Annotated in this window: 34 protein-coding genes (2 of these 34 only partly in view); 24 read left to right on the top strand and 10 right to left on the bottom strand. The window is 43.4% G+C overall.

Features of this window, described 5'->3' with window-relative positions:
• The 11 genes from F2B13_RS00985 to rhaM all read left to right on the top strand — a co-directional run.
• On the top strand, positions 1–2,043 hold the 3' portion of the coding sequence (locus tag F2B13_RS00985) for a c-type cytochrome (RefSeq protein ID WP_149277037.1). The gene continues 648 nt to the left of window position 1, outside the view; the window shows 2,043 of its 2,691 coding nt (coding positions 649–2,691); the start codon falls outside the window, past its left edge; the stop codon is at positions 2,041–2,043.
• Positions 2,044–2,082: 39 nt separating this feature from the next.
• The gene (locus tag F2B13_RS00990; RefSeq protein ID WP_149302797.1) at positions 2,083–3,336 is read left to right on the top strand and encodes an FG-GAP repeat domain-containing protein; all 1,254 of its coding nucleotides are present in this window, start codon (positions 2,083–2,085) and stop codon (positions 3,334–3,336) included.
• 45 nt (positions 3,337–3,381) lie between these two features.
• Positions 3,382–4,185 carry a 3-keto-disaccharide hydrolase gene (locus F2B13_RS00995; RefSeq protein ID WP_149277039.1) on the top strand — a complete coding sequence of 268 codons (804 nt, stop codon included), beginning with the start codon at positions 3,382–3,384 and terminating at the stop codon, positions 4,183–4,185.
• Between the two features lie 91 nt (positions 4,186–4,276).
• Positions 4,277–5,344 carry an aldose 1-epimerase family protein gene (locus F2B13_RS01000; protein ID WP_198440062.1) on the top strand — a complete coding sequence of 356 codons (1,068 nt, stop codon included), beginning with the start codon at positions 4,277–4,279 and terminating at the stop codon, positions 5,342–5,344.
• 14 nt (positions 5,345–5,358) lie between these two features.
• The gene (locus tag F2B13_RS01005) at positions 5,359–6,567 is read left to right on the top strand and encodes a class I mannose-6-phosphate isomerase (protein ID WP_149302799.1); all 1,209 of its coding nucleotides are present in this window, start codon (positions 5,359–5,361) and stop codon (positions 6,565–6,567) included.
• A gap of 84 nt (positions 6,568–6,651) precedes the next feature.
• Entirely contained in the window at positions 6,652–7,677 is a 1,026-nt protein-coding gene (locus F2B13_RS01010) for a sugar phosphate isomerase/epimerase family protein (protein WP_149302801.1), read from the top strand.
• Positions 7,678–7,731: 54 nt separating this feature from the next.
• The gene (locus F2B13_RS01015; protein ID WP_149302803.1) at positions 7,732–8,532 is read left to right on the top strand and encodes an alpha/beta fold hydrolase; all 801 of its coding nucleotides are present in this window, start codon (positions 7,732–7,734) and stop codon (positions 8,530–8,532) included.
• A gap of 26 nt (positions 8,533–8,558) precedes the next feature.
• Positions 8,559–9,371 carry a sugar phosphate isomerase/epimerase family protein gene (locus F2B13_RS01020; RefSeq protein ID WP_149277043.1) on the top strand — a complete coding sequence of 271 codons (813 nt, stop codon included), beginning with the start codon at positions 8,559–8,561 and terminating at the stop codon, positions 9,369–9,371.
• Positions 9,372–9,395: 24 nt separating this feature from the next.
• On the top strand, positions 9,396–10,547 hold the full coding sequence (locus tag F2B13_RS01025; RefSeq protein ID WP_149277044.1) for a Gfo/Idh/MocA family protein: 1,152 nt from the start codon (positions 9,396–9,398) through the stop codon (positions 10,545–10,547).
• 446 nt (positions 10,548–10,993) lie between these two features.
• The gene (locus tag F2B13_RS01030) at positions 10,994–14,542 is read left to right on the top strand and encodes a sulfatase-like hydrolase/transferase (protein ID WP_149277045.1); all 3,549 of its coding nucleotides are present in this window, start codon (positions 10,994–10,996) and stop codon (positions 14,540–14,542) included.
• An 87-nt stretch (positions 14,543–14,629) separates the two neighbouring features.
• The gene (gene rhaM, locus F2B13_RS01035; protein WP_149277046.1) at positions 14,630–14,944 is read left to right on the top strand and encodes an L-rhamnose mutarotase; all 315 of its coding nucleotides are present in this window, start codon (positions 14,630–14,632) and stop codon (positions 14,942–14,944) included.
• Positions 14,945–15,009: 65 nt separating this feature from the next.
• Here rhaM and F2B13_RS01040 read toward each other — a convergent pair whose 3' ends face one another.
• Entirely contained in the window at positions 15,010–16,365 is a 1,356-nt protein-coding gene (locus F2B13_RS01040; RefSeq protein WP_149277047.1) for a Gfo/Idh/MocA family protein, read from the bottom strand.
• Positions 16,366–16,758: 393 nt separating this feature from the next.
• Here F2B13_RS01040 and F2B13_RS01045 point away from each other — a divergent pair, with 393 nt between their 5' ends.
• The 8 genes from F2B13_RS01045 (at position 16,759) to F2B13_RS01080 (ending at position 34,092) form a co-directional block, all read left to right on the top strand.
• Positions 16,759–21,390, top strand: a complete 4,632-nt coding sequence (locus tag F2B13_RS01045) for a PKD domain-containing protein (protein ID WP_149277048.1) — start codon at positions 16,759–16,761, stop codon at positions 21,388–21,390.
• A gap of 4 nt (positions 21,391–21,394) precedes the next feature.
• Positions 21,395–25,192 carry a PKD domain-containing protein gene (locus tag F2B13_RS01050; RefSeq protein WP_232625174.1) on the top strand — a complete coding sequence of 1,266 codons (3,798 nt, stop codon included), beginning with the start codon at positions 21,395–21,397 and terminating at the stop codon, positions 25,190–25,192.
• A 164-nt stretch (positions 25,193–25,356) separates the two neighbouring features.
• Positions 25,357–26,742: a sialate O-acetylesterase gene (locus F2B13_RS01055; RefSeq protein ID WP_149277050.1), complete on the top strand. Its 1,386-nt coding sequence runs from the start codon at positions 25,357–25,359 to the stop codon at positions 26,740–26,742.
• Between the two features lie 73 nt (positions 26,743–26,815).
• Positions 26,816–28,933: a thioredoxin domain-containing protein gene (locus tag F2B13_RS01060; RefSeq protein ID WP_149302807.1), complete on the top strand. Its 2,118-nt coding sequence runs from the start codon at positions 26,816–26,818 to the stop codon at positions 28,931–28,933.
• A gap of 96 nt (positions 28,934–29,029) precedes the next feature.
• Entirely contained in the window at positions 29,030–30,751 is a 1,722-nt protein-coding gene (locus tag F2B13_RS01065) for a GMC family oxidoreductase (RefSeq protein ID WP_149277052.1), read from the top strand.
• A gap of 5 nt (positions 30,752–30,756) precedes the next feature.
• Entirely contained in the window at positions 30,757–31,476 is a 720-nt protein-coding gene (locus F2B13_RS01070; protein ID WP_149277053.1) for a gluconate 2-dehydrogenase subunit 3 family protein, read from the top strand.
• Between the two features lie 46 nt (positions 31,477–31,522).
• Positions 31,523–32,341, top strand: coding sequence for a sugar phosphate isomerase/epimerase family protein (locus tag F2B13_RS01075; protein WP_149302809.1), 819 nt, complete (start codon positions 31,523–31,525; stop codon positions 32,339–32,341).
• A gap of 113 nt (positions 32,342–32,454) precedes the next feature.
• The gene (locus F2B13_RS01080) at positions 32,455–34,092 is read left to right on the top strand and encodes a sulfatase family protein (RefSeq protein ID WP_149302811.1); all 1,638 of its coding nucleotides are present in this window, start codon (positions 32,455–32,457) and stop codon (positions 34,090–34,092) included.
• 55 nt (positions 34,093–34,147) lie between these two features.
• Here F2B13_RS01080 and F2B13_RS01085 read toward each other — a convergent pair whose 3' ends face one another.
• The 3 genes from F2B13_RS01085 to nagB all read right to left on the bottom strand — a co-directional run bounded on the left by F2B13_RS01085 (position 34,148) and on the right by nagB (position 39,077).
• Complete coding sequence (locus F2B13_RS01085; protein WP_232623056.1) at positions 34,148–35,752, bottom strand: glycoside hydrolase family 3 protein; 1,605 nt, start codon at positions 35,750–35,752, stop codon at positions 34,148–34,150.
• Entirely contained in the window at positions 35,715–36,989 is a 1,275-nt protein-coding gene (locus F2B13_RS01090; protein WP_149277056.1) for an MFS transporter, read from the bottom strand. Before F2B13_RS01090 ends, F2B13_RS01085 begins: the two co-directional genes overlap by 38 nt.
• Positions 36,990–37,145: 156 nt before the next feature.
• Positions 37,146–39,077 (bottom strand): glucosamine-6-phosphate deaminase, encoded by a 1,932-nt coding sequence (gene nagB / locus F2B13_RS01095; RefSeq protein ID WP_149277057.1) that lies wholly within the window; start codon positions 39,075–39,077, stop codon positions 37,146–37,148.
• A gap of 201 nt (positions 39,078–39,278) precedes the next feature.
• Between nagB and F2B13_RS01100 the strand changes: the two genes are divergently transcribed.
• Together F2B13_RS01100 and murQ are read left to right on the top strand one after the other, a co-directional pair.
• Complete coding sequence (locus F2B13_RS01100; RefSeq protein WP_149302813.1) at positions 39,279–40,028, top strand: DeoR/GlpR family DNA-binding transcription regulator; 750 nt, start codon at positions 39,279–39,281, stop codon at positions 40,026–40,028.
• A 4-nt stretch (positions 40,029–40,032) separates the two neighbouring features.
• Complete coding sequence (murQ, locus tag F2B13_RS01105; RefSeq protein WP_149277059.1) at positions 40,033–40,842, top strand: N-acetylmuramic acid 6-phosphate etherase; 810 nt, start codon at positions 40,033–40,035, stop codon at positions 40,840–40,842.
• A gap of 20 nt (positions 40,843–40,862) precedes the next feature.
• Here the strand turns inward: murQ and F2B13_RS01110 are convergent, their stop codons facing one another.
• Positions 40,863–41,264, bottom strand: a complete 402-nt coding sequence (locus tag F2B13_RS01110; RefSeq protein ID WP_232623057.1) for a c-type cytochrome — start codon at positions 41,262–41,264, stop codon at positions 40,863–40,865.
• A gap of 47 nt (positions 41,265–41,311) precedes the next feature.
• Positions 41,312–42,433 carry a PQQ-dependent sugar dehydrogenase gene (locus F2B13_RS01115; RefSeq protein ID WP_149302815.1) on the bottom strand — a complete coding sequence of 374 codons (1,122 nt, stop codon included), beginning with the start codon at positions 42,431–42,433 and terminating at the stop codon, positions 41,312–41,314.
• A gap of 135 nt (positions 42,434–42,568) precedes the next feature.
• Here F2B13_RS01115 and F2B13_RS01120 point away from each other — a divergent pair, with 135 nt between their 5' ends.
• From F2B13_RS01120 to F2B13_RS01130, 3 genes are all read left to right on the top strand, one after another.
• Entirely contained in the window at positions 42,569–51,328 is an 8,760-nt protein-coding gene (locus F2B13_RS01120; RefSeq protein ID WP_149302817.1) for a T9SS type B sorting domain-containing protein, read from the top strand.
• 135 nt (positions 51,329–51,463) lie between these two features.
• A complete protein-coding gene (locus F2B13_RS01125; RefSeq protein ID WP_149277062.1) occupies positions 51,464–52,183 on the top strand; it encodes a carboxylesterase family protein in 720 nt (239 codons plus the stop codon).
• A gap of 91 nt (positions 52,184–52,274) precedes the next feature.
• Positions 52,275–53,780, top strand: a complete 1,506-nt coding sequence (locus F2B13_RS01130; RefSeq protein ID WP_232625175.1) for a sulfatase family protein — start codon at positions 52,275–52,277, stop codon at positions 53,778–53,780.
• Between the two features lie 110 nt (positions 53,781–53,890).
• On the opposite strand, the gene F2B13_RS01135 is transcribed toward F2B13_RS01130, so the two are convergent.
• From F2B13_RS01135 to F2B13_RS01150, 4 genes are all read right to left on the bottom strand, one after another.
• Positions 53,891–55,078 (bottom strand): THUMP-like domain-containing protein, encoded by a 1,188-nt coding sequence (locus F2B13_RS01135; protein WP_149302819.1) that lies wholly within the window; start codon positions 55,076–55,078, stop codon positions 53,891–53,893.
• Between the two features lie 7 nt (positions 55,079–55,085).
• Complete coding sequence (locus F2B13_RS01140; RefSeq protein ID WP_149302821.1) at positions 55,086–56,186, bottom strand: AI-2E family transporter; 1,101 nt, start codon at positions 56,184–56,186, stop codon at positions 55,086–55,088.
• A 93-nt stretch (positions 56,187–56,279) separates the two neighbouring features.
• Entirely contained in the window at positions 56,280–56,930 is a 651-nt protein-coding gene (locus tag F2B13_RS01145; RefSeq protein ID WP_149302823.1) for a DUF4159 domain-containing protein, read from the bottom strand.
• A 216-nt stretch (positions 56,931–57,146) separates the two neighbouring features.
• Positions 57,147–57,671, bottom strand: the 3' portion of a protein-coding gene (locus F2B13_RS01150; RefSeq protein ID WP_149302825.1) for a 16S rRNA (uracil(1498)-N(3))-methyltransferase. 183 nt of this gene lie beyond the right edge of the window; the window shows 525 of its 708 coding nt (coding positions 184–708); its start codon lies beyond the right edge, outside the window; it ends in the stop codon at positions 57,147–57,149.

Below are 57,671 nucleotides of genomic sequence, written 5' to 3' on the forward strand. Positions count from 1 at the left end.
CCGCAAATTAAGGATCCGCGAGGTCATGCCAATGATCGTGGAGCTCCCGGGGGATGGGTTGCCCATATAGATCCCGAGGGAAAGACTTGGGAACTAGTGGCGGCAGGTTTTCGAAATCCGTTTGATTTAGCGTTCAACGAATTGGGCGATATGTTCGTGTATGATTCCGATATGGAGTGGGATTTAGGGATGCCATGGTATCGACCTACCCGAATTTGCCATGTGACCAGCGGGGCCGAGTTCGGTTGGCGTACCGGTAACGGAAAGTGGTCTCCAGCTTATCCTGACAATTTGCCTCCCCTGATGAACATTGGTCAGGGTTCGCCTACCAATGTCATTTACGGAAGCGAGGCCAATTTCCCGGAGAAATACAAACACAGTGTTTTCGCCTTCGATTGGAGTTTTGGTATTATTTATTCGATCGAGCTTAAGACAGACGGGTCTACTTATTCCGGAACCCGCGAAGAGTTTCTATCGGGTATTCCGCTTCCCCTTACAGATGGGGTTATTGGTCCTGACGGGGCGATGTATTTCATGACGGGCGGGCGTCGTTTAGATTCGGATTTATATAGGGTCTATTACGATGGTTCGGAGGAAATTCCTGCTCAAGCTACTGCATTGCAGCAAACGGAGGGAAATAAGATTAGAAAAGAGCTGGAAACGTATCATGTCGGACCGAAAACGGGAGCCATAGAAGCCGCATGGCCTCACCTTAATAGCGAAGACCGCTTTATTAGATATGCGGCGCGTATTGCCGTCGAGCACCAGCCTATTAGTTTATGGCAAGATAAGGTGTATGAGGAAACCGATGCGATTAGGAAGATTCAGGGAGCTATCGCATTGGCAAGACAGGGAGATAGCAATCAACGCAATAGATTATTGGAAACCCTGACCGGAATAGATTATGTCAGTTTGACTACAAGTCAGCAGGTAGATTTGGTACGTGCCATAGAACTGGTGTTGTCCCGCATGGGCAAACCGGGTGCAGCTATGAACAACAAGGTCGCTACTTACCTAAGATCGCACTACCCAACGGAAACCGATGTGCTCAATCAATTATTGAGTAAAACCTTGGTCTATGTCGGTGACGATTCCGTAGTGCCGAAGACGCTTGCCATGTTGGAGAAGCCACAAGGTGAAAATGCTTCTGTAATGGCAAATACGGCTACAGATGCTGCAGATCTTATATTGAGGAACCCACAGTACGGTATGGATATTGCCGAGACCTTGAAAAACATGCCTCCCGCACAGAGTATTTATTACGGAACGGTGCTCGGTGATGCCACGAAAGGATGGACGCCCGATCTTAGGGACGAATATTTTAAATGGTACTACAAGGCCTTTTCATATAAGGCTGGAAGAAGTTATATAGGTTTCGTCGACAAAGCCCGAAAAATGGCACTTACCCATGTGCCGACCGGCAAATTCGATCTTTATAACCAAATGTCGGGTGATTCTTTGCTGACAAGTTCGGGAAATGATTTGGCGACAACGTCAGTTCAGCCAAAAGGACCTCGGAAGAATTGGAAAGAAGAGGATATTGCGCCACTTTTGGCCGATGGCCTCGAGAATAGGGATTTCGAACAAGGAAGAAATATGTTCTTGGCGACCAATTGTATTTCTTGTCACGCAATGCGCGGCGAAGGAAGTAACATTGGCCCCGATTTGACACAAGTGGGAACTCGTTTCTCTCCGGAGGATATGCTGAAGGCCATCATCGATCCGAACGATGTAATTTCCGATCAATATAATACGACCGTGTTCTCTTTGAAGGACGGAAATTCCATAGTTGGTAGATTGATCAGCGAAGAAGGGGATACGTATAAGGTAAGTCAAAACCCCTATGCTCCTGATGTAATAAGGGAAATACCCAAAGACCAGGTTACAGGAACCAAAATGTCGACTGTATCACTAATGCCACCGGGTACTATCAATCGTTTAGGTCCGGACGAGGTAAAAGATTTGCTCGCCTATTTAGTAGCTGGGGGAGACCCTGACAACCCTATATTTGGGACTGGAGATCAAGCTGAAGCAAATCAATAAACCGAATTGTAGACATTTTATAATAGCTTATTTTAAAAAATGCTCAAGGTAAGGATTCCGGCTTTTAGTAATTGTTTTGATTTTGTGTTCTCCATTGAGGCTTCAAAACGTTTCAAGGAGTTCGAAACCACGAGAGGAAACTTACTAAAAGTCGTACTCTTTTTGCTATTGGGCAGTACTTTGACCGCTCAATCCGGCCTTGGTTCTGAAGTCCCTAGCTCTATTCATTTTATAGAGCAAAAAGTGGCTTCGGAAAATTACGAATCGGTAGGAGTATTCGATGTCAACAATGATGACATTCCCGATATCGTTTCAGGTGCCTTTTGGTATGAAGGGCCTTCCCTAAAAAAGAAGCATCCGATAGGAGGTCCCAAGCGGTATGGTGAGTATTACGATCATTTTTCAACGATTCCCCTTGACGTGAATGGCGATGGTAGAATGGACTTTGTCACTGGTGGATGGTTCGGCAAGCAACTCGTATGGAAAGAAAATACCGGCAATACGAAAGAGTGGCCCGAACACCTTATCGACGAAGTAGGGAACATAGAGACCATTCGAGCTTGGGATATCGATGGTGATGGTATTATGGATATAGTACCAAATACCCCAAATGATCCCTTGGTTGTATACCGTCTGATTACCGATAATAACGGGAAGGGAACAGGAACTTTCGAGAAATTTAGAATAGTTGATCAAAAACAAGGTCACGGTCTGGGATTTGGAGACATTAACGGAGACGGACGGGCAGACCTTATCATTCCCAACGGATGGCTTGAGGCACCCGAAAACCTTTTCGAAAAAGACTGGAAACTACATCTTGAATTCGATTTTGGAACTGCTAGTGTACCTATTCTTGTGGTAGATGTGAACGCAGATGGCCTCAATGACATTATTGTAGGGCAAGGTCACGATTACGGCTTGCATTGGTACGAGCAAAAACCTGAGAGCCGAAAAAACGGCAAATGGCAAAAGCACACGATTGACCCTTTCAATTCACAGTACCATACGATGGAATGGGAAGATCTCGATGGTGATGGTCAAGAGGAACTGATTACGGGGAAACGCTTTATGGCCCATAATGGGAAAGACCCCGGGGGCTACGACCCCATTGGGCTGTATTATTTTCGTTGGAACGGAGAAAACTTTAGTAAGCAGGTCATAGATTATGGCGCTTACGGTGAGGGCAAGGGCACAGGAGTATATTTTCAGGTGAGCGATATCAATGCCGATGGACGAAAGGACATTATTGTACCGGGAAAAGATGGCCTTAGCGTTTATTACAATAACCTCTAAAAAAGAGTATTAAAATAGTATAAGGAACAACATAAATAACTGAAAATGACATTACATTTTAAAAATTTACCGGTATATCTAATACTGCTCGTTTTGCCTTTTGTGCATTCCTGTAAGGAAAAGAAGGCTGAAAAAACTCCGGACGAAGCTGAAATGAATACAAACGAAGATGATGGATTTGTTTCAATTTTCGATGGCAAAACACTTGACGGTTGGGAAGGTGATCCAGTCTATTGGAGCGTTCAGAACGGTAATTTGACCGGTGAAGTGACCCCAGAGACCTTATTGAAGAGCAATACATTTATTGTTTGGCAAGGTGGACAGCCAGATGATTTTGAACTTAAAATGCAGTTTCGGATTGCCGAAGCCGGTAATAGTGGAATTAACTACAGAAGCGAAAAAATCGATACCATTCCCCATGCGTTAAGAGGCTATCAAGCCGACATCGATGGTAAGATCAGGTATACGGGCCAGAATTACGAAGAGAAAAAAAGAACCACTTTGGCCTATCGAGGGGAGAAGGTCATTATTAATACTCAACCTAATCCTGATGAACCAGGTTCCCTTCGGGCCAATGTAGCTAAAAATTGCTGGCAGAGTAGAGAGGTCGTTGCTTCCCTTGGAGAGAGCGACTCCTTAAAAACAAAGATCAAGAGTGAAGATTGGAACGATATCCATCTAATTATAAAAGGTAATAGGTTACAGCATTATGTCAACGGAATACTTATGAGCGACGTAACCGATAACGATACAGTGAATCGAAAGATGTCTGGGTATCTTGGGGTGCAAGTACACGTAGGACCCCCTATGAAAGTCGAATATCGCGATATTAAATTGAAAAATTTGTAACCACGGTTCTATTCTCCTAAAACCGGTTGATCAATAGCCTAGACTCCATCGACTGAAAGGGAATATTTGAGTAGGACGCCGTTAAAATCGAATGCTTGGTAAGGAAATGATAGATGGATGTAAAGATAAAATTTCAAATGCCGCCCAAATAGGGGGCATAGAGACATCGACCTTAGATAATGGCTTGGGCAGGGGCGTTCGTATTGCATGGATCAATACCGGTACCGGCCTGCGCTACAAGGTGGTTATAGATAGGGGTATGGATATTTCCGATACGTTCTATAACGGCTATAGTCTGGCTTGGCTGTCCCATGCTGGAACAATTGCACCTGACCGATTTTCGGATACGGGAATGGGGTGGATTCGTAATTTTGGAGGTGGACTACTAACCACCTGCGGCCTATCCCATGTTGGTGGCCCTGAGGAAGATGAATATGGGGATCGTGGCCTACATGGTCGAATGAGTAATACTCCAGCAGAGGTGGTTTCAATACTGCAACCTGATCCATCGGCCGGTAAAATGGAAATGAGTATCACTGGGATCATACGTGAGTCCCAAGTTTTTGGTCCGGCCTTAGAATTGAAGCGAACGATTTCCGGTAGGTTGGGTCACCCTGAGATAAATGTGCGCGACGAAGTGATAAATCGAGGAAACCAAAAAGTTCCTCATATGCTTTTATACCATATTAATTTTGGTTGGCCCCTTATTGACGAAGGGTCGCTTCTACTTTGGAAAGGGAAATGGCATTCTCCGACTCCGGATTCGGATCGCAAAATTTTTAAGGAGGGTGGAGATTTTAAGACCTGTAAGGCCCCCATGGCTGCACATTCAGGAACCGGGGAAGATGTTGCATTTATAGATATTGAAGAGCATCAGGGTATAGCTACCTGCGGGGTGTATAACGAAAAGCTTGATCTGGCCCTGGCCGTTATTTTTTCCAAAAAACAGTTGCCCTGGTTGGTCAATTGGCAACATTGGGGGAAGAACGAATATGTAACGGCATTGGAGCCCGCCACCAATCCTCCTATTGGACAAAAAAAGGCCCGGGAAGAAGGAAGCCTGATTTTTTTGGAGCCTGGTGAGGTTAGAAATTACGCATTGACCATTAAAATTATGGATACGGACAAAATAGAACAATTTATAAATTCATTTAAATAAATACAGCTTATACTATGGCAACATTGGCAGAAAAGGCATTGGAACAAGGCAAAGGAATCTTGCGATTGGCCCCCACTTGGGTGCCTCGATCTTTTTGTGTACCTGGTCGCAGAATCAAATTGCATCCTGATGACTATTATGTGTTAGGAGGGGAACGTGGCGGTATTGACGAACGATGGTTCTCTTCTACGACACCGGCCGAAAACGGTCCGTTGACAGGAGAGCATGAAGGCTTGAGTCAAGTCGTTTTAGAAGATGACGGCAAAGAGGTTCAGATCTTACTAAAAGATGTTATAGACGAATTAAAAGGTAAAATAATCGGGGAAAGATTGTGGGACGAGTATAACAGTTGGCCCATGTATTCAAAGTTTTTTGACAACATGGGGCCTCTACCGCATCACATTCACCACAACGATGAGCATGCGGCTAAAATTGGACAAAAAGGCAAACCCGAGGCGTACTATTTTCCACCGCAAGTAAACAATCATGGGGGTGATTTTCCGTATACCTTTTTCGGTATTACGCCCGGCACCACCAAGGAGCAGATCAAGGAGTGCTTGATGAATTTTACGAAAGGGGATAATAAGATCACCAACTTTTCATCGGCCTTCAGGTTAGAGCCGGGTACAGGCTGGGATGTGCCACCAGGAATGTTGCACGCTCCCGGAAGTATGTGCACCTATGAGCCACAAAAGGCGTCCGATGTTTTTGCCATGTATCAGTCATTGGTAAATGAAGCGATAATTCCTGAGGAACTACTGTGGAATGGTACCCCAAAAGATCGTATGGGAGATTACGACCAGCTCATGGAGGTCATCGATTGGGAGCTCAATACGGATCCTAACATGCTGGAAACCCGTTTTATGAATCCAATTCCTGTAAAACCTATGGAAGAAATGGAAGCGGAAGGATATATCGACAAATGGATATGTTATCGTTCCGAGGCTTTTAGTGCCAAAGAATTGACCGTGTTACCCGGTCAGACCGTTACCATTAAAGATAATGCCTGTTATGGTATGATTATGATGCAAGGCCATGGCACTATGGGGGTTTGGGATATTGAGACCCCCTCCCTGATACGGTACGGACAATTGACACATGATGAATATTTCGTAACAGAAACTGCCGCTAAAGAGGGCGTGACCATAACCAATCACAGTAAGACCGACCCTATAGTAATGCTAAAACATTTCGGTCCTCAAAACCCGGACTTGAAATTGTGATAAAAAAACCTTTTTTTAAAGAGGAAACTAAAAAGTCCTTTGATAAATTAGAAGAATACAACGTTTAACTTAAATTATACGAGAATGCAAAATACATTTCCAAAATTACATAACGCCACTTGGCCTGGAATCGTTGGAAAGGGTCCCGATTCCGAACCTCCCATCCCTTTTGATAAAATGCTTGAGATGACCGCTGCGGCCGAAGTTGACGGGATAAAGTTCGACGGAGTAGATTTGGGACTTCTTGACCCCCATATCAATATTGACAGCTCGGAGGATGAAATAAAGAAGATAGCAGATAAAATTGCCGGCTATGGGTTGAACGTCGGTAGTTTGGTCGCTCCCATCTGGGGCGGACCTACCTTGGGCAGCGATGCCGACCGAAAAACCTTTGTTGAAATGGTACGCAAGGCGTGTATCTTCGGGAAAGTACTCCGTGACCATGGTGTTCGTACATACGGTGTAATCCGTATCGATTCGGCCTCTAGCCCAGAGCAATGGTCCAAAGATCCAGCAGGTAGTACCCAACTGATAGCGCATACTTTTCGCGAGGCATGCGATGTCGCAGCCGATTACGATGAGAAATTAGCGGCCGAAGGTGAGATATGTTGGGGTGGCATGCACAGTTGGAAGACCATGGTTGAGACCTTGGAAGCGGTAGATAGGCCGAATATTGGCTTTCAGGCAGATATGTCACACACGCTACTATATCTGTTGGGGTACAATGCGCCCCAGCACCGGATTCTTCCACAAGATTTTGATTGGTCCGATAGAAAGACCCTAGAAGCAGGCCTTAAAAAAGTTACCGATGCCTTACGGCCTTGGACTATCGATTTCCACGTGGCCCAAAACGATGGTACGGTGCATGGTACAGGTTCGCACGACAAAACAGGGCGACACTGTTTGGCTACCGACCCTAATGGTAAGCTCGATGTTGTTCACGACGCCGGGTATTGGCTACGTGATGGAGATGGTAATTTGACCAAAGCGTTTCAGCATATATGTTGGGATGGCTGTATGTTCGACAATGATGTTATGATGAAGCAACAGACTTGGAATGATATTTTGGCCATGTTGATTAAAGTTAGAAAAGCACACGGTTGGAGTTAATCTAAGGGTTGACAGCTAATAGTATAAGTAGTATTTTAACCAAAAGCTAAATTCATGCCTTTCATTACGGCTAATGGAATACAAATATATTATGAAGAAAGAGGTTCTGGAAAGCCTTTATTATTGATAATGGGTATAACTGCACCATGTGCTGTCTGGGAAAAACATGTGGCATATTGGGAACAAAACTATCGCTGTATTCTATTCGATAATAGGGGTGTAGGTGCTTCCGAAAAACCTGAAGGTGCATATACCACCGCTGAAATGGCTGATGACAGTGCTGATTTGTTAGAAGCCTTAAACATACCGGAAGCGGCTGTTGTAGGGGTTTCCATGGGTGGGGCAATCGCTTTACAATTGGCAATAAGGCATCCAGATAAGGTAAAGGCTATGGTTCTGATGTGCCCTTGGGCAAGTTGCGACCCTCGGGGTGAGGCGATTTTCAGACATATGATGCATGCCAAGGCTCACTTGAGACCAGAGCAGTTCGCTAATTTCATCCAGGTACTTATTTTTCATAAGTCTACATGGGACCACGGATCGGAAGAACTTTCAGAAAGCCGTAAGCAGGCGTCGGTGGATGAAAGTCCACAACCATTACATGGTCTGGAAGGTCAGGCTCATGCCTGCATTTCCCATAATGTGGTTTCACAACTAAAATCGATCAACATTCCCTCTTTGGTTATTGGGGGTAAGGAAGATATTTTTATACCCGAATGGATGGCCCGTGAGGTAGCGGAAGGAATACCTGATTGCGAATTACATCTTTATGAAAACGCCGGTCACGCTTTTCATTGGGAAGAATTGGATGATTTCAATCCCAGAGTATTAGACTGGTTGGATACTAACTATTGAAATGAATTAATTATATATTTTTCTGTATGGAAAAAATGCGAATAGGTTGCGAGACATATACTTGGGCCATGTCTGGCGATACATATAAAAATCGGCTCGAACATATCATCGAAGTCACATCTAAAGCAGGTTTTGAAAGTATAGAACCCGATACGGGCTTTATGACTAATTTTACAGACCCGGTTCTTTTTAAGGAAGTACTGGACAAACATGGTATTGAACTTTCTGTACTATGTCACGTAGAAGACTGGAGAAACCCGCAAGAGACCGTTGCTGAGAAATTGAATGCAGATCAGTGGATTGAATTCATGAAGCATTTTCCCGATGCTATTCTACTTCTTGTACAAATGCCGGGCCAAGATCGTAACGATCTGAAGGAACGTCAGCAGAATCTCCTGTCTTGTGTCAACGAAATTGCGCGTAGGGCGTCAGATGAAGGCATTGTTTGCTCATACCATCCGAACTCGCCTATGGGGTCTATATATCGAACCGAAGAAGATTATGAAATCCTACTCAATGGATTGGATAATAAGGTAATTAAGTATACACCCGATGTAGGCCATATGGCCAAAGGGGGAATGGATCCTTTGAAAGTAATTAAACAATATCGTGAATTGGTCAATTGTATTCATTATAAAGATATGTTCCAAGATGGGCGATGGGCTCGAATGGGGGAAGGCATTATCGACTTCGAGGGTATTACGAGGTATCTCAAGGAGACTGACTTTGGAGGGTGGATCATTGTTGAAGATGAATGCGAAGAGGCTATTACCGACCCGGACGGCATTACGATGAAAGATGGGGTCTATATAGATAAAGTATTAAAACCACTATTGTAAAGATTTAAATCAAATTGAATGAAAATGGCAAATAAAAAAGAATTACGTATCGGTCTTATAGGTACAGGTTTAATGGCGCGAACACATACGAATGGTTACAAGCGTATTGGCGATTTTTTCCCGGAATTGGAATATCGCCCCATTTTGAAAACGGTTTGTTCGCGTACAGAAGAAAAAGTAAAGGCCTTTGCCGAACAATGGGGCTATGAGTCTTACGAGACGGATTGGAAAAAGGTAATCGAGCGTGACGATATCGATGCCGTAGATATTTGTACGCCTAACGATATGCATGCCAATATCGCTATTGCGGCCGCAGAGGCTGGTAAAATGGTATTATGTGAGAAACCCTTGGCAAGAACAGTCGCGGAAGCACAGCCTATGGTCGATGCCGTTGAAAAGGCAGGTGTGGCCAATACGGTTTGGTATAACTATCGTAGAATTCCAGCAGTCACCCTTATAAAACAAATTGTAGACTCTGGTAAACTGGGCCAAATTTTTCACTATAGATCGAATTTTTTGCAAGATTGGACCATCAATCCCGAACTACCGCAAGGTGGAGAGGCTTTATGGCGTTTAGATGTCGATGCCGCAGGATCCGGGGTGACCGGAGATCTATTGGCCCACTGTATCGATGGCGCGATGTGGTTAAACGGACCGATTAAAGATGTCTCCGCGGTGACCGAAACCTTTATTAAGGAAAGAGTGCACCAATCTACGGGAGAGGTTCAGAAAGTAGGTATTGATGATGCCTGTATTTTTCATTGCCATTTTGAGAATGGGTCTTTAGGGCTGTTTGAAGCTACTCGATATGCAAGGGGGCACAAAGCCTTATATACACTTGAAATCAACGGAGAGCATGCAAGTCTGCGCTGGGATCTACACGAAATGAACTATGTAGAACTTTTTGACCATTCTGATGAAGGTATCGTTCGTGGATGGCGTAGGGTATTGGTAACCGATGCAGACCAGCCCTACATGGACCGTTGGTGGATACCGGGAACTTCGATAGGCTATGAACATTCTTTTGTACATCAAGTGGCCGACTTCCTGAAAAGTTTGGAAACCGGCGAACCATGTCAACCGACTTTCAGAAACGCATTGCAGACCCAAAAGGTATGCGAAGCCGTTATCGATTCGGCAAATTCGAAGAGCTGGAAAGATACCGGTGTAGAATAGGCAAGTTCGATTAAAAAGTATTTGAGCGTTGTTACTTAAACTAGCAATGAATCCCGATGGTCTGTTTTTAACAGATCTTTCGGGATTTCTCTTTGGTGTCAACTCTCCAAAATAGCCAACAAAAAAGGGCGAATGAAGAATTCGCCCTTAAAACTCAACAAAACTAACTCAAACAATATGAAGGTCTCTAATCTTCACTTTACTATATTAAAACTTATTTAATTGCTTTCTATCCTGTACTGTGCTGTTAAATATGAATGAGATAACAAAATGCAGTGTTTTTACGAGTCCTTTACTTAATGCATTGGCGATAAATAAGGGGTTGGCTAATTTTAACCCAACTTTTTCATTCGTTCAAATGGCCAAATAAGGTGCTCTCAGGATTGTACAGGATGCCCGAAGTCTACTTTGAGCGTATTTTGTATATTTCAACAAAATAGCAGGAAATGAACAACCTTCTTAAGAAACAGAACAGGATTAGAATAGCTGCAGTGATACTCATTTTTTTTCCGAGCATTGCCCTGTTGAGTCAAGAAAAATCGGCGTCTTTAAAGGGAGAGCGACCCAATATCATTTTTATATTGACCGATGACCAGCGTTATGATGCATTAGGGTATGCAGGAAACAACTTGATTTCTACTCCTGAAATGGACAAGCTCGCCGAGGAAGGGACCTATTTTAGCCATGCCATGGTGACCACACCGATATGTGCAGCTAGCAGGGCCAGTATTCTTACTGGTTTATATGAGCGTGCACATAATTACAATTTTCAAACGGGTGATATTCGAAGCGCCTATATGGATGATTCCTACCCTAAAATTCTTAAAAATAACGGGTACCGAACGGGTTTTTATGGTAAATATGGAGTGCGCTACCAAAACCTTCAGAAACAGTTTGATAGTTATGAGTCTTATGACCGAAATGGAGCTTTTAAAGACCGAAGAGGTTATTTCTACAAAACATTAGGGAAAGATACCGTGCACCTTACCCGCTATACCGGACAAAAAGCACTTGATTTTATTGAGGAGAGTACTTCATCAAGACCTTTTTGTCTCTCGTTGAGCTTTAGCGCTCCTCATGCCCATGATGCTGCGGAAGACCAATATTTCTGGCAGGAAGAGTCCGATAGGTTACTTGACAATATCTCAGTTCCAGACCCTAACTTTTCAGAGGATAAATATTTTCAGCAACTGCCTAAATTCGTTAGGGAGGGTTTCAACAGAACGCGTTGGTACTGGAGGTATGACACCCCCGAGAAATATCAACACAGTGTTAAGGGCTATTACCGTATGATTTCTGGGATAGACCGCGAAATCGAAAAAATTAGGGAACTACTAGTACGCAAAGGCCTTGAAAAAAATACGGTAATCATTCTTATGGGTGACAATGGCTATTTTTTAGGGGAACGTCAATTGGCCGGTAAATGGTTGCTCTACGATAATTCGGTAAGGGTACCTCTTATTATTTATGACCCCCGTGCCAAAAAGCAAAAGGATAGTGATCAAATGGCGTTGAATGTAGATGTACCGGCGACCATTCTCGATTATGCCGGGGTAGCACGTCCTTCAAATTGGCAAGGAAAGAGTCTTGTGCCACTGGTTTCCGGAAAATCAAAAGAATTGAGACGCGATACCGTTTTGATAGAACATCTCTGGGAATTCGAACATATACCGCCGAGTGAAGGAGTGCGAACGAAAGACTGGAAGTATTTCAGGTATGTGAACGACAAATCCGTGGAAGAACTTTATGACCTCAATAAAGACCCGAATGAAATCGAAAATTTGGCTGCTGACAAAAACTATACGTCGGTTTTAGAATCCCTTAGAAATAAAACGGAAGAACTGATCGAAAGTAAAAGGGATTCATTTTCCGATGGCCCTACCGATTTGACGGTCGAGTTCATCAGAAGACCGAGCGATACAGAAATTTTGGATACCAAGCCTGAATTTTCATGGGTAGTACCAAAGGGTGCCGTGGTACAATCGGCCTATCAAATTCTAGTGAGTTCGTCCCTAGAGAACATCAAAAATAATATCGGTGATATTTGGAATAGCGGTCAGATACGATCAAACGAATCTTTTGATGTCGAGCATGGGGGCAATGCATTGCGCCCTGGTCAAACTTATTTTTGGAAAGTACGCATTTGGGATGTGGACAATCGTCTCACCAAGTATTCAAAATATCAGAGGTTTACGATGGGTGAGTTGGATGGAAAAACTATTACCACTCCAAACAGCTTTCAAGTCGATACCATAATTCCTAAAATTTTTGAGAAAAGACAGAATGTCTATTTTATGGATTTCGGAAAAGATGCTTTTGCTACTATGGGATTTACCTATGACGCGCCTTCCGACCAAAATTTAACTGTTCGCATTGGAGAACAACTAGAGGGCGGGCAAATCAATAGGAAGCCTCCTAAAAAAAGCCATATTAGGTATCAAGAGATAACCGTACCGGTAAAAGAAGGACGCCATTATTATCAAATTTCTATTAAACCTGATCAAAGAAATACCTTGCCGGGTAAAGCACTTCCGTTACCAAAGGGTTTTCCGGTACTTATGCCTTTTCGATATGCAGAGGTGGAAGGGGCTCATAGAAATTTGGTGGCGCAAGATTTTGAACAGCTAGCTTTCCACTCCTATTGGGAAGAGGATGCAAGCTCGTTCGATAGTTCAAATCCCATTCTTGATGAGGTGTGGGATCTGTGCAAGTATTCTATCAAAGCCACCACGTTTAATGGGTTATATGTCGACGGGGACCGAGAGCGAATACCCTATGAGGCTGATGCCTACCTTAACCAGTTGAGCCATTATACTACTGATAGCGAATATGCCATGGCCCGTCAGACGATCGAGTATTTTATGGAGCATCCTACTTGGCCCACTGAATGGCAACAGCATGTAGCGCTCATGTTTTATGCGGATTATATGTATACGGGCAATACTGAACTTATCGAGAAGTATTATGATCGGCTTAAACACAAGACACTTTTTGAGCTTGCTCGTGAAGACGGCCTTATTAGCTCTTCAAAAATGACTCCTGAACTCATGGATAAACTTGGTTTTCCAAAAGATATGACCGAAACCTTTAGAGATATTGTAGATTGGCCCCCATCAGGTTGGGGGGGTGACCCCAATGTGATGGGAGAACGTGATGGGTTTGTGTTTAGGCCTTATAATACTGTAATAAACAGCTTCTATTATCGGAATATGCAGATCATGGCCGAATTTGCAAACTTGTTGGGCAAAACCGATGAAGCAATTGAATTCGAACTACGGGCAATAAAGGCGAAGAAAGCGATAAACACAAAATTGTTTGACACGAAAACCGGGGCATATGTCGATGGCGAAGGAACCGATCATTCTTCCATACATGCCAATATGCTTCCATTGGCATTTAATATTGTGCCTAAAGAACGTATTCCCCAGGTCATCGATTTTATCAAAGCGAGAGGTATGGCGTGCAGTGTATATGGCGCACAATATTTAATGGAAGGCCTTTATAATGCTGGGGCTGATGATTATGCTCTAACGTTATTGTCTTCCACATCTGATCGAAGTTGGTATAACATGATTCGTATCGGCTCGACGATAACGCTAGAGGCCTGGGATATGAAGTATAAACCCAACGCCGACTGGAACCATGCATGGGGTGCCGTGCCGGCCAATATTATTCCCCGGGGGCTATGGGGAATAACACCGAAAACACCGGGGTTCGGGGTTGCCCTGATCAGACCTCAAATGGGTACACTGAAGAAGAGTTCGGTCAAAGTTCCCACTATTAAAGGACCAATAATGGCCGAGTACACTTTTGTCAATAATAGGTTGCAGCGCTATACCATAGAAATACCAGCGAATATGGTGGCAGAATTCGAAACACGAACCTCTACGGATAAAGTCATCAAATTAGATGGTATAAAAATAAACCCCGGCTTTGAAAACATACGGCTATCCCCGGGAAAACATAATATTGAACTGATTATCAATTCTTTTTAGTAAAAAAAGGTTTGTAGTGCGGATGCTTTAAGATGAGCGATTTCGTTAAATAAATTAGTTCTACACAAAAATTTTGACTGAAAAATCATGAAACGAGTAGCATTTAAGATGAAGTTGAAAAGTGGGTATAAAGAGGAATACATGCGACGCCACAATGAGATTTGGCCAGAACTCAAAGAACTTTTGCATTCAGCGGGGGTAGGTGAGTATTCTATTTTTTTTGATACCGAAACCCATACTTTATTTGCATTTCAAAAACTTTCCGGAAAAGAAGGGTCCCAAGATTTAGCCAATCATCCGATTGTTCGAAAATGGTGGGATTATATGGCAGACATTATGGAAGTTCATGGAGACAACTCTCCCATTTCTATTCCACTAGAGGAGGTTTTCTATCTGGCCTAATCTTAATGAGTTAAATTCTAATTTATCTTGGCTTTGGCCTTACGTTATCTGTCAGAGCTACAGGGTTACACGCTTTTTGGAAGAGGATGTTCCCAACCTTCTCTGTAACCTCTTTTAAGTAAGGCAGTAGCTTCGGGGTCGTCTACGATAATCATTTCCTTCTGATCATAAACTAACGGTCTGTTGAGATTCATGGCCATATTGGCCAAGATACAACTAGCTGTAGAAATATGCCCTTCCTGTATACTGGCTACGGGTTGTGTTCCCGTGTCTATTGCGGACAGAAAATCTATCATATGGGCCCGAGTGGCCGGTGCAGCATGAAGTTCGATATCTTTTTCGGTCAGGTCTTCAGGATATTTTTCCTTTTCATAGATGACATCTTTATGTATTTTCTCACCTCCTCCCTGAGGAATAAAATCATATTGCATAACGCTTCCTAGCAATGTACCCTTGTCGCCGTAAATCTTAAAGGACCACGGGTATTCCGAATCTGCAGGGGAGCCCCATGAGCGATGGTTCCAGACACAATTGAGCTCGTCAAATTCAAAAACTGCCGTTTGCGTATCACTAATATTGGCCTTAGCTTCTTTCTGAACATAGATGCCGCCGGAAGAGCTTACTCGTTTGGGCCAGCCAAGACCTAGCATCCAACGTACGGTATCGAGCATGTGAACACACATATCGCCTACAATACCGTTACCATATTCCATAAATGCTCTCCAACGGCGATGGGGAAGCCCGTCGAACTCTCGCAAAGGTGCTGGTCCTGTCCACATATTATAATCAAAGAAATCGGGAACGGGTACTGGCGGTCTATTCCCGGTATCGCGCATGTGGTAATAACAGCATATATCTACATGGGACACTTTTCCCAAAAGCCCTGCATCTACGATATTTTTCTTGGCTTCTACCAAATGCGGCGTGCTTTTTCGCTGGGTCCCCACTTGAATTATTTTACCATACTTTTTTGCCGCTGATACGAGTGACTCCCCTTCGATGACATCAACACTTATTGGTTTTTGAAGATATACGTGGGCGCCAGATTTTAAGGCCTCGATGCCTTGGAGGGCATGCCAATGATCTGGAGTGCCTATCAATACAATATCAAGATCCTTTTCAGACAACATTTTTCTATAATCCGAATAGGTTCTGGGCTTCTTTCCGGACCTTTGTCGTTGGCTTACTAATTCCGCAGCTTCTTCGAGCATACGGGCATCCGCATCGCAAAGTGATATTACTTCTACATTAGCCACCTGAATAAGGCGAAAAAGATCGCTTTTACCATACCACCCAGTACCTATGAGACCCACTCTTATTGGTTTTTCACGATGCATCAAATCGATTCCATAAGCCCCGAATGAGGACAGTACCATTGCAGCGGTTGTACCTTTGATAAAATTTCGTCTGTTAACGTGCATGTTTCCAAATTATAATTTTAAAGATAGTAAAATACTAAGAAAACAAGGTAGGGTTTAAAGTTCAGAAGGTGTTTTAGATGTAGATACTTATATTATCCAAAACCAATCAGGTTTTAGAAAATAATAATGAGGTCGACAATCGAATAAGTAGGAGTAATTTAAGAAAGTAAATCCTTTATGAAAGATAACTTTTAACGGTATGATTTATAGGTTTTTTCTTATTCTCAAATCTATTACTTCTCACCGGATCGTATTTTTAATACTGACCAGTAATCGATAAAAAAATATAAATGAGCGAATTTGACATCTTTAATTCAGAAATTGGTAATACATTCCCTTATTTTTGCGATTGGTTATTTATCGGCCATTTGATACGTGTGAAATAATAATTCTATGAAAAACTATTACTTGTACTTGCCCCAAAGTATTATCCCCCTTTTTATCTTGACCTTCTTTTTTTCTCTGGTGTGCCTTGGTCAAAGTTTTAATTCTTCTGGATTGGTAGGCGAGAACCTGACCAACCCTACCTCTCTCGATTTTGGACCCAATAATAAATTATATGTTGCGCAACAAGATGGTACCATCTTGGAATATACGGTAGATCGAGACGGTGCGGCGCCTGGTTCTGGAACCTATTCCATTAGTGAAAGTAAAACGATTGATATCATCAAGACAGGCACCCCAAATCACAACGATGATGGAACTGTCAATATTATGACTACCCGTCAAGTCACAGGTCTCTTAGCAACAGGCACTGCTACTAACCCGATTTTATATGTAAGTTCTTCCGACTCTCGAATTGGAGGTGGAGGTAACGGTGAGGATAGTAACCTGGATACCAATTCCGGTGTATTGTCGAGATTGACATGGAATGGTAGCACGTGGGATAAGGTCGACTTGGTACGTGGCCTTCCGCGATGTGAGGAAAACCATTCAACAAACGGAATGGATATTTTTGAAAGGGGAGGGAACACATATCTGCTTTTACAGCAGGGTGGTAATGCCAACAAAGGCGCCCCTAGTAACAATTTCGCGGGCACGTCTGAAACCTATCTATCGGCCGCTTTGCTCATCGTCAATCTGAGTCAATTGGAACAGATAGAAGCTGCGAACGGCGGCCCTTTCACGGATACACGTTATGGGAATATCAAGTACGTCTATGATTTACCTACGCTCAACGACCCATTAAGGGCGGATATTACGAATGCCAACCCTAATTTTCCGTACCCTTCTGGCCACCCGATGTACAATGCTACTATTGATTTGGGAGATCCATTTGGGGGAGAGAACGGTCTAAATCAGGCCATTACCGAACCTGGTGGTCCAGTACAGATTTTTTCCCCTGGGTTTCGAAACGCATATGACGTAATGATAACCGACGATGGAAGAATATATTCAAGCGATAACGGACCTAACAAGAACTGGGGAGGTCCCCCGGTAATATATGGCGCCAACGGGCAGCCGAAGGCAGATCAGAGCGCGGCCAATTATAATCCGGGTGCTGGCGACTATGTGACCAATGATTTCAATGAAGACAATAGCAATACGCACGGTGATGCATTACATTTCTTAGGGACTATTGACGATGCTAATGGTACCTACTATGCAGGCCACCCTGTTCCGGTGAGGGCATTTCCTTCAAAGGCCGATATCAAGGTATATGAATATACAGGAAGTGAATGGGAAGTAACCGCGAATGAAACGTTTAGTGATATGCTATCGGGGGTTTCTGGATATTACAATACTAGTTTTACGCTAGCCGATTATCCCGATGATTCGAGGCAAGGCGAATATTTGGCTGATGCCGACAATGACCCCAGGGTAAATATACTTGACATCATAGGGCTTTCAACCAACGGTATATGTGAGTATACCGCAAGTAACTTCAATGGAGCGATGCAGGGCGATATTTTGACCGCTTCCTATAGTTCTAGTGGATCTATTAACCGATATCAATTGAATGCTTCCGGTGACGGTCTTGCCTCAGGTGGCAGACAACGGGGATTTTTCTCAGGTTTTGGAGCGCTTCCCTTGGACGTTATCGCCCAAGGTGACGATGATCCCTTTCCAGGTACGATTTGGGCGGCTACCTATGGAGCAAACGGGATCACGGTTTTTGAACCTACAGATTTCGGAACTTGTCTTCAACCCGGAGATCCCGGTTATGTAGGGTCTGAAGATTATGACTCGGACGGATATACGAATGACGATGAGGCGGCAAATGGAACCGATCTTTGTTCAGGAGGAAGTAAACCCAATGACAATGATGGGGATTTTATCTCCGATTTGAACGATGACGATGATGATAATGACGGTATTTTGGACAATGATGATGCCTTTGCGGTCGACCCCAATAATGGAACCACCACCAATCTGCCGATCAACTACCCGTTTTGGAACAACGATCCGGGAACCGGACTTTTTGGTTTAGGATTTACCGGGCTCATGTTAGATCCTAGCGGTAATACCGATTATATAGATCAGTTCGATTCTGAAAACCTAACTTTTGGGGGCGCAGGTGGTAAGGCCACCGTCGATAATTTAAGCACGGGCGACGCTACCGGTAATTTGAATACCCAGGAGAACGCTTTTCAGTTCGGAATCAACGTCGATGTAAACTCTGCACCTTTTACGGTACATTCAAAAATTGAAAACCCCTTTTACAATATTGATCCCGTCAGCGATCGTTCCTACGGTATTTATATCGGAAATGGAGATCAGGACAATTACCTTAAAATGGCCATTTCAGAGGGTGTCACCATGGGCGATAATATATACGGTGTTGATATTGTGACAGAGGGAGGGGCGTCGAATGTGGTCTCCCAGCAATATGATATTCCGGGTCTTTTAGGGGCCGCGGGAGTGGACCTTTTTATAAGCGTTAACCCATCGACAAATACGGCACAACCCTACTACTCGCTTGATAACGGTCAAACTTTGAACCAATTGGGAAGCAGTATAGTATTGCCCAACAGTATTCTGGCTGCCGACGATGCAAAGGGTATGGCAGTTGGGATCATAGGTACGGCGAAACAATCGGGCCAAGAATTTACGGCCACTTGGGATTTTATCAATGTAATAGAGAACGGGGAAAAGAACCTCACTTCTTCTATAGACCCTATTGATTTCGGTTCCTTTCAGACGTCTGCCTCGGCGGCACAGTTAATACCTGGGCTCACCAATGAAGGCGGGCCTTCCTCGGGATCTATCGATATAACTGCTGTTAATATAACCGGGCAGGATGCTGCACTTTTTAGTACGTCGGCAAATTTTCCTTTAACGATAGGGCCGGGCGTTACCAAGTCGCTGCCCTTAAGTTTTTCCCCTAACGAGATTGCAGGAACAAAAACGGCTAACTTAGAAATAGTACATACGGGTACTAATTCCCCATTGATAATACCACTCGCCGCTATATTAACCAGTGGGAATACTACGGAAAGTGTTGTGGCCAGAATAAATGCGGGAGGTGCCCAGGTAGCGGCTACGGATGGTGAAATGGATTGGGAGGCCAATGCTACTGCCGGTCCTGTTTCTGGTAGTTCCTACAGTGTGAATACCGGCCAGATATTTGAAGATAATTTGGTGTATGCTGACCGTGATGTGGCTTCCATCCCCGATTATATCGACCAAACTACATTCGATGCCCTTTTTAGTGAACATCGTTATGAAGTCATATCGCAACCACAGATGGAATTTACCTTGGCTGTACCTAATGGTGAATACACCGTTAATCTCTTTATAGGTAATAGTTTTGAGGAAACTAATACCATTGGGTCAAGAGTGTTCGATATTTTAATCGAGGGTGCGATAGCCCAAGATGACTTTGACCCGATTGCCACTTTTGGCAACTTGGCAGGGGGTATGCTCTCTTTACCCGCAACTGTTTCCGATGGTGTTCTTAATATAGCCTTCGCGCACCAAATTGAAAACCCAATGGTTAGCGCCATAGAAATACGCACCGCGGGTCAGCAAGGTAGCGATATCGATATCGAACAGATAGCGAATCAGTCTAATAGGGTTGGTGATCAAAGTGAATTGGCCGTCGTTGCCACTGGTGGTGATGCTCAAGAGAATTTTACCTATTCGATTTCAGGGCAACCTTCAGGAATCGATATTGAACCTACCAATGGTCAAATCTTTGGTACTATCACCACGGATGCTTTATCTGGAGGACCAAATAATGATGGTGTTCATAGTGTAACCATTGAGGTGAGCAAACCGAGTTCGGAAACGGCGAGTATGAGCTTTTTCTGGACGATAGAAGAACAGAGTGAATATACTATTATGGCATCCTCAGGTATTGGAGGCACCATTTCGCCATCGGGTCAAATTTCAATGGCCCAAGGGGATGACCAAGTATTTACAATGACTCCTGAAACTGGTTTCGAAATAGGTGATGTCGTGGTCGATGGAACGTCTGTTGGTATTCAAGGTACCTATTCCTTTACCAATGTCGCAGAAGATCATACGATTCATGTCATTTTTACTCAGGTCGGAAATCAAATTCCAATAGCGGTGGCCAACTCTAGTGTTGCTAGTGGCCCCGCACCATTAAGTGTTGATTTCGATGGTAGTGCTTCAACAGATGACAATGGTATTGCAACGTATTCATGGGATTTTGGTGATGGTTCTGCCGTTGAGACCGGGGCCTCCGTAACCCATATTTTTGCGGAACCTGGGGAGTATACGGTAATCCTTTCTGTGGAGGATACCGATGGTATTATTTCCGAAGACCAGATTGTCATTTTGGTCAATGACCCTGCAACCCAAGGGGAGGAATTTGTGTTGTACCCGAACCCCGCCTCAAGTGAGATAACCTTGCGCTTTGCACCAAATGCCGAGATTTTATGGTTATCTATATTTACTACCAACGGAAAATTTTTGAAGCGCGTAGGGGCTACTGAAGTACAGCAAGGAATGGGCTACGTACTGGAGGTTTCAAGTTTATCGGAAGGCCTATATGTTGTTAAGGCGATTTTGGCAAACGGAAAAACACTCACTCGAAAAATGCTTATCCATAGATAATGATATGAAAGAGATTGCCGGCGACAACACTATGAAAAAATTATTCGGAATAAGTTTCAGGTCTTTTTTGACCGGTTTGGTGTCATGCATTTTTTTGAACGCTGTAAATGCCCAGTGGGTCGATAAGAACGAGTCTGAAAATTATACGGCACGTCACGAATGTTCCGTGGTTCAGGCGGGTGACAAGTTCTATGTCATGGGAGGTCGTGAAAACTCGAGGACTCTCGATGTGTACGATTATGCAACTAATACATGGTCACAGCTCGAAAATTCGGCTCCTGAGGAGTTCAACCACTTTCAGGCCACGGAGTACAAAGGATTAATTTGGGTTATTGGAGCTTTTAAAAACAACGCGTTTCCCAATGAAGAGCCTGCCGACTACGTATGGGCTTTTAATCCCGTGTCCGAAGAATGGATCAGGGGCCCCTTGATTCCTCAAAACAGAAGAAGGGGTTCTACCGGTTTGGTGGTCTACAATGACAAGTTCTATATCACAGGTGGAAATACCGTTGGCCATAATGGGGGCTATGTAAGTTGGTTCGATGAATATGACCCGCAAACCGGGGAATGGACCGTTCTGGCCGACGCACCGAGAGCCCGTGATCATTTTCATTCCGCTATAGTCGGGGATAAACTTTATTTGGCAGGGGGAAGGCTATCTGGTGGGGCCGAAGGTACTTTTAAACCGGTTATTCCCGAAGTTGATGTGTATGATTTTAATAACGGTCAATGGAGTACGTTGGCCGCTGCCCAAAACCTTCCTACACCAAGGGGCGCACCCTCTGTGGCCGTATTAAATGGAAAATTATTGGTTATTGGCGGGGAGGTCGAAAATGAAATGGTTTATGGTGTGGAGGTTAATGATGCGCTAAAAATCACGGAGCAATATGACCCGGCAACCCAGACTTGGCAGCGGTTGTCGGATATGAATTACGAGCGTCACGGAACCCAAGCAATTGTATCGGGCAATGGAGTTTACGTACTAGCGGGATCGCCCCAAAAGGGAGGGGGTAACCAAAAGAATATGGAATATTACGGAGTAGATGCTCCAGCGGGTACGCCAAGTACGGCAAGTTCGTTGACCCTACCCGATGCTGTTGAGCTGGAGGTCAATTCGTCAAAGAACTTTGATATGGCCGCCGTAGGTGGAAACGTAGGTGTATTTATACGGTCTATGGAAATAACGGGTTCCGGTGCCTCAAATTTTCAGATAACCTCTGGCGCGCTCGAAAATGTACTGCTTCCACCGGGAAGTACTAATCCGGTTACTATAACGCTTAATGGTTCTGGAATTGGAGCTACGGCAGTATTGACCATTAATTACGGGGCTTCATCTTCCTCAGAGATTATTTTGAACAACGGAGAACTGGCAGCTGGTGTGGTCAACCCGGGTACACAGTACGATCAGGAAGGAGATAATGTGTCCTTACAGATACTTACGAACGGAACGGGAAATAATCTTGAATATTCCGCTACCGGATTACCCCCTTCATTGACAATCAACCCCTCAACAGGGTTGATCACCGGTACCGTTCGGCAACCCGGAAATTCTTCTGGTAATGCATTCTTGGAAGAGTCCGGTCGTGTAATTATTGAAGCCGAATCGGGTACTATCGTTCCTAACTGGTCTTTGACGAATACGGGTGGAGCAACGGGGATTATTGCGGGCACGAATAGCTTCAACAGTCAAAACGGGGGAACTATTCCTTACGATATAACGATTAGCACTCCAGGGGTATACCGATTTAGTTGGCGAAATTTTTATAGTGGTAGTTCGGAGTCAGATCAGAATGATAATTGGCTGCGTTTTCCAAACAATAGCGATGTTTGGTTTTTTGGATATAAAGGAAACCCAGGAAGCGAGTCAAGTTTGATTTCGAATGTTCAGGGTGCACAGACCGATATTGTTTTTCCAAAAGGAAGCTCTCGAATAACTGCTAGCACGACACCGGAAGGTGGTGGAAGTAACGGCTACTTCAAAATTTGGAGAAGTGGAGGAAGTCCCGAAAATTATGATTGGCAAGCCCGAACAAGTGATAACGATGCCCATAATATCTACGTATGGTTTGTCAATGCAGGGACCTATACCATGGAAATTTCGGAAAGGTCATCGGGGCACGCGATAGATAAAGTGGCCCTATATAAGGTTGATGGGCCGTCCTATTCCGATAGCGAGCTGACAAGTGCACCTCAATCTCCAAGAGAAACCGACAATACACCGGGAGCAGCCGAAAATAGTCCGTATGAGGTAGAAGTTACGGTCATTGATAATGATAACAACGAAACAAGTTCTGAAACCTTTACCTGGATTATTGATAACTCGGGAAACCCGGTAGCGGAAGCCAGTGCTGCACCATTGAGCGGGAATCTGCCCTTACAGGTCGAGTTTCGTGGAATCGATTCGGCCGATGATGAGGGAATCGCCTCTTATCTTTGGCAGTTTGGTGATGGAGCTAGCTCAGAATCGACCTTGGCAAACCCTACGTTTGTGTATTCAGAGGAGGGGGTATATACTGCAACGTTGACCGTGACCGATAGTAATGGTAACTCCGATTCTGAAACAGTGCAAATAACTGTAGCACCTGCACCTACGTACACGATTTCCGCATCTGCAGGTGAAAACGGCTCGATTTCCCCCGCAGGGGAAATTGTGGTAACCGAAGGAGATGACCCTGAATTTAATTTCAATGCCGATACGGGGTATGAAATTGCCGATGTGTTGGTCGATGGAAGTTCTGTGGGTGCAATAAGCAGTTACTTGTTCGAAAATGTGAGCGCTTCGCATACTATAGAGGTTTCCTTTTCAGCAGTTGAAGCCGTTTCGTACACGATTACAGCTTCTTCTGGATTGGGAGGAGCGATTTCTCCAGTTGGAGCTACGGAGGTAGATAGTGGTGCGGATCAACTATTTGAAATGACCCCTGAGGAGGGCTACCAAATAGCCGATGTCTTGATTGACGGGAACTCCGTTGGTGCCGTAGAAAGTTATCTTTTTGAAAATGTGACCACGGCACATACCATCGAGGTCTCTTTTGAGCGCATCACTTATATTATTACGGCCTCTTCCGGATTAGGTGGAGAGATTTCACCGGCCGGCTCCATTGAGTTGCAAGAAGGGGCTGCTCAGGTATTTGAAATGACGCCTGAAGAAGGTTTTGAAATTGCTGACGTTTTGGTCGATAATGTCTCATTGGGAGTGATCGAAAACTACACTTTTACTAATGTTACGGAAAGCCACTCTATTCATATCATATTTACTCAAATTGGTAACGAACCACCTGTTGCCGTAGCTTCGTCAAGTTTGAACGAGGGGCCAGCCCCGTTAAGCGTCAATTTTGATGGAAGTGCATCAAGCGATGATGTTGGAATTGTGGAATATACTTGGGATTTTGGAGATGGTAGTGCAATCGAGACTGGTGTAACGACAACACATGTTTATACGGCTGTAGGCGTGTATAGCGCAATTCTATCCGTTGAGGATTCCGAGGGGATTACGACCACGGATATCTTGCAAATAACTGTAGTTGAGCCAGATGGTCCAGTAGACCCAGAAGACGATTTTGTTCTATTTCCAAACCCTGCATCTGAACTTGTGGAGTTGGTTTTTGCCGAACCGATCGACGTACGGGTTATTTCTATATTTGATTTACAAGGTAAATTGCTAGAATCGATTAACCAAGAGCAATTGCAACCGGGCAATGTTTATACCATCGATGTGGCAAGTTTGTCCGCTGGCGTTTATGTGGTCGCGGCCTACGACGTGAATGGTAAATCATATGAACGTAAGATGCTCGTGCGATAATAAGGAGAATTATCAATATAATGAGATTTTCCTTTTAAGTAGGGGATATATTTCTATCATAAGTCTAGTATTTTAAATACGGTATTTTCGACAAGGGCATAAATCCCTAGTTTAGTGAGATACTTATTCCTTATATTTACTTTTCATTCAAAATACCTATCCGTATGAAAAGGTTCTCATTTTTTGCTTTTTTTGTTTTAATGGCCGGGCAAACGCTTTTTGCCAACATTACTTTACCGAATATCTTGTCGGATAATATGGTCTTACAGCGCAATGATATGGTCATGTTATGGGGCTGGGCCAATACAGGAGAGGAAATCAGTGTGGTTACTGGTTGGGACAATAAAACCTATACTGTTAAAACGGCCATTACCGCCAAATGGGAGGTAACTGTGAAAACCCCAAATGCAGGAGGCCCGTTCTTCATTAAATTTAAGGGTAATGACAATGAAGTAACGCTCAACAATATTTTGATCGGTGAAGTTTGGCTCTGTTCCGGGCAATCAAATATGCAGTGGTCGGCTACTACCAATGCAGGTATAGACAATGCAGAAGAAGAAATAGCGAAGGCAAATTATCCGAATATTAGGTTGTTTACAGTAGAAAGGCGTACCTCTGAATTTCCTCAGGAAGATTTGCCGGGAAATTGGGAAGAGTGTACACCGGAGACCATGAAAGATTTTAGTGCCATTGCCTATTTTTTCGCCAGAAGGTTACAAGGCGAACTTGATATTCCCATAGGTCTTATCGATAATGCATGGGGAGGTTCTCCGGCCGAAGTTTGGACGCCAACCTCTGTTTTTGATGAACAAGAGGATTTGGAAGCATCTGCCAAAGCCCTCGAGAGTACTCCATGGAGCCCTGTTACGCCTTCTTATCTTTACAACGCGATGGTTCACCCGTTAACCCCCTTGAAAATAGCAGGAACAATTTGGTACCAAGGAGAATCAAATGTGGGGCGCTATGAAAAATACGAAAAGTTGTTCTCTCAAATGGTAGCTTCTTGGCGGAATGCTTGGGGGTATAGTTTTCCATTTTATTATGTGCAAATCGCTCCCTACAAGTATGAGATACCAGAGACTGGTGCCTATCTACGAGATACGCAAAGAAAGGCTTTAGAGGTTATTCCTAATTCAGGAATGGTTGTGGTAAGCGATATTGCCACGATCAATGACATACACCCCCCGAATAAACAGGATGTTGGTCTTAGGTTGGCAAATTTGGCATTGAAGGAACACTATAAGGTGTATGAGGGAGAGGTTTATGGGCCATTGTTCAAAGAATTTCGAGTAGAAGGTAAAAAGATTAGAGTAATTTTTGACCATGCCAAAGGTTTAAAGGCTTTAGGAAAGACGCCCACACATTTTGAAATTGCGGGAGATGACGGGCAATTCTATCCCGCAAAGGCACGGATCAAAAACGATGAAGTTATTCTATCTTCCCGAGAAGTTAAAGAACCTAAAAGAGTACGTTTTGGTTGGAGCAATATTGCCGAACCAAACCTGTTCAATGCTGCTGATCTTCCCGCCTCAAGCTTTATTAGCGAGTAAGTGATCAAGACATCCAATTCTAAAAATGGTAAAGCTCAATAAAATTGTATTTTTGTTGTACAACAAAATTGCTATGAATTTTTCGTTTTATGAGTGGCTCAGAGGATGTGCCATAGTGGTATTTGCCATTTTATTTTTGGCTTGCAAAGAGGATAAGAAATCAAACCTTCAGCAAGAAGCCCACAAGTTTACCAACGAACTTGTCAATGAAACAAGTCCGTATTTATTACAGCATGCCCACAATCCGGTAAACTGGAAGCCTTGGAGTTCGAAGGCTCTAGAAGACGCCGAAGCGCAGCACAAATTGGTGTTGATTAGTATTGGATACTCATCATGTCATTGGTGCCATGTGATGGAAGAAGAGACGTTCGAAGATGAAGCGGTTGCAAAGTTGATGAATGAAAACTTTATCAATATTAAAGTAGATCGCGAAGAGCGTCCTGATATTGATCAAATTTACCAGACTTTTGCACAACTTACCGAAAGCAATTCAGGGTGGCCCTTAAACGTAATTACACTGCCAAACGGAAAACCGCTTTATGGAGGAACATACCATACCAAGGAGCAATGGATAGGGGTGTTGAACAAAATAAACGATCTCTATAAAAACGATGCCCAAAAAGCGGCCGAATATTCGGACATGGTAGCTGGCGGTATTGCTGAGGCGAATGCTATTGCTCCAGCTGCAGATATAGGTGTACTTACTCAACAGAACCTGAAAGAGAGTGTTGCCAATTGGAAGGGGAATTGGGATTTGGAAAGAGGGGGTGACAAGGGCGTTCAAAAATTCATGATACCTTCAAACTTAAGTTTCTTGATCGATTATGCGGTTCTAGAGGGCGATAATCGTGCCATGGGCCATGTGAAGACAACGCTTGATAAAATTGAGATGGGTGGTGTTTATGACCAGCTAGGCGGCGGATTTTACCGGTATAGTACGGATGCAGATTGGAAAATTCCCCACTTTGAAAAAATGCTTTATGATAATGCACAAGCACTTAGCCTATATTCGAAGGCCTATAGTGTATTTAAAAGTGTTGAATACAAGAATGTAGTTTGGGAGACCATCGCATTTTTGGAACGTGAAATGAAAAACCCCGAAGGAGGTTATTATGCTGCTCTTGATGCGGATAGTGATGGGGAGGAAGGTAAATTCTACGTTTGGAAGGAAAGTGAACTTAAATCGGTACTGGGCGATGACTACGACCTTTTTGCCATCTACTACAATATTGGCCCTAATAGTATATGGGAAGAGGGAAATCATGTACTTCGACTTGAGACGGATATAAAATCTTTTTTGGATGCGCAAGCTATAAGTTATTCCGATTTCGATGCTGCCAAGAACCGATGGCATAAAAAATTATTGAATGCAAGGGACAAAAGGGTGCGCCCGAGCACAGACGATAAAATAATTACCTCATGGAACGCCCTTTTGATTACGGGCCTTGTGGATGCCTACAAGGCTTTCGGTCAGCAAAGGCATTTAGATATGGCCCAGGGTATTTACCAATTCTTGAAAACCACGTCCTTTAAAAATGGGCTGCTGGTTCATACCTATAAAAAAGGAAGCGTGCATAAAGAAGGTTTTGTGGAAGATTATGCCTTTTTGGCTGAGGCCTCCCTAGCCCTATATGAAGTAACATTGGACGGTCAATACCTTGAATTTGCACAAGAAATGGTCAGAAACGTAGCTTCCAAGTTTGAAGATGAGGCTTCGGGGATGTATCGGTATAATGCTGCCTCTGAATTGATTGCGAAAATTATAAAGACCGATGATGGCGTTTTGCCTTCCCCAAATGCCGTTATGGCGCATAACCTCTTCCGATTGGGGCATATTGAATACAATATGGACTATCTTAAAAAGTCGAAGCAAATGCTTTCGGCGATGGTGCCTTCGACTATCGAGGCGCCTGCTAGTTATTCGAAGTGGAACGCACTATATTTAAACATAGCCTATCCGTTTTTTGAGGTTGCGGTAGTCGGTAACAATGCATTCCCCTTCGTCAAAGATTTGCATCAAAAACATTTACCAAATACCCTGGTTGTAGGAACGGAGACGGAAAGTAATTTGCCCTTGTTCGAAGATCGTTATGATGATGATGCCACCTATGTGTATGTGTGTCAAAATACTACATGCAAACTTCCAGTACGAACGGTGGAAGAAGCTATGCGGCAACTGCAAAATTTTTAGTACTAACCATCGAACCTTTATATCAAGGATAAATTTTACTTTTTGTTATGCAGGGAAAAATGTAACTTATGCCCTGTAATTCATTAAATGTATACTATGCAAATAAAGGAGTCTTCCGAAGTCTATGATGTAATAATTGTGGGTTCAGGTGCCGGTGGGGGTATGGCCACCAAACAACTTGCCGATGCAGGGCTTAATGTAGCGGTGGTAGAAGCGGGTCCGTTTTTTGACCCAAAAGATCCCAAAACCATGACCCAGTTGAAATGGGCTTATGAGGCGCCCAATAGAGGTGCTGGAACCACCCGCCCTTTTGGCGGATGGGATATGGCCTGGGGAGGCTGGGAAATCGAAGGAGAGCCCTATACCGTGGAGGAAGGAACCGAGTTTCGCTGGTTTCGTTCGCGAATGTTAGGTGGAAGAACAAACCATTGGGGGCGCATATCCCTGCGCTTCGGACCAGATGACTTCAAACATAAAGATATTGATGGCCTTGGGGAAAATTGGCCCATTAGCTATGATGACGTAAAGCCTTATTACGACAAGGTAGACAAATTAATTGGTGTTTTTGGAACCAATGAAGGGCTTCCTAATGATCCCGATGGATTTTTTCTTCCTCCTCCTAAACCTAGGCTTCATGAGCTTTTTTACATTAATGGAGCCAAAAAAAGTGGAATTCCCGTCATTCCAGGGAGGCTTTCGATGTTGACCAAAAAAATTAATGAAGATAGGGGGGTTTGCTTCTATTGTGGCCAATGTTCACGCTCTTGTCAGGTATATGCCGACTTTTCTTCTGGAAGCTGTTTAATATTTCCGGCCCAAAAAAGTGGGGGCAAGGTAAAACTCTTTGTGAATTGCATGGTTCGCGAAGTGACCACAAATGAAGAAGGAAAAGCTACTGGGGTATCATACATCAGTAAAGACGATAGAAAAGAGTACAAGTTGAGGGGTAAAGTAGTGGTCTTGGCGGCTTCTGCATGTAGCTCGGCCCGTATTCTGTTGAACTCAAAAAGCAAGCAACATCCCAATGGTCTTGGCAATAGTAGCGACGTGGTGGGCAAGTACCTTCATGACTCTACAGGTGCCAGTGCAGCAGGATTCATCCCAGGTCTGATGAATCGTAACGTGTCCTACAACGAAGACGGTGTTGGGGGTATGCACGTCTATTCACCATGGTGGGGCGACAATTCTAAACTTGATTTCCCAAGAGGTTATCATATAGAGGTTTGGGGAGGTATGGGTAATCCGAATTACGGGTTTGCTATGAACCCGAATGACTTTAATAAGTTTTTTGGCTTGAAAGTGGGAGGCTACGGAGACCAGCTTCGAGATGACGTTAAAAAATACTATGGTTCGGTGATAGGCTTTGGCGGAAGGGGAGAGAGTATTGCGCGAAAGGACAATTTCTGCGAAATCGACCCGACAAAAGTCGATGAGTTCGGTATTCCAATTCTAAAGTTCAATTACAAGCATTCCGAATTTGAAATAAAGCAGGCCAAGCATATGCAGGATACTTTTGAGGAGCTTATTCACAATATGGGAGGAGAATATCTGGGCAATAAGCCCGGAAAAGATCGCGATTATGGTCTTCATGCCCCCGGTGATATTATTCACGAAGTGGGTACTACACGCATGGGCGACGACCCAAAAACATCGGTTACCAATAAATTCAATCAACTGCACGATGTAGACAACGTATTTATTGTAGATGCAGGCCCATTTACTTCACAGGCTGACAAGAACTGTACTTGGACCATCTTGGCCTTGTCGTGGAGGGCATCAGATTATATTATCGAACAGTTGAAACAACAAAATATTTAAGCACCATGGACAGAAGAAAAAGTATACAGACCATGATTCTAGGTGCCGGCGCATCGGCCTTGGCCTTTCATGGTTGCAAACCGGAGGAGGAAACGAAAGTAAATGAAGAAATTCTAACTTCTGAAGATACCGATTATTGGGGTAGAACCCCCGAAGAGTTGGAAAGAGTTCAAAAGTTGCGAGCTGAACAATTATTCAGCGAACATGATTTAGAAACCATTGCCGTACTCAGTACGGTCATACTGCCTCCAAAGGATCCACATGGTGGGCCTATAGAAGCGGAAGTGCCTGAGTTTATCGAGTTCATCGCTAAAGATATTCCATCCATGCAACCGGTTCTTAGAGGGGGGCTTATGTGGTTGGACCATAAGAGTAATACCGAGTTCGAAACGGAATTCAAGTCGGCCAGTCTAGCGCAGCAAAAAGAAATCCTCGATACGATTTGCTATCACGATATCGATGTGCCATTAGATGATCAACCCTTGGAAATTCAATTCTTTTATTTGATGAGGGGTCTCACGATGACAGGGTATTATACCTCTAAGGTGGGTATTGCCGATTTGGGGTATAAGGGAAATAGCCCAAATGTTTGGGATGGTGTTCCCCAAGATGTTTTAGACCAACACGGGGTATCATACGACCCGGCCTGGATTGCTAAGTGTGTTGATCAAAGCAAGCGGAACGTAATTGCGGAATGGGACGATGATGGTAATTTATTGACCTAACAGAAAAAGTAGCAATCTTTTTATGAGGTGAGGTAAAAGTATAACAATGAGAAAATTAGTGTTATTTCTAGGTGTAATCTGGCTATCGGTTCCTTTGGTGGCGCAAGAGGTAGGGTTGCAACTCTATAGTTTAAGGAACCAGTTCAAGACAGATGTTCAAGGAACATTGGAAATTATCAAGGATTGGGGAATAACTAAAATAGAGGGGGGTGGCACGTATGGGCTTTCTATGGATACGTTTCAAGACTTATTGAAAAAGAACAATCTCGATGTAGTCAGCGTAGGAGCTAGTTTCGAAGATTTGGAAGAGAACCCTCAAAGGGTAATCGAAAATGCCAAGGCTTTTGGCGCTAAGTATGTCATGTGTGCATGGGTACCCCATGATGGTAATAAATGGGATTTGGCAGAGACCAAACATGCCACCGAGGTTTTTAATAAGGCGGGCAAGCTTTTAAAAAAGAATGGATTAATCTTGGCTTATCATGCGCACGGATACGAGTTCCGCCCTTATAAAAATGGCACCTTATTCGATTATATGGCCGAGAACGCGAAACATTTCACTTTTGAACTGGATGTATTTTGGGCACACCATGGAGGTGCCGATCCTTTGGCTCTAATGAAAAAATATCCATCGAAGTTTACCCTTATGCATCTGAAGGATATGGAAAAAGGAATAAAAGGGAATAATACCGGCGAAGAAGATGTGGAGACCAACGTAATATTGGGTCAAGGGCAAGTTGATATTGCAGGTACCGTAGCCGAAGCCAAGAAACTCGGTATCGAATATATGTTTATAGAAGATGAGTCCTCAAGGGTCGTTGAACAGGTGCCAAAGAGTTTAGAATATTTAAAAGAACTGGAATAACAGGACTTTTCGGAATTTAAGCTTGCAAATTGCCCCCAAGATTTCAAATAGGGGGCTTTTGTCTTTAGGATACTAAAATGTCTATTTTTATAATGCCATCAATTCTTAGACCCATGAAATTTCTATATTATCTAAATGTTTTTGCTATTACGCTCTTTGTTGGTTGCGATAGAAATAAGAAACCTCAAGAGACAGTTACCGAACAAACGAGACCCAATATCATTTGGTTGGTCGCTGAAGATCAGTCGCCACAGTTTTTTCCGATGTATGGTAATCAGACCATAGCATTGCCGAATTTGGAGCGGTTAGCCGCTGACGGTGTCGTTTTCGACAACGCCGTTGCCCCCGTTCCCGTCTGTGCTCCTGCACGCAGTTCACTAATTACAGGAATGTACCCCACAACTTTGGGAACGCACAATATGCGTACCTATGCCCCTTGGCGAGGTGATGGCGAAAGCCCTTACCCGAGTCTTGGCATACCTAGCTATTCCCCTATAGTGCCTAAAGGAGTGAAAATGTTTCCAGAATACCTCCGTAAGATTGGGTATTACACGGCCAATGGACCTAAAGAGGACTATAATTTCGAGAAGACAGACGCTGCATGGAATGAAAGTAGCGCGGAACGCCATTGGAGAAAACGCCATAATGACCAACCTTTCTTTACAGTGTTCAATTTTGCGGTCTGTCACGAGTCACAAATTTGGAAGCGCAGCAAAGATTCCCTTTACGTAGCGCCCGATGCGGTACCAGTTCCGCCTTATTTCCCTGATACTCCAGTTGTTCGACACGATTTGGCTGTCAATTATAGCAATCTTAAGCGATTGGATGACCAGATCGGAGAGGTCATTGCTGACCTGAAAGAGGACGGGCTTTACGAAAATAGTATCATATTTTTTTACGGGGACCATGGAGGCCCTTTTCCGCGTCACAAAAGAGCGCTCTACGACACTGGCGTGAAAGTGCCGCTGATAATCAAGTTTCCAAACAATAAAAATTCCGGAAGCCGCGATGATCGGTTGATCAGCTTTATCGATTATGCGCCTACGGTGCTTTCAATGGCCGGTATCGAACCTCCTAAAGTTATGCAAGGCGTAGCCCAATTCGGAAAATTTGAGGGGAGGAACAAGCCTGAATACACATTTCATACCTCAGACCGTTTTGATGCGATTTATGATCGATTGCGCGCAGTGCGAAATAAGCGTTTTAAATACATTAAGAGTTACAATACAGATTTGAGCCATGCACTACCGGTAGCCTATCGAGAACAGATGCCTATGATGCAAGAGCTTCGAAGCCTTTATAAAGAAGGTAAATTAAATGATGAACAGGCGTCATGGCTTAGTCCTACGAAGCCTGAAGAAGAACTTTACGATTTGGAAAAAGACCCATTTGAACTGGATAATCTGGCTCAAAGGGAAGAATTTCAAGACACTTTAAAACATTTCCGAACTGTTTTGAACGACTGGATAAAAGAAACCAATGATTTAGGACGTATTGATGAAAGTGATCTTATCGCACGCTGGGTGCCAAACGGAGAACCTCCTCAACTGGCTTCCATAGAGATGGAGGAGACCGATGGAAAAATACTATTGTCTGCCCCGAAACCGGATGCTACCATCGTTTGGAAGTCCCCCAAAGATTCGATTTGGAGTATTTATTCCGAACCGCTGCCCAATGACCGACCCTTTGAGGCAAAAGCCGAGCGGATAGGTTATGCCGATAGCGAAACGTTAATCTTCAGCGTGGAATAATGGCAAGGCTATGAATTTCGATAATTCTCGTCGAAATCAAGATCGAAAAAAAGTTCTAAAAATTTACGGAAAGTTGTCCTTGTGCCTCATATTGGCCAATAAAATGAGCCGCGGCTGTTTCTTGAAACGTTCTAAAATCTTGATAGGCCAGTACTACGGAAGAGGCACTTTTCCAGTCTAATTTATTTAACAAATAGGGGTTTCCGAAGAGATATAGGACCACATTCTTGTAGCGGAGTAAGTTATTGATCAGTTCAAATTCTTCTTCCGAAATTCCGAAATCATGGTTAGGTTTCACTTCGGGAGGGAAGAGTGACAAAAGAACGTTCTTGTTTTTATAGGCCATTACTTCTGAAGGCACTACGGATTCAAATGCCTTATGCGCTCTGATCTCATCAAAAAAAGGGTTGTCGGGTCTTCTTGAAATAGATAGTCCAATAAAATCCGAAACAAAGAATTCCGATATCTGCGATTTGTCGCCTTTGAAGAGAGTTAAACTTCCTTGGGCTATTTTTTGGTTGAGCGGCAAGGGATCGGTGAGTGCGCTATCTTTCGATTTTTTTGATGATTTCACCTTTTCCTTCAACTTCCATATACGCTCGAAACTTTCTTCGACCTGATGTTCAGTGGCCCTTTTCAAAATAGTTTCGATTCCTTCCTCGATGTGTTCCGCGAAACAGAGCATATCGTTTCCGGCATCAAACGCCAGCCATTCAAGATCACCCTTTTTCTCATAGTCTTTTGAAACTGCGTGCATGTTCAAAGCATCTGAAACAACCACCCCGGTAAAACCCAGTTTCTCGCGCAGAACACCTTTAATGATTTTTTTTGAAACACTTGATGATATTCTTTCACCTTCTGATAATGCAGGAACCGAAAGATGTCCTACCATCACCGAATCGACACCCTTATCGATCAATTTTCGAAAAGGATAAAGCTCGTTGGCTAGCAAGTCATCAAGGGATTTTTCGATTTGGGGGAGCCCCAGGTGGGAATCGATAGCGGTATCACCATGACCGGGAAAATGCTTAATAGTTGTTAATATCCCTTCCTTTTGGGTTCCTTGTAAAAATGCCCATGATTTTTGGGTTACCCTATTTTTGTCCGACCCAAAGGAACGATAGCCGATAACGGGGTTGTTCGGATTGCTATTGATGTCCACACACGGAGCAAAATTCCAGTGGATTCCGGCTACTTTACAATCTTTTGCAATTTGCTTTCCAACCTGCTCAATCAAATCTGAGTCATGATCGCTTAGGGCACCGAGAGTTATGTTATAGGGATATTGGGGGGCGTTCTCGATACGCATGGCTAAACCCCATTCGGCATCAATAGCAATTAGCAAAGGGTATTTGGCTATTTTTTGGTACCGTTCGATGAGCCCGCAAAGTCGATCGTAGCTATTGGCGTTATGTAGTACTTCTTTTTTACCCTCAAAGTTGGTAGCGGCACTAGCACGGCTATGAAAAAAACAGATTCCTCCTAGGTTATGAGTGCTTATTTTTCTTTCGAGAACCTTGATATCCTCTTCGGAGTCATTAATAAAAGCAGCAGGCATAAAAAGCTGTCCTATCTTTTCACGAAGACTCAATTGGTTCTTTACTTTCTCGTAAGGTGGTACATTATGCATCGATGGTGTCTTTTTTCTTTCCGAAATCATCTGGATACGTTATTAAACGCAGTAGAAATAGCGCTGGGAGGGCGGCTACGACTACCCAAACAAAAAATCCTCCATAGCCTAGCCACTGTTGCATATAGCCGCTGATCATACCAGGCAACATCATTCCCAAAGCCATAAAACCTGTAGCGATGGCATAATGTGAAGTCTTTGACTTCCCTTCCGCTATATAAATGAGATACATTAAGAAAGCGGCAAATCCGAATCCATAGCCGAATTTTTCAAAAATCACCGTTGCGCTGACCGCATAAAGGTTTGTCGTATGGGTTATGGCTAGCAATGCATAAAGCACATTGGGCACGTTGAGGGACAACACCATGGGCAACATCCATTTTTTTAAGCCATCTCGAGAGATGAGAATACCCCCTAATATACCTCCCAAGGAAAGAAAAATTACCCCTGCTGTCCCAAAAATTGTACCCAACTGTTCTGTAGAATACCCAAGACCTCCTTTTTCGGGGGTGTCCAATAAAAAGGGGGCGGTCATTTTGACCAATTGCGATTCACCGAGGCGGTACGTAAGAATGAATGCTAATGCAATACCGATTCCAGGCTTTTTGAAAAAGGAGGTGAAAACTTCAAGAAAACCTTTCGGCTTTTCCAAGTCGATAGCCGTTGATGATTCATATTTTGGAGTGACCAAAAGATTGGATACGGTGAGTACTAGCATCAACACAGAGGCCGTTATCATAGTGATACTCCATGCCTTGGTATTGTCTCCGTATTTGCTTTCAAGAAATCCGGCCATGATGACGATCAACCCCTCTCCCGTAACCATGGCAAGTCGATAAAAAGTGCTCCTCATACCAACGAAAAAAGATTGTTTTTTTTCACTCAGCCCCAACATATAATAGCCATCCGAGGCGATATCGTTCGTTGCCGATGCAAAGGCCGCCATCCAAAAGCAGGCTAGGGTAGCGGTAAAAAACATATTCGTGGGTAACGATAAGCCAACACCCATTAAGGCAAGGGCAATAATGAGTTGCATAACCAAAAACCATTTGCGCTTTGTGCTTTTCAGGTCCACGAACGGACTCCATAGAGGTTTCAGTACCCACGGTAAGTATAAGACGCTCGTGTATAACCCGATATCCTCATTGCTTACACCAAGCTTTTTATACATAATCACAGAAACAGTAACTACCAACACGTAGGGTAGGCCTTGGGTAAAATATAAAATGGGGACCCACGCCCACGCACGTTTATCTTTTTGAACCATGTTGTTCCGTTTACTTTAAAAATAGGATTTCAAGGGCTGCTTTTCCACCTGTACTGCCAAAAAAGTGAAGGCTTGGATTCTTTTCGGAAATTGATACCAATAAAAAGGCCTATTCTTTATCAAAAATAGGCCTTTGAGAAGTCTTTCCTATAAATTTTAGTCGAATTTGTAGCGGACAAATGCTTCCATGGCTGCATAGTCCGATAGGCCGAGAGCTCTATATCGTGCGGCGGTATCTCTGTTTCGCTCTTCAGCACGCATCCAGAATTCACGGGAGTCATCCCCTTGAAACATAACCCCGTCTTTTTGCGACTGATGGCAAAAGATGGCATAGCGTTTCTTTAGTACTTGATCAGGACTCATGGGCACCGCCATTTCGATTTCGTTAATATCCCACTCATGCCATGCGCCGCGATATAACCATAGCCAGCAGTCTTTCATGAAAGCTTCGGATTTCAGTTGTTTCATGGATTCGAAAACCGCGTCTAGACATACCCTGTGTGTGCCATGGGGGTCTGCCAAATCACCTGCGGCAAATATTTGATGTGGCTTGATTTTTTTGATGATATCCATCATGATTTTGATATCATCTTCCGATAGATTTTTTTTCTTAATGGTGCCCGTTTCATAGAATGGTAAATCTAAAAAGTGAACGTTGGCATCATCTAGTCCAAGATACCTTACGGCCGCATAAGATTCTCCGCGTCTGATATTCCCTTTTAACTTTCTTACTTCAAGGGTATCAAAACTACTTTCACTTTTGTCATGAATAGAGTCAATAATCGTTTGGGCCTCTTCCGATGGGAAAATTCGTTTTGATATTTCGGCATAGCGAAGGGCGTCTTGATCTGACACGGCAATATTACCCGAAGTCTGGTATACGACATGTACTTCATGACCCTGTTCTATCAATCGGTCAAAGGTTCCGCCCATGGAGATAACATCATCATCAGGGTGTGGACTGAAAATAATGACCCTTTTTTGAGCTGGTTCTGCACGTTCTGGTCTACTGGTATCATCTGCGTTAGGTTTTCCCCCAGGCCATCCGGTAATCGTATGTTGTAATCTATTGAACATTCTTATATTCAAATCATACGAGTCTTCAGCGGTCAACAAGCCAGACATACCATTATCGTTATAATCTTTATCGGTAAGGCTAAGAATCGACTTACCTGTTTCTCCACAGAGCCAGACTATGGCTTTGGCGGTGAGTTCTTCGGTCCATTCCAACGATTCATCGACCAACCATGGGGTTTTATTTCTGGTAAGTTCGCTTCCCGCTCCCACATCCAACACAAACGTGCAATTGTCATGCTCCTGTAAATAGGTAGCAGGTACATGTGAAGAAATGTCACCTTCAATAGTTTTCTTTATGACATCGGCCTTATTTTGTCCCCAGCCCAATAAAACAATTCTTCTAGCACTTCTTACTGTGGCGATACCCATGGTGATCGCTTTTCGGGGTACGTTATCGATACCCAAAAAAGATGGGGCTGCATCAACACGTGTTATATGGTCAAGTGTGATGACCCTCGTACCTGAATTGTAGTGAGATCCTGGTTCATTGAAGCCGATATGGCCCGTGCGCCCAATGCCAAGAAGTTGAAAATCGATGCCTCCGAATCGTTTTATTTCCTTTTCATAAGAAAGGCAATAATCGATAACGGAATCTCCCGAAATCATACCATCTGGAATATGAATATTCTCGGAAGGAATATCGATATGGTTGAATAAATGTTCGTGCATAAAATACCAATAACTCTGACGATTATCCTTTTCCATAGGTAGATATTCATCAAGATTAAAAGTAACGACATTGGAAAAGCTTAAGCCTTCTTCTTTATGCATGCGAACCAGTTCTTCATAAACTCCAATTGGGGATGATCCAGTCGCAAGCCCTAAGACACAAACCTCATTGGAAGTTTGTTTCGTTTGTATTAAATCCGCAATCTCCTGTGCGACCTTTGTTGAAGCCTCTTTTGAATCTTCGAAAATGACATTATGAATTTTTTCGAATCGGGTTTCCTCAAATTGACCTACTGGTCGATAGGCGATGGTTGATGTTTTTTTCTCTAAGAATGTTTTCATTTTCGTTTTCTTACGTTTGAGCGATGACAATTAGAATTCGTGCAAATGTAGGCAATTTAATTACAAATTGCTGTTTTGTGCTTCTAATTTTGCTGTTTTTTGCTTTTTTTAATAGTTTGATAATATTAAAGCTGTAAAAAACGGCAAATCATAATTAATTTTCTATTTTTGCTTCAATCTAATAAGATATACGTTTAGCGCATGTTAAAGGAAGAGAGGCAACAGACCATATTGAGTGAGGTAGAACTTCACAACCGTATTCTCTTGACCGACATTGCCGATGCGTTAGACGTCTCGATTGATACGGTCAGAAGAGATGTCAAAGAACTTGATGCCGAAAATAAACTGAAGAAGGTTCATGGAGGTGCTATTTCCTTGGGTTTTACTTCTAGTAGCGTTCGAAGCGATAATATTTATAGACTAGAACAGAAAAGAAAGATTGCCGAAAAAGCTTTGGATCTTTTAAAACCGGGGGGCGTGATTTTTGTTGATGGAGGCACGACCTGTTCAGAATTGGCGAGGCTGATTCCGGCAAACCTAGAGCTCACCTGCTTTACCCATAGTCTACCGGTCGCTACAGAGCTTCTTTCCAAGACCGGCCTTACAGTTATTATGGTAGGGGGGCAGGTTTCTAGTGAATCCCAGACCGCTATCGGGGCAAATGCGATACACAATCTTTCGGAAATCAAGGTCGACTATAGCTTTATTGGTACCGGTTATGTAGATTCTTACTACGGGCTTACCGAATTCGATTGGGATATTGTACAGGTAAAAAAAGCAATCATAAAAAGCTCAAAAAAAACAGTACTTTTATCTATTTCTGAGAAGTTGAATTCTCAGCACCGATATAAAAGTTGTGATATTAACGCCATCAACACCATGATTACCGAACTAAATCCTGAAAATAAATTGTTGGATTCCTTTAGAAATCATGATATTCGAATTTTATAATGCCATGAAATATACCAAAATAACAGAGACTCCATCAAACCACGACCATTTGGAAAATCTCGATTCGACCTCGATTCTCCAAAAAATGAATGAGGAAGATAAAAAGGTCGCAGAGGCCGTTGAGGAGGCTATCCCCCAAATTTCAAAATTAGTGGACGCTTTGGCGGATCGATTTGAAAAAGGCGGTCGTTTGTTCTATATCGGAGCGGGAACCAGTGGTCGTCTCGGTATTTTAGATGCCTCTGAGATACCCCCGACCTATGGTATGCCCCATACCCGTGTTATTGGATTGATTGCCGGGGGTGATGTCGCTATTAGAAAATCTGTGGAACATGCGGAAGACGATTCGGATCAAGCTTGGAAAGATCTAACGGCGTACGATATTTCAGATTTGGATGTGGTGGTAGGTATTGCCGCCTCTGGCACCACACCATATGTTTTAGGGGGCATCGCCGACGCAAAAGAACATGGTTTATTGACTGCTGGAATTACGAACAATCCTGGTTCACCGCTAGCTGAAGCTGCCGACATCCCTATAGAGATAAACGTGGGGCCCGAATTCGTAACTGGAAGTACTCGAATGAAAAGTGGTACATCTCAGAAATTGGCGCTGAATATGATTTCTACGGCATTGATGATACGTATTGGTCGCGTCAAAGGAAATAAAATGGTCCATATGCAATTGAGCAACGACAAATTGGTCGATCGTGGCACGAGATATGTGATGGAAGGCCTTGATGTGGATTATGAAGAAGCGCAAGAATTGTTGAAGAAACACGGATCTGTCAAGGAAGCCATAGCGGCCGGAAAGTGACGATAATTTCAAAAAGGACTTTATTTTTTAATGGTCTCGACCTCTTTCGGGGTTATCATTTTTTCGGAAGTATTTCCCCATGAGTTCATTATAAAATTCATAACGTCGGCAACTTCTTGATCGTCAAGACCTAATGGGGCCATTACATTGTTATAGGTGACGCCATTCACCGTTATTTCACCTTGCTGACCATATTTCACCCCACGAATGCTTGCCTCACGATTTTCCATTAGATAGTCGGACTCGGCCAAGGGCGGAAATGTGTGAGCAATACCTTCACCTTGTTCAAGATGGCAAGAGGCGCAGAAATCGCTGTAAATCTCATTACCGCGTTGCATGCTTGCTTTGAGTTCGGAATTTTGGGAAAAACAGATACTTATTCCCGAAAAGAAAAATATAAAGATTACAAAATGTACCTTCATTGATAATTCGTTAAGAAGTCAATTGTAGTGCCTGAACCCGGTTAAAACTAGTCTTTAGGATTGAGTTTGTATATGCCCTTGCCTTCTACAGCAACGTATAACATGCCATTCGGTCCTTCCTTTACATCGCGTACACGACCGATACCATCTAAGAGCTTTTCGCGCTTTACCACTTTATTCCCTTCGACGATTAATCGTTCTAAGTATTGAAATTTTAAGGAGCCTACAAGGATACTTCCTTTCCAATCCCCGTATTTAGAACTCGTCACAAAAGTCATACCACTGGGTGCTATACTGGGTACCCAGTAGTGAAAGGGCTGCGTCATGCCCTCCATTTCTGTTTTATCGGTAATAGGGGTGCCGCTATAGTTGATGCCGTAAGTAACCACAGGCCAACCATAATTGGCTCCTGCTTTAATGATGTTTATTTCGTCACCGCCACGAGGGCCATGTTCATTGTCCCATATAGCTCCAGTTTCAGGATGCATCGCTAAACCCTGGGGGTTTCGGTGACCGTAGCTGTAAATGGCTGTTTTTGCACCATTCGTACCCACAAATGGATTATCGTCAGGTATGGTCCCATCATCAAAAAAACGATAGATTTTACCGCCGTCTCGAGTTATATCCTGAGGGTTTTCGTCCCTAGCCCCTCTTTCCCCTATGGACAAATAAAGATATCCATCGTTATCGAATTGTATGCGTGAACCGAAGTGCTGACCCTTGGTGGTGTTAGGAGATGCTTTGTAAAGTAACTCTTTGTTTACTAATGAATTGTCTTCAATCTTTGCTCGTATTAAAGCCGTATTCCCTCCTTTTTCCTCACCCTCTTCAGAGGCAAATGATAGGTAGACCCAGCCGTTGTTTTTATAATCGGGATGTACTTCGACATCCAGCAATCCTCCTTGGCCTCTGACATAAACCTCTGGAACATTTGTTATTTTATTTTTCACCCCATCTTTGAAATGTATCAATTCTCCTGACTTTTCGGTGACCAGCATGCTTCCATCAGGCAAAAAAGCCATGCCCCACGGAGTTTGTAGTTCGTCGATTAATAATATTGGCTCAAAAGGCACTTTGCTTGGGTTATCTACTTTATTTTCAGGGTCTTGAGCGCATGAAAAACTTAAGGCTCCAATAATTAGATAGAGTAATAGTACACTTTTTCTCACGTTGCGACGTTTAATGATAATAATAAGGTAGGCTCTAGGGTCAAATATAATTAGAAAATATAAGTTAAAACAATTACTTGAAAGAATAAAAGGCTACCCAAATCGCCTTTATTCTTACTAAATACGACTTAACCTATGCTCCCCAAAAAATCGAGACATTTTTTATATGTCTTTTTGCTATTGACTTTGTCGGTAATAGGTACTTCGGCCGTTGCGAGCAATAGAGTGTATGCGGTTCTCGCCGAGGTTGCTACCAGCGTAAAAATGGCCACCTCTACAACACGGGTTGTGGTGGAGTCAGTAAAAGAAAGCCATAAAAAAAGTATTCAATCAGACATTTCGAATAAAATGGCCGCCCCGATGTACACGACCATTATTCAGGGTGCGGATGACCTGGTCAATTGTACCAATGATGGTGCCACCATTGCCCGGTTTATTTTATGTGGTGATTCGGACGACAGAAATATTAGCTTGTCAGGTGGACCGTATGGGGCTGTCTCATGGCAACAGTTGACTGGAGCCACACCAAATACCAATATCGAATGTCCGGATTATGTTTCGGCCTATACCGAAGTGTCGACCTCCCCAACTTTTAATTTAGATGCTAGCAGCATCTCTGCCGTAAACGGCGCTGAGTTCAGGGTTCAAATAAATGGGGGGCAATTCTACTATTTTGAAGTGATCAAGAGTACGATTACACAGACCTTTACGAAGAAGGATTTTGTTTGTAATAACCCTGGAAGAATTGAGATAACCGGTCTTCCCAACAGCTATCAGTTCCGGATTAGAGAAGGTTCCAACCCTTTTGGCCCTTATCAATCCTCCTCTATTTTTCCTAACCTTGATCCCGGTTTTTATACAGTTCAGGCTCGATTGAATATTGCCGGGCAAGTATGCGAGTATTTGTACGATGTCATAGAGATTCGTCAAATAGATATTGAAATCGATGTGACCTTTACCAATCCCGTTTGTAGTGGTGAGACAGGAAATATCGACGTGACCGTAAATCCTGATGTACCCGGGCCTTATGTATATACCCTGTTGGATGAGAATGGAGCAGAAATTGCCTTTACCTCGACTATTTCAAGTAATACCTATACGTTCAACGACGTAAGTGAAGGTACTTATGCTATAAAGGTCGAAACCAATGATTGTAAAGAAGATATTCCAAACGGCATTCCAGCGCCCATACAGTATACCGATACCAGTGGAAACCCAATTACGGTAGGTACCGGGCTTAATCCAATCTCGGTAATTACCGACACTAATGGAATGAGTTTTGGTTGTGCTACGATATCAGCAGTGAATATTGACGTCACGCCTTCAGGAGGTTCTGGCACCTATAGTTATACGGTCAGCGATGGCGGTAATTCTGGAGGTTTGTTTACCGGTACTAGCACGTATACAGTAACAAGCCCCGGAACCTATACTTTTTTCATTACCGACGATCAAGGGTGTACCGCGGAAAAATCGGAGTATGTTGCCGAACTTGACCCTCCCGATGTCAGTGCCGGACCCATAACGGGAACCTGTACTAATGGAGGGGGTAAGGTTGATTTTACGATTATTGATGCTAAGGGTTTTAATCTGGAATATCGTGCTACCAATAACCCTAGTGATGCTTTTACATCATCACCCACTATACCGGTTGCTGACGGAACCTACAATATAGTAGAAGTAAGGTATTCCCAAGGGGCATTCACCTGTGTTTTGGCACTGCCTTCGGTGACCGTGACCTCACAAGGTGGACTATCTGGTTCAGCAAGCTTGACCCAAGACTATACCTGTTCAAATGGGGGTGCGACCATAGATTTTAGTGCCGCTAGCGGTGGTTCTGGAACAGGATACGCCTATAGTATTGATAATATAACTTATCAATCTGGAACTAGTTTTACAGGATTGACACCAGGTACTTATATTCCCTATATTAGGGACGATGCAAATTGTTATCAGGCATTGGCACCAATTACGATATCCGAGCCAATACCGCCGACCGCTATCAATTTCGTTCAAGACAATCTCGATTGTGCCACAGGTACCAGTAGGGTATCTATTGATGTACAACCTGCTTCATTTTCCGTGGCTCAATATGAAATAGTTTCCTCGAATCCTGCTACCACCCTGCCTGCTCCCCAAGCGAGTAATGTGTTTAGCGGACTTCCCTTGGATACGTCGTACCAGTTTGAAATTACCGACACCGATGGTTGTGTGTATTCGGCTAGTTTTACTACGGGCGGTTTCAGTAGTATAAGGGCGCGGGTAAAATCTGGGGGCGACCGAAGGGTTTGCCCAAGTGCTACGGACGGTAATGGGGCGTTCCTCGTTGATGGATTTGCCACGGACTACGATTACACTATTACGCTTTTGCCTAGTACACCCATTGCCAGTGGCACAAATAGTAGTGATTTGGAGATTCCGATTACGAATATAGGTGCAGGAACCTACGAAATAACAGTGACGGATAATGACACAAATTGTACTTCTACCGCATCATTCGATGTGGAGGAAGCGGCGACTCCTTTAAGTATTACTCCGACTGTAACCGATATGAGTTGTCAGAACAATAATATTGGAAGGGTGCGTGCAAATGCAACAGGCGGATTTGGAGGGTATCGGTATGAGCTACAGTGGCCGTCCCCTCCTGGTACGCTCCAAGGACCCAAAACCGGTAGAACCTTTGGTAACCTTACTGCGGAGGGAATCTATACGCTTACGGTAACCGATTCGGAAGGCTGTACCGCTACCACAACATTTACATTGACCGCCGTAAGTGCTCCAAGTATTAGTTTTGACGCGGCCGATTATTGCTACTCTTCTACTAATGATGCCGAAATTACAGTTTCGTCAACAGCGGGTAGCGCTGCTTTAGCAACCCACCAATATCGAATTAATGGGGGAGCCTTGCAGACACCGACCGTGGCGGGCACCCATACGTTTACCAATCTAGTACCAGGTAATTATACCATTGAGGTAGTAGATGGCAACGGGTGTTTAGCGCAGACAACTACTATTCGTATACCACCTCAAATTCAGGTCAATATTGACGCTGTAAGAGAGATTCCTTGCGGAGGGGATGGCGAAATGGAAATAACGGTTTCCGGGGGCGATGTAAGTAATTTGGCTGCCACCTCTTATACCATATTTAAAGATGGAGTGCCTGTACCTGGGCATAATGGCACTGTCATTCCGTCCAACCCTTTCACTTATACGATTCCTTATGGTGAACATGGGGATTATACGGTATCCGTTACCGATTCCAATACCTGTAGCAATATATCGGAGGTACTAACCTTCGCCGAACCTACCAACATTGCAGCAACGGAACGTATCATCGGCCCTAGTTGCGGTGATCCGAATAGTGGTTTCGTAGAGGTTATTCCTACGGTGTCTTCAGGAGTGCCGCCATTTGAAGTGGTATTTGCCCCAGCCGGTACATTGGTCGCCGACCCCAATACTCCCGACCCTACCTTGACCTATAATTTTTCATCGCAGACTATTTATTCGGGCCTAGCTGCAGGAAATTATGAATATTTGGTAAAAGATTCAAGAGATTGTATTACGGCGGTGACCTCAATAACGGTGGTAGATGACCCCAACCCTTCACCGGATATGACTGTGGCACCCATCGATGCTGCATGCTCTTCAGGTAATCTTTCAGGGGGTGTTACGGTTACTTTAGCTACGCCTGGCAGCCCGAATTACACTGTTATTGTAGAAGACAATTTTGGTAATCCTTTCGTAACCCAAAACGATGTGGCCCCTGGCGATTTTCCGCTGTCGGTAACTGATCCTAGTCTAGTACCTGGCGATTATCAAGTTATAATTCTTGATGCAAGGGGATGTAGGGATATTGAACCTATAACAATAGGCACTTTAAACCTCGATATCGTACCGACCTATCCGGCACCTCCGGTTACTTGTACCCCGGGCGGTACGACAGTTTGCGTTGATATCGTCAATGGTTCAGGAAGTTATGAAATCCGTTTGACAGATCCTGATCCGAATGTGGGTTGGGTGACGCCTAACAATCCACCGGCCAACCATTGCTTCAGTAACCTTTTGTTCGGTGTCTCTTACACCGTTGATGTGCGCGACCTGGTCACAGGATGTATGTATACTGAAATAATAACCCTTCCTGATGGACCTGGGTCTAGCGTTGTTTTGACGGTGGATAATGCTACCTGTAGAAATGGGGATGTTGGCCTAAATTATACCATTTCTTCCGGTACGGCTCCGTTTGATGTCTTTATCACGAACTTGAACACCGGAGATGTGGTCTATAATGTATCCGGTTCCCTACTCAATACACTTGCTACACCATTAACGGTACCTTCGGGTCGATATGGAATTTCAGTAGTCGATGCGGGCGATTGTTCTAGTGGCGATGAAGATGAGGCGATATTGAATACCCCTAGAGTTGATATAATAGATAATCAAAATGCAAATTGTAATGCATTGGGGCAGCTAACCGTTCGAGGAAGTGGGGGCACACCCTATGCTACAGGGAGTCCGTACCTGTACGCTTATGTGCCTTCGGGCACGCCAGTGGACAATGATGGAACCCTTACCCCGGCCGATCCTTCCGACGACTTTTCAGATGCTGCTACAGTCTCTCTTCCGGGAGCATTGGCCCCAGGTATCAACTATGATATTTGGGTCAAGGATGCGAATGATTGCGCCTACATGGTTTCCGCGGCCGTGGTTCAGTTAGACCCGGACTTACCGACTCCATCCATTACCGTTAACAATCAATGTGATGTAACCACTCCTGTGGGTGGGTTTACCATAACGGTCGAAATGCCAGGGGATATTGATACACCCACCTTCACATTGAATGGTGTAAGTCAGACGCCTGTCTATACACCGGGAACTCCTACTCAAGCGGTGTTCACCGTAAATAACATAGGTGATTATCCGGTTTATGTGATCGATGCAGATGGTTGCGATGTAGAAGATGTTGCGGAAGTATACCAAGTACTTTCAGCTTCAGGGGATTTTAGTACTGAGCCCAGTTGTGAAGATGCTAACGGGGCTATAACGATTACAGCGGATGGTGGTAGTGGTGATTTCACCTACGTGCTGACCGGAACAGATATGTTTGGTGGTGCAGTTAACATTACCGATGCAAACAGTGATGGGGTGTTCCCGAATATTCCTCCTGGAGATTATCAAGTAGAGGTAACCGATAATCTTGTTGACGATGGAGTCAACAACTGTACCTTTATTGTTGACAACATTATCAGAACTACCCCTGTTCAACCTATAATCGATGAAACCGGAGAAAGTGATGTGAGCTGTAATGGTTTGGGTGATGGAAGTATCGCACTTTCCCTTCAAGCAGGAACCGATGCAGATGGCATTCAAGAGTACAATCTATACAATGGCACCTTGCCGCTGCCTGGAGCCGCTGTCCCGATTGCCACGAACAATTCTGGGGCATTTAACAATTTAGTTCCGGGAGACTACGTCGTAGAAGTCGTAACAAATCGAAATTGTTTCGATCGGGAATATGTAAGAATAAATGAGCCGCCAGTTTTTGAGATTGATGTAACGGCCGGTACATTGCTTTGTAATCCGAATGCGAATCAGTTTAGCACTACTATCGTCAGTGCCTCAATAGTTGGTGCTAATACAGGTAATGGTGCGCCCTACGGATATAAAATAAACTTGGCCGACAGTTATCAATCCAGCCCTGATTTTGAAATTGTGGATACGGGCCTTGATCAAGTGATTACAATATATGCCATTGATGCCAACGGCTGCGAGTTCAACGATTCCGTAACGGTTCTAGCTCCTACTGCCGTAAGTGCTACCATTACCCAAATATCGCCAATGGATTGTGAGAACCCTGAACGCATTCGCATCGATGTAACCGGTAGTACTAACTTTATTATTGAAGACCAAGGTTTCTCCGTATCTCCTGTTGGTAGCGTTTCACAACCTAGTGGAAGCTCTATAATAATGGATCTGCCAATGGTAGCGGGTGAATATCGCTTGCAGGTCAACGACGTTGGTGGATGTGCCTATCCTATTCCTGCCTATGTAGTGGCGGAACCGGTTTTGCCTACCGCTACGATCAATGAAGTTGAGCCGGTAGGATGCTTAGGAGCTACCGATGGAGAATTGACCATATCGGTAAGTAATTACACAGGTTCTTATGAATACTGGGTTTACGATGCAAGCGATCCCGGTTTTACAGGGGGTAGTTTCGGAAGCCCAGTTTCCGGAAATTCGACAGGTACCATAAATATGTTGACAGACGGTAATCCTGCAACTATAACAGGATTGCCCGGCGGTAATTTACGCGTGGTTATCCGAGAATTGGGTACAACGGCTTCTTCTTGTAATGTCTTCAGCAATGTAACCACGATTCGGATGCCAAGCGAGCAATTGGTGATTACCACTTTGGACGAAATTGGCAGGGTAGGTTGTAATGACAACTTGGGAGAAATCGTCGCGACAACAGAGGGAGGCTGGGAGAGCTCTCCTTATGAATATATGTTGGAATATGAGAATCCTGTAGGTAGTGGTTTTGCACCTCACTCCAATCCTTCCTATTCAACTTTTGCGGCAAACGGAGGTAACAATAGGTTTGTCGGACTCGCCAGTGGAAATTATAGGGTTACGGTAAGGGATGTCGAAGGATGTACCCATACTAGTGAACTGGAACTTCTTGCGGTACCTGTAATTCAGGCTGAAGCACAAATAACACGAGAGCTCGAGTGCCCACAAGGAAATGATGCAGTCATTGTTGCGGTCGAACCGGGCACATCGACTCCAGGTGCGATCGGTGGGGTGCCAGGGGGAGGGTATCAATATCGATTAATCGAACTGGATCCAAATAATTTAGACCCTACCGATCCTATCAATCATATTCGCGCAACAGGATTACAAAACGAACCCGAATTCGAGGGTTCAAGCGGAACTGGTGTTATTCCGGGGGGGTGGTATACCATTGAAGTGGTCTCAACGCTAAACTGTCAAACTTATACACCTCCAGTTGAGGTTATTGCCCCTCCGGCAATTAATCCTGTACTTATTCAAACCTCTGTGCCCGCTTGTGGTAATATAGCGACTATGATGATTCGGGTGAACAATCCACAAGGTGGAACCTATGAATACAGTGTGAATAATTCTGGCGGTCCTTGGTTGCCCATAGATGAGTTTGATAGTAATGGACTTCCGGTTAAAACGGGTATTCCTGGTACTATTGGAAACTCATATCGTTATGAGGTTCGTAAGGTAGGAAGTTTGACCTCGTGTTTGGCACGTAAGACCAATGGTTTAACCATAACTGATGCTGAACCTCTGAGTTTAGATCCGACATCGCCGACTTTTGATGTTTCCTGTGCCTATGAGGTCGATGGTAGGATAGAGGCAATAGCTAATGGAGGAACTGGTATTTATGAGTTTAGAATTTATGACACGGATCCAGGTTCGGATGCTTTTGCCGCCGAGCTGTTGCCTACCTATAATAACTTGCCTATGCAAGATTATGGTACTTTCGAGAATCTGGATGCTGGCACATATTGGATTTCGGTGATTAGCCGTCAAAACTGTGGTGTGGTACAAGGGCCGTTCGTGATTGACCCCGCAGAACCGGTTACTTTAGATTATAGTTCCACACCGACTTCTTGTTTTGGAGAAGCCGATGGATCTATTACGATGAATGTCACCAGTGCAACGGCAGGTTTGGTAAAATTCGCAATAGAACCGAATTTGAGTGAATTCTTTACCGATCCCGATAATCCTATGTCGTATACTTTTACCGATTTGCCTGCCAACACTCCGAATAACCCATCTTATACTGTTTTGGCACAAGATGCAGAGGGATGTCCGCAGACCTTTGAGATCGTTGTTACCGAACCTGATGAACTTTTAGTTGTCGATGTGGCGACCACACCGGAAACCTGTATTGGGGTTGCCGACGGCACCGCGCAGTTGACCCTAACTGGCGGAACACCTTTTGTAGATCCGGTTACTTTCACGCCCTATTACGAAACTCGATTGGTGGGGCCTAATTCTGATGGTACGGAGGTATTTGTGAGAAACGATAATCTTTTCTTTGACAATTTGATAGGTGGAGAGAGCTACTTCGTCTTTGTTCAGGATGCCAACCTATGCGGTACAAATGTTATGATTCCTATTGAGATTGGCGTAGATCTAACGGCAGAACCTGTTATAGTCTATGGTTGTGAAGGAATTTTTCCGAATAGCACTACTACCATTCAAATGCAGGACCCTGATTTGATACCTGAGCTTTTATTTGCGATAGACCCGGTGGATCCGACCGATGCCATTTCGGCTATGGCAGATACCGTATTTGCTTGGGGAAACCTCCCCGAGGGTGATCATACGGTGTATATTTATCATGGGAACGGATGTACCAATTCCGTCGATTTCACAATTGATGCCTACGAGCCTCTAACGTTGGTTGCCGAGAAAACGGGTCCGAACGAGATAACGGCTACCGCAAGCGGCGGTTATGGCGGACACGAATTCTTCTTTGATGGAGTATCCTATGGTGATACGGGCATATTTACTACGACAGAAAGCGGCACTGTAGAGATCAGGGTAGTCGACCAAAGCGGTTGTGAGGCTATAGCCGTAATACCATTCGAATTTACCGGAATGATTGAAATACCTAATTTCTTCACTCCGAATGGGGATAACGAAAATGATTTCTGGGCACCGACCAATAGGGAATTCTTCCCTAATATCGAGGTCATTATCTATGACCGGTATGGGAGGGTAGTCGCCAGACTCGATCAGGTCTCAAAATGGGATGGTAGATATGACGGAAAAGAATTGCCTACCGGAGACTATTGGTATGTAGTCAACCAAAATGACGAGCGCGAGATTCGATATGTGGGCCACTTTACCCTCTATCGATAGAGCAAATTCTTAGTTTGTTTAGTAAAAACGGATATCAAGTATGTTATCCGTTTTCTTTTTGTCTATTTTTCTGGGTAATTCGTATATTTAGAATGAAGACCGACTTTTAAAGTACATTCCCAACTTTGTGATTTCATGCGACTCAAAATCCATCATGTGCTCCTAATGTTAAGTTTTCAAAGTTGTGCCTCACAATCAAAACCAAATTTGATAGATAATGAATTCGAGGCCATAACAAAAGAGAAGTTTAATTATTATCTCTACTATCCCGACGATTACGATACCGAAGAAGAAAAAGAGTTTCCCTTATTACTATTCTTGCATGGTGGCGGTGAATCGGGTGCCGAGTTAGGTGCTATAAAAAGAAATGGGCCTCCGAAATTAATAGCCAGTGGAAAAAAGTTTCCATTTCTGATTCTGGCTCCTCAAAATCCTCATAAGAAAAAATGGTGGAACATCAGAGCCTTAATGAAATTGTTGGATAGTGTAATTTCCAATAATCGGGTCGACAAAAAACGAATTTATTTGACCGGATTGAGCAGGGGAGGAGGTGCGGCTTGGGAATTGGCCGTTCAATATCCGGAAAAATTTGCGGCCATGGCGGTCGTCTGCGGAATGGCCCCTACACCCTATGCATCCTGGATTGATAAAAGGATGCCGATTTGGGTGTTTCACGGTGAAGAAGATCAATCCATTCCCATATCGGAGTCTGAAGAAATGGTCGATAAATTGAAAGAAATGGGCCATGATATACGATTTACCCGATATCCCGGAGTGGGTCACGATGCATGGATTCCGGCATACCAGACCGATGAACTATATGAATGGTTCATTCAACAGCGGCGAAATGATTAGGTTGGAGTTGCTAATGCTTTTAATTTCGTAAGAAAAACGGCGGCAGTTTAAATGAGGATTCACAATTTGTTATCTAAAAAATGATACGAACATGGTAAAATTTAAAGGTTATACTACAATTAGGCAGTTGCCCACTATGCTATTCTGTTTATTTCTAGCCACGGGCAATATATGGGCCTTAGAGGAAACAACAGAAGCCAAGAAAAAACCCAGAAACGTTATTTTTATCTTGACAGACGACCATCGCTATGATTACATGGGCTTTACGGGTAAAGTACCGTGGTTGGAAACACCCAACATGGATAAACTAGCGGAAGAAGGGGCCTATTTTTCCAATGCCTTTGTGACTACTTCTCTATGCTCGCCGAGCCGTGCTTCAATATTAACCGGGCAGTTTTCGCATTCGCATACAATCGTTGATAATCAAGCACCAGACCCTGGAAATCTCACATACTTTCCACAGTTTTTGGAAAAAGCGGGATACCAAACCGGGTTTTTTGGAAAATGGCATATGGGCGATCACGGGGATGAGCCTCAGCCCGGATTCACGCATTGGGAAAGTTTCCCAGGGCAAGGCGTCTACTATAACCCCACATTGAACATTAATGGTCAAAGGGTGGCCTATAAGGATTCTACCTACATTACGGACTTGTTGACGGAGCATGCTATAGATTGGATGGATAATCGGGATAAGAAAAAGCCGTTTTTCCTTTACTTATCACATAAAGCCGTTCATGCGGGCTTTCAACCGGCGCGAAGACATAAAGGCAGGTACAAGGGTAAAAAGATAGAGCTTCCCGCTACGTACGGTCAAACATTGACCGGTGAATATCGTGATTTGAAATGGCCCCAGTGGGTCGCCGATCAACGGGTGAGTTGGCATGGTGTTGATTATATGTACCATAGCTTTATGAACATACACGAGATGGTCGTCGACTATTGCGAAACCCTATTGGGCGTTGATGAAAGTATCGGAAGTGTAATGGATTATCTCAAGCGGGAAGGTCTTGATGAATCTACCCTAGTAATTTATATGGGAGATAATGGATTTAGTTGGGGCGAACACGGGTTGATAGATAAGCGCCATTTTTATGAGGAATCGGTAAAAGTGCCCTTATTGGTAAGATGTCCTGAATTGTTCGAAGGCGGGGTTAGGCCCGAGGCCATGGTACAGAACATAGACATTGCACCTACCGTTCTTTCTGAGGCTGGAGTAGTACAACCTGAAACTATGCCAGGGGTATCCTTCATTCCTATATTAACGGGAAACACAAGTGCACCAGTGAGAAGTGAGATTTTCTATGAGTATTTTTGGGAATATGATTTTCCTATGACCCCGACTGTTTTTGGTATGCGTACGGATAAGTATAAGTACATAAAATATCAAGGGATATGGGATAGAAATGAACTCTATGATTTAGAGAACGATCCTGACGAAATGTATAACCTAATTGCCGATTCTGATAAGCAAGAGATTGTAAAATCCATGTCCACGGCCATTTATGATTGGCTCAAGGAAACGAATGGGATGCAAATTCCCTTAAAAAGAACGATCAAATATCGATTTGGAGATTTTAAACATAAAAATGAGTATTGACCAGGTCATGCATGTCAAAAATCTAGGACCATTAATTTTACAGATGCTTTTTTACCTTACCGAAATCTACTGTTTCAAAATCATAATGACCAAGTAGGATAGGTGTTATGTTAATCAGGGGGTACTTTGGTGCAGATAATCAGTACTTTCTGTTCGTTCTGGTCGGTAGCGAAGAACAGATAGTCTTCCCCACCATCCCGAATATTGAATTTCTTTTTTAAAGTGGCCACAGTTTCTGGAAAATTCCGGGTAGCAATATTCGCATATTTTATTTGCTGGGCCTTCACCGTTTTTTTGGAATAAGGGATGACCTTTTTAATTAAAAACCTTCTTCCCGGGAACTTTGAAAGCTTACTAGTAGTATATAAATGTGTGTGACGGTGCAATTTCTTCAGCCCTAGACGAGAGCCTACAAGCTTAAATGCCCCTGCTTTTAGAATAGCCGGATTTGGACTGTACAAATAGTCAAGGGGTTCTGAAAATTGTGAAATTGCCCGATCCTCTTCCTCAAGGGCGTAATCAAAGGTCGTTCTGCCTTTCTTCTTTAAGTTTACCGTTTTTATTCGAATTTCACCTTCATATCCCTTTTCCAATATCCATAGCAATTCTTTGACTTCATTGTGAACGGCTACAACATGTATTTCCTTGATACCGGTAAGCTGATCGATACCAAGGGCAATATCGAGTAGTGGCGCTGTCTTTATAAGCACATTATTGCTTTTCAAAAATAAAAGGTCTAAATGCTCTAGCACATTGGGCTCGGAATCGGTCAATAGAAATACTTTTTTTTTAGTGCTGTCCCTTCTAGCCGGATCGATATACACCCAGTCAAAAATTGTCCCGGAATTCGAGAGCACATCCATTCCATTTCCGGATATAGCGGTGATATTGTCTGCCCCTAAAATCTTAAAATTATAAGATGCAATATCTGAAAGGTTTTTATCCATCTCACAATGGAAGACTTTGGCTATTTTTTTACTAAAAAAAAAGGTGTCGACACCATACCCTCCGGTCACGTCGAGAAGCGAATTTCCCGATACAATTTCCGTTTTATATTTCGCCGTAATTTCTGAGGAAGTTTGCTCTATATTCAGTTTTGACGGATAATAAATTTTTGGGGTAGAGAACCATGTCGGAAGTTTTTTTTCACATTTTTTACGGCTTTCTAGTTGTTGCGCTAGTTCCTTGTTGGAAACTAAGTCAAAAAAGGGTGGTTTAAGTATAACTGACAGGGTGTCAGTATTAAAATTGTTACGTATAAAACTTTGTACACCAGTATGTAATATGTGTTTATTCAAAGTAAAACTATATACTTTTGGTAAGTGATTTTACGATTTTGTTCTCGGCTAAAAATTCCTTTAAAATCACTTTTAGCGCGGTGTAACCTGGAACTGCTACAATCATTCCCACGACTCCGAACAATAGACCGGCAATAATGATGATCAAAAATATTTCCAAAGGATGGGATTTTACACTATTCGAAAAAATAATCGGCTGCGAGAAGAAGTTATCCACGAGTTGCCCTATCACCAGTCCTATAAATACATAACCTGTTTTCGGTAAGATTACGCTGCTGAAATCAAGGCCTAAATTAGTGGTCATGGTAAGTATTACCATTATAATCCCACCGATAATCGGACCTATATAGGGAATGATATTAAAAAGTGCACAGAGAAAGGCAATAACAATTGCGTTTTCTATTCCGACTACAAGAAGGGTAATCGTATAGATGACGAAGAGTACAAAAATTTGAAAAAGTAAGCCTACAAAATACCGCGACAACAAATTGTTGATTTTCTCCATAGAATGCTTTGTGCCTCCTTCCCTGCCTTTCGGGACGAATGCAAGAATACCGCGCAGTAGTAACTTGCTATCTTTTAAAAAGAAAAACGATATAAAAAGTACCGAAAACAGCCCAACGCTTACTGTGCTCAGCACATCTAGAAAGGAATTCAAAAAATTAGGAATAAAACCTATATCCAAACCATTGATTATACTTTTCTCAATATCAGTTTCTTTCAGAAGCTTTCCGACCGTTTCGGGTGAGGCCCCCAAATAAGACGTCATCTCTAGATATAGGGTGTTTAGGTTTTTTTCAAGCCCGTCGATTTCAAGAAGGGAAAGATTTTTACCCTGCTCCGTCAATAAGGGTACGAACAGAGCTATAATACCGACAAGAAGGCCCATCATTAAGAGCATGGTTAAAATGACCGAGATCGTATTAGGCAATTTTAGTTTTTTTCTAAAAAAAAAGACGATGGGTCGACCAATAAGGGCAATAACGGCCGCTATGGTCAAATAGGCCAATACAGATTGTATTTTCCACAAGAAGTACAGAAAGAGGCCGATACCTATGAGGATACCGGCCGCTCGTAAAATGCCTTGGGATATCGTTTTGGCAGTCATATTTTTAAGTTTGGTTTCGGAAATTTACAAAGAGTCCAGCTATGATAAAAAATAAAGGGGATACCCTCGTGCTCTTAGAGATTTAATCTTGATTCAATTCTCAAATGCATAGGCAATGATATTGGCTCCCATCTGAAGGGCTTTTATCCGAATTTCCTCAGGATCTTTGTGCACCGAGGGGTCTTCCCAACCGTCACCAAGATCGCTCTCTACCGTAAATAGAAGCACCAAACGCCCATCGTGAAAAATACCTAAGGCCTGTGGTCTCAATCCGTCATGTTCATGGATTTTAGGTAACCCTTTGGGAAATACATACTTTTTATTAAATATGGGATGGTCCGATCCGACTTCCTCCAATTCGGTGTTGGGAAACACCTTTTTTAAAGCCTGCTTCAAATAAGGTGCCATACCGTAATTGTCATCAATATGTAGAAAGCCCCCTGAAAATAAATAATCGCGCAAGTTAGCCGCCTCCGTGTCTGAAAAAATAACGTTACCATGCCCTGTCATGTGTAAAAAAGGATACTGAAAAATACGACTGCTTCCTACTTCTACGGTAGCCGGTTTCTCGTCAAGCCTGGTATCGATATGGTTATTGCAAAAACGAATAAGATTGGGTAAGGCGGTAGGGTTTGCATACCAATCTCCACCGCCATTATATTTCAAAATAGCGATTTCTTGGGCATTGACATTTACGGAGACCAAGAATGTTAGATAACACAGACTAAGAACAGAAAATTTCATTTCTAGACCTAATAAACTAAGAGTTAGCTTCAAATGTACGCATTATACTATTTAAAAATATGACCGTTGTCGCACAAGTTTTCAGGTGTTGGAGATTGAAAAATGTTGACATGCTTTATAAAAATCTACGAAGAAATCCCTTTTTTGAAGGGTCAATGGTCTGACCTGAGTATCTAGATTTCGATACCGTAAATTAACATCCTACCTTTTTGGTGATTATCCGTTATTTATCATGTTTACCGTAGCACATGCTACAATAGCAGCTGTTTCCGTTCGCAATCGCGCATCTCCCAAAGAAACTGGAAGAAACCCCTTTTCACAAGCCTGGTCGATTTCCGTGGGAGAGAAATCACCTTCCGGACCGATCAAAATAGTGATGTCTTTGTCCGGAGCGACCCTACGCTTTAAATCCATTTTTTCACCGTCGTCACAATGCGCAATGAATAGTAACCCTTTATGGTCTTTCTCAAGAAATTCAGAGTATGGTATTGCAGGGTTGAGTTTGGGTAGGTAGACACGAAGACTCTGTTTCATAGCTGATTGAACTACCTTTTCCAATCTTTCGAATTTTATCTTCTTTCTCTCCGAACGCTCGCAAATAACCGGTGTTATTTCATTCACTCCTATTTCGGTTGCTTTTTCCAAAAACCATTCAAATCGATCGTTGGTTTTTGTCGGCGCAACGACCAGATGAAACCAGTGCATTTTTTGATGTTTTTTTTGGCTGGAAATAACTTGGGC

The sequence above is a fragment of the Pareuzebyella sediminis genome (assembly GCF_008367235.1).
Classification (GTDB): Bacteria; Bacteroidota; Bacteroidia; order Flavobacteriales; family Flavobacteriaceae; genus Pareuzebyella; species Pareuzebyella sediminis.

Excerpts from the sequence above, each read along its gene's own strand:
- F2B13_RS00990 (WP_149302797.1), top strand. The coding sequence starts at position 2,083 with ATGCTCAAGGTAAGGATTCCGGCTTTTAGTAATTGTTTTGATTTTGTG.
- F2B13_RS00995 (WP_149277039.1), top strand. The coding sequence starts at position 3,382 with ATGACATTACATTTTAAAAATTTACCGGTATATCTAATACTGCTCGTT.
- F2B13_RS01000 (WP_198440062.1), top strand. The coding sequence starts at position 4,277 with ATGCTTGGTAAGGAAATGATAGATGGATGTAAAGATAAAATTTCAAAT.
- F2B13_RS01005 (WP_149302799.1), top strand. The coding sequence starts at position 5,359 with ATGGCAACATTGGCAGAAAAGGCATTGGAACAAGGCAAAGGAATCTTG.
- F2B13_RS01010 (WP_149302801.1), top strand. The coding sequence starts at position 6,652 with ATGCAAAATACATTTCCAAAATTACATAACGCCACTTGGCCTGGAATC.
- F2B13_RS01015 (WP_149302803.1), top strand. The coding sequence starts at position 7,732 with ATGCCTTTCATTACGGCTAATGGAATACAAATATATTATGAAGAAAGA.
- F2B13_RS01020 (WP_149277043.1), top strand. The coding sequence starts at position 8,559 with ATGGAAAAAATGCGAATAGGTTGCGAGACATATACTTGGGCCATGTCT.
- F2B13_RS01025 (WP_149277044.1), top strand. The coding sequence starts at position 9,396 with ATGGCAAATAAAAAAGAATTACGTATCGGTCTTATAGGTACAGGTTTA.
- F2B13_RS01030 (WP_149277045.1), top strand. The coding sequence starts at position 10,994 with ATGAACAACCTTCTTAAGAAACAGAACAGGATTAGAATAGCTGCAGTG.
- rhaM (WP_149277046.1), top strand. The coding sequence starts at position 14,630 with ATGAAACGAGTAGCATTTAAGATGAAGTTGAAAAGTGGGTATAAAGAG.
- F2B13_RS01040 (WP_149277047.1), bottom strand. The coding sequence starts at position 16,365 with ATGCACGTTAACAGACGAAATTTTATCAAAGGTACAACCGCTGCAATG.
- F2B13_RS01045 (WP_149277048.1), top strand. The coding sequence starts at position 16,759 with ATGAAAAACTATTACTTGTACTTGCCCCAAAGTATTATCCCCCTTTTT.
- F2B13_RS01050 (WP_232625174.1), top strand. The coding sequence starts at position 21,395 with ATGAAAGAGATTGCCGGCGACAACACTATGAAAAAATTATTCGGAATA.
- F2B13_RS01055 (WP_149277050.1), top strand. The coding sequence starts at position 25,357 with ATGAAAAGGTTCTCATTTTTTGCTTTTTTTGTTTTAATGGCCGGGCAA.
- F2B13_RS01060 (WP_149302807.1), top strand. The coding sequence starts at position 26,816 with ATGAATTTTTCGTTTTATGAGTGGCTCAGAGGATGTGCCATAGTGGTA.
- F2B13_RS01065 (WP_149277052.1), top strand. The coding sequence starts at position 29,030 with ATGCAAATAAAGGAGTCTTCCGAAGTCTATGATGTAATAATTGTGGGT.
- F2B13_RS01070 (WP_149277053.1), top strand. The coding sequence starts at position 30,757 with ATGGACAGAAGAAAAAGTATACAGACCATGATTCTAGGTGCCGGCGCA.
- F2B13_RS01075 (WP_149302809.1), top strand. The coding sequence starts at position 31,523 with ATGAGAAAATTAGTGTTATTTCTAGGTGTAATCTGGCTATCGGTTCCT.
- F2B13_RS01080 (WP_149302811.1), top strand. The coding sequence starts at position 32,455 with ATGAAATTTCTATATTATCTAAATGTTTTTGCTATTACGCTCTTTGTT.
- F2B13_RS01085 (WP_232623056.1), bottom strand. The coding sequence starts at position 35,752 with ATGATTTCGGAAAGAAAAAAGACACCATCGATGCATAATGTACCACCT.
- F2B13_RS01090 (WP_149277056.1), bottom strand. The coding sequence starts at position 36,989 with ATGGTTCAAAAAGATAAACGTGCGTGGGCGTGGGTCCCCATTTTATAT.
- nagB (WP_149277057.1), bottom strand. The coding sequence starts at position 39,077 with ATGAAAACATTCTTAGAGAAAAAAACATCAACCATCGCCTATCGACCA.
- F2B13_RS01100 (WP_149302813.1), top strand. The coding sequence starts at position 39,279 with ATGTTAAAGGAAGAGAGGCAACAGACCATATTGAGTGAGGTAGAACTT.
- murQ (WP_149277059.1), top strand. The coding sequence starts at position 40,033 with ATGAAATATACCAAAATAACAGAGACTCCATCAAACCACGACCATTTG.
- F2B13_RS01110 (WP_232623057.1), bottom strand. The coding sequence starts at position 41,264 with ATGAAGGTACATTTTGTAATCTTTATATTTTTCTTTTCGGGAATAAGT.
- F2B13_RS01120 (WP_149302817.1), top strand. The coding sequence starts at position 42,569 with ATGCTCCCCAAAAAATCGAGACATTTTTTATATGTCTTTTTGCTATTG.
- F2B13_RS01125 (WP_149277062.1), top strand. The coding sequence starts at position 51,464 with ATGCGACTCAAAATCCATCATGTGCTCCTAATGTTAAGTTTTCAAAGT.
- F2B13_RS01130 (WP_232625175.1), top strand. The coding sequence starts at position 52,275 with ATGGTAAAATTTAAAGGTTATACTACAATTAGGCAGTTGCCCACTATG.
- F2B13_RS01140 (WP_149302821.1), bottom strand. The coding sequence starts at position 56,186 with ATGACTGCCAAAACGATATCCCAAGGCATTTTACGAGCGGCCGGTATC.
- F2B13_RS01145 (WP_149302823.1), bottom strand. The coding sequence starts at position 56,930 with ATGAAATTTTCTGTTCTTAGTCTGTGTTATCTAACATTCTTGGTCTCC.